The sequence below is a fragment of the Streptomyces sp. NPDC051219 genome, assembly GCF_040682335.1.
Classification (GTDB): Bacteria; Actinomycetota; Actinomycetes; order Streptomycetales; family Streptomycetaceae; genus Streptomyces.
In genome coordinates this window covers 57,672-109,063 of record NZ_JBFBAS010000024.1, presented here as the reverse complement: position 1 = coordinate 109,063, position 51,392 = coordinate 57,672, and the positions used below count along the sequence as shown (strand labels likewise).

Annotated in this window: 37 protein-coding genes, 2 tRNA genes and 2 pseudogenes (1 of these 41 only partly in view); 20 read left to right on the top strand and 21 right to left on the bottom strand. The window is 70.3% G+C overall.

Annotated elements, in window-relative coordinates; all coding sequences use genetic code 11:
- Both AB0M62_RS24705 and AB0M62_RS24700 read right to left on the bottom strand, forming a co-directional pair.
- The coding region (locus tag AB0M62_RS24705; protein ID WP_366076464.1) for a biotin carboxylase N-terminal domain-containing protein at positions 1–78 on the bottom strand (78 nt) is incomplete at its 3' end.
- Between the two features lie 265 nt (positions 79–343).
- Positions 344–1,114 (bottom strand): response regulator transcription factor, encoded by a 771-nt coding sequence (locus AB0M62_RS24700; RefSeq protein WP_366076458.1) that lies wholly within the window; start codon positions 1,112–1,114, stop codon positions 344–346.
- Positions 1,115–1,517: 403 nt separating this feature from the next.
- Between AB0M62_RS24700 and AB0M62_RS24695 the strand changes: the two genes are divergently transcribed.
- The 3 genes from AB0M62_RS24695 (at position 1,518) to AB0M62_RS24685 (ending at position 4,275) form a co-directional block, all read left to right on the top strand.
- Positions 1,518–2,222, top strand: coding sequence for a ScbR family autoregulator-binding transcription factor (locus AB0M62_RS24695; protein ID WP_366076457.1), 705 nt, complete (start codon positions 1,518–1,520; stop codon positions 2,220–2,222).
- Between the two features lie 241 nt (positions 2,223–2,463).
- Positions 2,464–3,825 (top strand): NADP-specific glutamate dehydrogenase, encoded by a 1,362-nt coding sequence (gene gdhA, locus AB0M62_RS24690; protein ID WP_366076456.1) that lies wholly within the window; start codon positions 2,464–2,466, stop codon positions 3,823–3,825.
- A gap of 376 nt (positions 3,826–4,201) precedes the next feature.
- Positions 4,202–4,275, top strand: a tRNA-Met gene (locus tag AB0M62_RS24685).
- A gap of 154 nt (positions 4,276–4,429) precedes the next feature.
- Here AB0M62_RS24685 and AB0M62_RS24680 read toward each other — a convergent pair.
- The gene (locus AB0M62_RS24680; RefSeq protein ID WP_366076455.1) at positions 4,430–5,563 is read right to left on the bottom strand and encodes a glutathione-independent formaldehyde dehydrogenase; all 1,134 of its coding nucleotides are present in this window, start codon (positions 5,561–5,563) and stop codon (positions 4,430–4,432) included.
- Between the two features lie 170 nt (positions 5,564–5,733).
- On the opposite strand from AB0M62_RS24680, the gene AB0M62_RS24675 reads away from it, so the two are divergent.
- Positions 5,734–5,925: a hypothetical protein gene (locus AB0M62_RS24675; protein WP_366076454.1), complete on the top strand. Its 192-nt coding sequence runs from the start codon at positions 5,734–5,736 to the stop codon at positions 5,923–5,925.
- A 327-nt stretch (positions 5,926–6,252) separates the two neighbouring features.
- Here the strand turns inward: AB0M62_RS24675 and AB0M62_RS24670 are convergent, their stop codons facing one another.
- On the bottom strand, positions 6,253–6,756 hold the full coding sequence (locus tag AB0M62_RS24670; RefSeq protein ID WP_366076453.1) for an SseB family protein: 504 nt from the start codon (positions 6,754–6,756) through the stop codon (positions 6,253–6,255).
- A 364-nt stretch (positions 6,757–7,120) separates the two neighbouring features.
- Here AB0M62_RS24670 and AB0M62_RS24665 point away from each other — a divergent pair, with 364 nt between their 5' ends.
- Positions 7,121–7,546 (top strand): OsmC family peroxiredoxin, encoded by a 426-nt coding sequence (locus AB0M62_RS24665; protein ID WP_366076452.1) that lies wholly within the window; start codon positions 7,121–7,123, stop codon positions 7,544–7,546.
- A 200-nt stretch (positions 7,547–7,746) separates the two neighbouring features.
- Here the strand turns inward: AB0M62_RS24665 and AB0M62_RS24660 are convergent, their stop codons facing one another.
- Both AB0M62_RS24660 and AB0M62_RS24655 read right to left on the bottom strand, forming a co-directional pair.
- Positions 7,747–10,722: a tetratricopeptide repeat-containing serine protease family protein gene (locus AB0M62_RS24660; protein ID WP_366076451.1), complete on the bottom strand. Its 2,976-nt coding sequence runs from the start codon at positions 10,720–10,722 to the stop codon at positions 7,747–7,749.
- On the bottom strand, positions 10,712–11,023 hold the full coding sequence (locus AB0M62_RS24655; RefSeq protein ID WP_366076450.1) for a trypco2 family protein: 312 nt from the start codon (positions 11,021–11,023) through the stop codon (positions 10,712–10,714). Before AB0M62_RS24655 ends, AB0M62_RS24660 begins: the two co-directional genes overlap by 11 nt.
- Before the next feature lie 494 nt (positions 11,024–11,517).
- On the opposite strand from AB0M62_RS24655, the gene AB0M62_RS24650 reads away from it, so the two are divergent.
- From AB0M62_RS24650 to AB0M62_RS24635, 4 genes and pseudogenes are all read left to right on the top strand, one after another.
- The gene (locus AB0M62_RS24650) at positions 11,518–11,721 is read left to right on the top strand and encodes a cold-shock protein (RefSeq protein ID WP_014061102.1); all 204 of its coding nucleotides are present in this window, start codon (positions 11,518–11,520) and stop codon (positions 11,719–11,721) included.
- 365 nt (positions 11,722–12,086) lie between these two features.
- A complete protein-coding gene (locus AB0M62_RS24645) occupies positions 12,087–13,577 on the top strand; it encodes a DEAD/DEAH box helicase (protein WP_366076449.1) in 1,491 nt (496 codons plus the stop codon).
- Between the two features lie 42 nt (positions 13,578–13,619).
- Positions 13,620–13,928 (top strand): SCO5918 family protein, encoded by a 309-nt coding sequence (locus tag AB0M62_RS24640; protein WP_366076448.1) that lies wholly within the window; start codon positions 13,620–13,622, stop codon positions 13,926–13,928.
- Between the two features lie 487 nt (positions 13,929–14,415).
- Positions 14,416–14,576 (top strand): annotated as a pseudogene (locus AB0M62_RS24635) (integrase core domain-containing protein); the annotation flags it as partial.
- 176 nt (positions 14,577–14,752) lie between these two features.
- Here the strand turns inward: AB0M62_RS24635 and AB0M62_RS24630 are convergent.
- Positions 14,753–15,259, bottom strand: a complete 507-nt coding sequence (locus tag AB0M62_RS24630; RefSeq protein ID WP_366076447.1) for a cupin domain-containing protein — start codon at positions 15,257–15,259, stop codon at positions 14,753–14,755.
- Between the two features lie 1,199 nt (positions 15,260–16,458).
- Positions 16,459–20,268 carry a S8 family serine peptidase gene (locus AB0M62_RS24625; RefSeq protein ID WP_366076446.1) on the bottom strand — a complete coding sequence of 1,270 codons (3,810 nt, stop codon included), beginning with the start codon at positions 20,266–20,268 and terminating at the stop codon, positions 16,459–16,461.
- A 444-nt stretch (positions 20,269–20,712) separates the two neighbouring features.
- Between AB0M62_RS24625 and AB0M62_RS24620 the strand changes: the two are divergent.
- From AB0M62_RS24620 to AB0M62_RS24610, 3 genes and pseudogenes are all read left to right on the top strand, one after another.
- Positions 20,713–21,278, top strand: a pseudogene (locus AB0M62_RS24620) (replication initiator); the annotation flags it as partial.
- Entirely contained in the window at positions 21,278–21,475 is a 198-nt protein-coding gene (locus AB0M62_RS24615; RefSeq protein WP_366076445.1) for a helix-turn-helix domain-containing protein, read from the top strand. The pseudogene AB0M62_RS24620 and the gene AB0M62_RS24615, both read left to right, overlap by 1 nt.
- Entirely contained in the window at positions 21,475–21,666 is a 192-nt protein-coding gene (locus tag AB0M62_RS24610) for a hypothetical protein (protein ID WP_366076444.1), read from the top strand. The genes AB0M62_RS24615 and AB0M62_RS24610 overlap by 1 nt, the downstream gene beginning before the upstream one ends.
- An 899-nt stretch (positions 21,667–22,565) precedes the next feature.
- Here AB0M62_RS24610 and AB0M62_RS24605 read toward each other — a convergent pair.
- Together AB0M62_RS24605 and AB0M62_RS24600 are read right to left on the bottom strand one after the other, a co-directional pair.
- Positions 22,566–22,841 (bottom strand): hypothetical protein, encoded by a 276-nt coding sequence (locus tag AB0M62_RS24605; protein WP_366076443.1) that lies wholly within the window; start codon positions 22,839–22,841, stop codon positions 22,566–22,568.
- Positions 22,842–23,400: 559 nt separating this feature from the next.
- Positions 23,401–23,473: transfer RNA gene (locus tag AB0M62_RS24600), tRNA-Arg, on the bottom strand.
- A 319-nt stretch (positions 23,474–23,792) separates the two neighbouring features.
- On the opposite strand from AB0M62_RS24600, the gene AB0M62_RS24595 reads away from it, so the two are divergent.
- The 7 genes from AB0M62_RS24595 to AB0M62_RS24565 all read left to right on the top strand — a co-directional run bounded on the left by AB0M62_RS24595 (position 23,793) and on the right by AB0M62_RS24565 (position 32,364).
- The gene (locus AB0M62_RS24595; protein ID WP_366076442.1) at positions 23,793–25,358 is read left to right on the top strand and encodes a dynamin family protein; all 1,566 of its coding nucleotides are present in this window, start codon (positions 23,793–23,795) and stop codon (positions 25,356–25,358) included.
- A complete protein-coding gene (locus AB0M62_RS24590) occupies positions 25,355–27,169 on the top strand; it encodes a GTPase (protein WP_366076441.1) in 1,815 nt (604 codons plus the stop codon). The genes AB0M62_RS24595 and AB0M62_RS24590 overlap by 4 nt, the downstream gene beginning before the upstream one ends.
- 87 nt (positions 27,170–27,256) lie before the next feature.
- The gene (locus tag AB0M62_RS24585) at positions 27,257–27,661 is read left to right on the top strand and encodes a single-stranded DNA-binding protein (protein WP_366076440.1); all 405 of its coding nucleotides are present in this window, start codon (positions 27,257–27,259) and stop codon (positions 27,659–27,661) included.
- 223 nt (positions 27,662–27,884) lie between these two features.
- The gene (locus tag AB0M62_RS24580) at positions 27,885–29,291 is read left to right on the top strand and encodes a Cys-Gln thioester bond-forming surface protein (RefSeq protein WP_366076439.1); all 1,407 of its coding nucleotides are present in this window, start codon (positions 27,885–27,887) and stop codon (positions 29,289–29,291) included.
- A 244-nt stretch (positions 29,292–29,535) separates the two neighbouring features.
- The gene (gene ettA, locus AB0M62_RS24575) at positions 29,536–31,200 is read left to right on the top strand and encodes an energy-dependent translational throttle protein EttA (RefSeq protein ID WP_366076438.1); all 1,665 of its coding nucleotides are present in this window, start codon (positions 29,536–29,538) and stop codon (positions 31,198–31,200) included.
- A 1-nt stretch (position 31,201) separates the two neighbouring features.
- A complete protein-coding gene (locus AB0M62_RS24570) occupies positions 31,202–31,636 on the top strand; it encodes a thioesterase family protein (RefSeq protein WP_366076437.1) in 435 nt (144 codons plus the stop codon).
- Complete coding sequence (locus AB0M62_RS24565) at positions 31,633–32,364, top strand: hypothetical protein (protein ID WP_366076436.1); 732 nt, start codon at positions 31,633–31,635, stop codon at positions 32,362–32,364. The genes AB0M62_RS24570 and AB0M62_RS24565 overlap by 4 nt, the downstream gene beginning before the upstream one ends.
- 152 nt (positions 32,365–32,516) lie before the next feature.
- Here the strand turns inward: AB0M62_RS24565 and AB0M62_RS24560 are convergent, their stop codons facing one another.
- The 4 genes from AB0M62_RS24560 to AB0M62_RS24545 all read right to left on the bottom strand — a co-directional run bounded on the left by AB0M62_RS24560 (position 32,517) and on the right by AB0M62_RS24545 (position 40,306).
- Positions 32,517–33,584, bottom strand: a complete 1,068-nt coding sequence (locus AB0M62_RS24560; RefSeq protein WP_366076435.1) for an ABC transporter ATP-binding protein — start codon at positions 33,582–33,584, stop codon at positions 32,517–32,519.
- On the bottom strand, positions 33,581–36,355 hold the full coding sequence (locus AB0M62_RS24555; protein WP_366076434.1) for an ABC transporter permease: 2,775 nt from the start codon (positions 36,353–36,355) through the stop codon (positions 33,581–33,583). The genes AB0M62_RS24560 and AB0M62_RS24555 overlap by 4 nt, the downstream gene beginning before the upstream one ends.
- A 1-nt stretch (position 36,356) precedes the next feature.
- Positions 36,357–39,737: an FtsX-like permease family protein gene (locus AB0M62_RS24550; protein WP_366076433.1), complete on the bottom strand. Its 3,381-nt coding sequence runs from the start codon at positions 39,735–39,737 to the stop codon at positions 36,357–36,359.
- A 164-nt stretch (positions 39,738–39,901) separates the two neighbouring features.
- Complete coding sequence (locus AB0M62_RS24545) at positions 39,902–40,306, bottom strand: globin (protein WP_366076432.1); 405 nt, start codon at positions 40,304–40,306, stop codon at positions 39,902–39,904.
- A gap of 104 nt (positions 40,307–40,410) precedes the next feature.
- Between AB0M62_RS24545 and AB0M62_RS24540 the strand changes: the two genes are divergently transcribed.
- The gene (locus AB0M62_RS24540) at positions 40,411–41,379 is read left to right on the top strand and encodes a methyltransferase domain-containing protein (protein WP_366076431.1); all 969 of its coding nucleotides are present in this window, start codon (positions 40,411–40,413) and stop codon (positions 41,377–41,379) included.
- Positions 41,380–41,430: 51 nt separating this feature from the next.
- Here AB0M62_RS24540 and AB0M62_RS24535 read toward each other — a convergent pair whose 3' ends face one another.
- From AB0M62_RS24535 to AB0M62_RS24505, 7 genes are all read right to left on the bottom strand, one after another.
- Entirely contained in the window at positions 41,431–42,435 is a 1,005-nt protein-coding gene (locus tag AB0M62_RS24535) for an FHA domain-containing protein (protein WP_366076430.1), read from the bottom strand.
- Between the two features lie 48 nt (positions 42,436–42,483).
- Positions 42,484–43,845, bottom strand: coding sequence for a VWA domain-containing protein (locus tag AB0M62_RS24530; RefSeq protein WP_366076429.1), 1,362 nt, complete (start codon positions 43,843–43,845; stop codon positions 42,484–42,486).
- A gap of 136 nt (positions 43,846–43,981) precedes the next feature.
- The gene (locus AB0M62_RS24525; RefSeq protein ID WP_366076428.1) at positions 43,982–45,388 is read right to left on the bottom strand and encodes a protein phosphatase 2C domain-containing protein; all 1,407 of its coding nucleotides are present in this window, start codon (positions 45,386–45,388) and stop codon (positions 43,982–43,984) included.
- A 3-nt stretch (positions 45,389–45,391) separates the two neighbouring features.
- Positions 45,392–48,298, bottom strand: coding sequence for a tetratricopeptide repeat protein (locus tag AB0M62_RS24520; protein ID WP_366076427.1), 2,907 nt, complete (start codon positions 48,296–48,298; stop codon positions 45,392–45,394).
- A complete protein-coding gene (locus AB0M62_RS24515; RefSeq protein ID WP_366076426.1) occupies positions 48,291–49,628 on the bottom strand; it encodes a hypothetical protein in 1,338 nt (445 codons plus the stop codon). The genes AB0M62_RS24520 and AB0M62_RS24515 overlap by 8 nt, the downstream gene beginning before the upstream one ends.
- Positions 49,629–49,735: 107 nt before the next feature.
- Positions 49,736–50,674, bottom strand: a complete 939-nt coding sequence (locus AB0M62_RS24510; RefSeq protein WP_366076463.1) for a glutamate ABC transporter substrate-binding protein — start codon at positions 50,672–50,674, stop codon at positions 49,736–49,738.
- A 56-nt stretch (positions 50,675–50,730) separates the two neighbouring features.
- Positions 50,731–51,392, bottom strand: partial view of a hypothetical protein gene (locus AB0M62_RS24505; protein WP_366076462.1) — the 3' portion only. It continues 598 nt past the right edge of the window; the window shows 662 of its 1,260 coding nt (coding positions 599–1,260); the start codon falls outside the window, past its right edge — the gene reads right to left on this strand; the stop codon is at positions 50,731–50,733.

The window sequence follows — 51,392 nt, the reverse complement described above, 5'->3', positions numbered from 1 at the left end:
GGCTACGCTCGCGATCCCGGCGTCCCGGCAGGCCCGGGCAACGCGGACAGCGATTTCGCCTCGGTTGGCGATGAGCACCTTGCGCACGATGGCTCACTTCTCCTGGCTCGTTGGCTCGTTCTGTCGTCTGGCGGAACAGCGGTGCTCTGCGCACTCATAGCCAGGCTCGTCGGCCTGGACCGTTGGTTCAAGGCGCAGCCTTCAAGGGTTCGGTGAACTTCCCCCGGCGCGGGCAAAGTCGGCCGGGGGAAGGTGACGCCGAGGTCAGAGGCCTGTCAGAGGCACCGAACTGTCGGGGGAGCTGACCCCCTGGCCCGGGGCCGCGCGCACCCTCGGGCGGGGGTCAGGCGTGACCGAACCGGAATCCGACGCCTCGGACCGTGATGATCCAGCTGCTTGATCCGAGCTTTCCGCGCAGGCTGCTGACATGGGTGTCGATGGTGCGGCCGGGCCGGGACCAGGAGTCGTCCCAGACCTGCGTCATGAGCTGCTTGCGCGAGATGACGTTCTCGGGCTGGGAAGCGAGCAGGTACAGGAGGTCGAACTCCTTGCGGGTCACCTCGACCGGACGGTCGTGCAGGCGGACCTCGCGGGTGCGCGCGTCGATCAGCAACGGACCGCTGCTGATGACCTGAGAGGTCTGCGGCTGCGGGCGCACCCGGCGCATCACGGCCTCGATGCGGGCCATCAACTCACGGAACCCGTAAGGCTTGACCATGTAGTCGTCCGCTCCGGCCTGCAGCCCGAGGACCCGGTCGAGCTCGGTGTCGCGGGCGGTGACCGCGATGACCGGGGTCTCGCAGTCTGCCCTGATCCCCCGGCAGACCTCGAGTCCGTCCAGATCGGGAAGGTCCAGGTCGAGCAGGAGCAGGTCGGCATCGCGATGTGTCTGGAGTGCCTTGGCGCCCGTGTCGACACTGTCGGCCTCGTATCCGTGCCGGCGCAGGCCCAGGACCAGAAACTCGGCAGCGCGTGGCTCGTTCTCCACGACGAGTACACGCAGCGCGGTGCGCGCGTCTCCCGGTCCCGGTCCTGGGCCGGGTGTCGTGGGCAGGCGGGCCGTTGCCTGTCGCGGTATGCGGGCTTCGAGAAGGTTTCCACTGGGCTGCTTCATCTACTGCTCCTGCACTTCACGCGGCCCAGAGGGCCGCGAGCCACCGTTTGGAAGCAGATTACAAACCGCTGCGCCGGTTTGTCAAAGAGGAAACAGCCATCTGCAGCCCCATGCACTTGGCCCGCATTGGGGCTGTGGCAGGTCAACTCCCGCGTAAACGTGGTGAATTGTACGCGTCCCTGTCGCCCCTGGTGGGCGCCGCCAGACTATGGCCAAGGCTTAACCGGAACGCAACGCCCCGGTCATTTGCCACATACGGGTTCACCCCCTGGAAATGAAACCAGGAAGTTGGTTTGATATCTACCATGACGCAGTCCCACCGCCCTGGTCAGGAGTCCCCGACTCCTGCGGCCCCTCGCACGGGCCGCCCCCCCACCCGCTCCCGCCCCGAGGGGAGGCTCCGTTGAGCAAGCAGGAACGTGCGACCCGCACCCGCTGCGCGCTGATCCGCTCCGCGGCGGCCGTGTTCGAGCGGCACGGATACGTGCAGGCGCGACTGGCGCTGATCAGCTCCGGAGCGGGGGTCAGCACCGGTGCGCTGCACTTCCATTTCGAGAACAAGGCCGCGGTCGCGGCGGCCGTGGCGGCGGAGGCGTCTCGCAGTCTGCGCGCCGTGTCCTGCCGTATCCGCCGGAGGAAAAGCACCGCCCTGCAGGCCCTCACCGACACCTCGCACGCCCTCGCGGATCTGCTGCGCCGGGACGCGGTGACCCGGGCCGGCTTCCGGCTCAGCTGCGACGGCGACCGGATCGCGGAGCCGGACCTTCGCGCCGAGTGGCAGAGCTTCGTGCGGGAACTGCTGGACGAGGCCGCCGACGAGGGTGCCCTTGTCGACGGCGTCTCCCGCAAGGACATGGCCGCGGCGATCGTGGCAGCGACCACCGGGTTCGAGGTGCTCGGGCGGCGTGACCCCGAGTGGCTGTCCCCGTATTCGCTGACCGGCTTCTGGCAGTTGATGCTGCCCCGGCTCGCCGTTCCGGAGGCGCTCGCCCTCCTGAACCCGGCCGGGGCCGACGCGGCGGGGGCCGGCCCCGGTATGGGCCTCTTGGCGGAGAGCGTCTGCGGGGCTTCTCAGTACAGCGAACCGGAACCGACTGCCCGGTTCTGAGCCCCCGGGTGAGGGACCTACGCCGGGCCGCCGCCGGGCCGGCGGTCCGGGCAAGGGGGCGCGTGATCGACGATCGACGGCCGGATCTACGTATACGTACGAGTGCAGCGACACCGGGACGGCCCTCATGACGGCCGGTTCGTCGTGTCTCCGCTGTGGATGGCGACGTTTCTCACGTGAGCCGCACACGGCAGCACACCGCAGGACCCTCACCGCTCCGCCGACGAATGGAGTCCACCTCATGCCATCCAGCGCCTTCAGCACCACCGCCTGGCTCGAAGACCTGGAGGAGGCAGTCCGGCGCCGCAACCCCGGTGAACCGGAGTTCCATCAGGCCGTACGCGAAGTGCTGGAGACGCTCGCACCCGTGATCGGCCTGCGCCCCGAATTCCGCGAGGCCAAGCTGGTGGAGCGGATGGCCGAGCCGGAGCGGCAGCTCATCTTCCGGGTGCCGTGGCAGGACGACCGGGGGGAGATCCACATCAGCCGTGGCTTCCGCGTGGAGTTCAACAGCGCACTCGGTCCCTACAAGGGCGGACTGCGCTTCCACCCCTCCGTCAATCTCGGCATCGTGAAGTTCCTCGGCTTCGAGCAGATCTTCAAGAACGCCCTGACCGGCCTCGGGATCGGCGGCGGCAAGGGAGGCAGCGATTTCGACCCGCGCGGCCGCTCCGACACCGAAGTCATGCGCTTCTGCCAGTCCTTCATGACGGAGCTCCACCGCCACATCGGCGAGCACACCGACGTCCCCGCCGGGGACATCGGCGTCGGCGGCCGGGAGATCGGCTACCTCTTCGGCCAGTACCGGCGCATCACCAACCGCTGGGAGGCGGGCGTACTGACCGGCAAGGGGACCGCCTGGGGCGGCTCCCACGTACGCACCGAGGCCACTGGGTACGGCAACGTGCTCTTCACCGCCGAGATGCTGAAGATGCGCGGCGAGCAGCTGGAGGGTCAGCAGGTCACCGTCTCGGGCTCGGGCAACGTCGCCCTGTACACCATCGAGAAGGCACAGGCGCTCGGCGCCCACGTACGCACCGTCTCCGACTCCGCCGGCTATGTCGTCGACGAGAAAGGCATCGACCTGTCCCTGCTCAAGCAGATCAAGGAGGTCGAGCGCGGGCGGGTGAGCGACTACGCGGCCCGGCGCGGGGCTTCCGCCCGCTACATCCTGGGCGGCAGCGTCTGGGACGTGCCCACCGATGTGGCACTGCCCTCCGCGACGCAGAACGAACTGACCGCCGAGGACGCCCGCACCCTTGTGCGTAACGGTGTCAAGGCCGTCTCCGAGGGGGCGAACATGCCGACCACGCCGGCGGCGATCCGTGTTCTGCGCGAGGCGGGTGTCGCCTTCGGTCCGGGGAAAGCCGCGAACGCGGGCGGCGTGGCGACCAGCGCCCTTGAGATGAGCCAGAACGCGGGCCGCGACAGCTGGTCGGCGGTCAGGGTCGAGGAGGAACTGTCCCAGGTGATGCGCGGCATTCACGACACCGTGTGCGCGACGGCGGAACGCTACGGCAGGCCAGGCGACTACGTCAGCGGAGCGAACATCGCCGGCTTCGAACGCGTCGCGGACGCCATGCTGGCCCAGGGACTGATCTGATCTCGCGCCCGCCCCTGGAACACCGCACGAACGGGACAGGGGCGGGCAGTGAGGCGGGCGCGAACGCGTGTTGTGCGCCAGGACGATCTCTACCGGCAGCTGGCCGCCACCCAGATGATCGGAGCGGCGGAGCGGTATCTCGGCGGAACCGGTGATGCGGACCCCACAGGCCGACTCTAGACTGTCGAAAGCCTGGAAAGTCCCAGATGAGGGAGATATGCACCATGGCCAAGCGAGGCAACAAGCGACGGGCCCGTAGGAAGAAGAAGGCGAACCACGGCAAGCGTCCCAACGCCTGAACCGATCCCCCCTGCGTCACCCCGCAGCGAGTGTGGTTCTGGCCCGCTCCGGAGTGACGTAGGGTTGTGTCCATCGACGCGGGGTGGAGCAGCTCGGTAGCTCGCTGGGCTCATAACCCAGAGGTCGCAGGTTCAAATCCTGTCCCCGCTACTGCGGGAAGAGGCCCGGATCCGCTGGATCCGGGCCTCTTCCGCGTCCCTGCCCCGACGGCCGCGGCTCCGGCCGGCCGCCGGGGGCTCCGCTTGGCACCACCGGGCGGGCCCGGCCCCGTCGTAGCGGCACGGGGCCGGGCCGGCGGGCCTGCCTACGGATGCAGGATGACCTTCGTGTAACCCTCGACGCGCTTGTCGAACTTGTCGTACGCCGACGGGGCCTGGTCCAGCGGTAGTTCGTGCGAGACGACGAAGCTCGGCTTCGCCCGGCCCTCGATGATCATGTCGCGCAGGTAGCGGTTGTAGCGCTTCACGTTGCACTGCCCCGTACCCACCCGCAGGCCCTTCTCGAAGAGCTTGCCGATCGACACCAGGAGCATGCCCTTCTTGGCCTGCTCGTCGGGGCCTCCCGGGTCGGCGGGGACGTACAGGCCGGGGATGCCGAGGGCACCGGTGGGCCGGACCGTGCCGACGAGCGAGTTCAGAACGGTCGCCGGTTCCTCGCGGTCCTCTCCGCGGGCCATCGCTTGGTAGCCGACGGCGTCCACGCCCTTGTCCGTGCCGACACCCTCCGTCTGGTCCTTGATCTGCTGCACCGGGTCGCCCTCGGCGAAGTTGATCGGCATTGCGCCGATCTCCCGGGCCTTCTCCAGCCGCTCGGGAACCCGGTCCACGACGAAGACCTTGCTCGCGCCGCGGAGCAGAGCCGAGTACGCGGCCATGAGCCCGACCGGCCCGCCGCCGTACACCGCGACGCTCTCGCCCGGGCGGACCTGGGCGAGTTCACAGCCGTGGTAGCCGGTGGGGAAGATGTCGGCGAGCAGCATGAAGTCGTTCTCGTTCTCGTTTCCCTGCGGCAGCTTCAGGCAGTTGAAGTCGGCGTAGGGAACCCGGAGGAATTCCGCCTGGCCGCCCGGCCAGGGTCCCATGGCGACATAGCCGTAAGCGCCGCCTGCGAATCCCGGATTGACGGTCTGACAGAAGCCGGTGAACCCCTCGACGCAATTGGTGCAGAACCCGCACGCGACATTGAAGGGCATGACCACACGGTCGCCCTCCTTGAGGGAGGTGACGCCCTGGCCGAGCTCCTCGATGATTCCCATGTTCTCGTGACCGAAGACGATGCCTGGCTCGGCCGCTGTACGTCCTTCGTACATGTGCAGGTCCGAACCACAGATCGCGGTGGAGGTGATCCGTACGATCACATCGTTCGGGTGTTGGATGCTGGGCTTGTCGACATCCTCGACCGCCACTGTGAACGGTCCCTTGTAGACAACGGCTTTCATTTTGTTGCCACCTCCTGCTCGGGGATGGGCACGCGTGATTCCCCCGCCTTTTCGCGTGACCCATATCTCATGATTCTCCGGCCTGCTGGAGGGGGCAAGCCGGTAAGGTCAGGAGGAATATCCGACCGGATATCGCACCACCGTCGAGAAACGGAAAGGAAGGCAGACACATGGCTGCACAGCGGCTCGGGACCCTGCTCGTCCCAGTGCCTGGCCTGTCCGGCACCTCGTATCCCGCAGGGACAACGGTTACTGTCCGCGGTCGCGGCGCGACTGTCGATGCGTTTGTGAACGGCGACTGGCTCCCCCTGTCGTGGTGGGAGTTCTCCGACGGCCTCCGCGAGGACATCGCCGACCGTTGATGTGCCCGTGGCTTCGCCGGCCACGCCTCTGATCTGCGAGGTGCCGGCGGTACCTGCCACGGTCTCGCCCGGGCGCACGTGGCGCGCCCGCGCGCCGAGTACATGATCGATCACGGCAACCCGCAGCCGTAGTTGTGGGCCCGACGAAGGCCGGTAGCCGGGCGTCATCGCGGCCCAACCAACGGCTCAGCAGTGCCCGTGACGACGGTCGGCGGGTAAAGGCCCTGCTCTGGCCGGCACTTGGCGACAACCGGGTCGAGTGAGCAGACGGTCACCCCCGGATCCGCTGCCGCGCCACGTACCGGTGGTACGGCCTCTCGGGTCGGGTCATTCGCCTGGCGTCGGGCCGGGTTCTCCGGCGCCCCCTCCCGACGGGCCGCCCTGGCCATTGCGTTGCGCGAAGACGGGCAGCGCCCGGACCATGTCGGGGGGAAGGGCCAGGCCCTGGTCGGTGGAGGGGTTGACCGCCAGCCACAGGTCGTCCGCCGGCCAGTTCGCGGCCAGCTCGGCGACGAGGACGCGGAGCGCGGTATCGGGGTCGCCCCCGGCCGCCACCAGCGCCTCCTCTGTGGTGAAGACAGGGATGTATCGATTGCCCTCCTGCTCGATCACCGGCAGAGCGATGGCGCCCTCGGGACGCTCCTCCCCGCCCTCGGCCGGCGGCGCCTGCGGCAGCAGGGCCACGCTGGTCGCGAGATCGATCAGGGCGGCCTGGGTTTCCGCCGCGTCCGCTGCCGCCTGGGTTTCCGCCGCCTCCGCCGCGGACCGGGCTGACCCGTTGGGAGGCGCCTCGGTCGGGGGCGTGTGTTCGTCGGGCGTCGGGGTGCTCATGTCTTGTCCTCACGTCGGCGTTGCTACCGGCCACCCGCTCGACACGGGTGGACAAGGGTTGCCGCAGTCGCCGCGGGATGCCGCCCAGCGGCACGGGGCCGGGGCAAGCGTGGCAATACCACCAAGGCTATGCCGCCCGACGTTGTGAGTGACATCCACGTTCTCGATCAGGAAATCGGTGGTGCGCACCTGGAGGCGGGTCCCGGACCGACCCTCGCGAACGGATCGAGCGACCTGGTCCGGCGACGGCTCCCTTCGGACCGAGGACCGGCGAGTCGTGCGGTACGGCGCGTCGCAAGCCCGGTCCGGCCGTGGCAGGGCGGACGATCGGGGAGATGTCATCCGTACACAGGAGGGATCTACCGTGGCCACCACGCGCAACGCTCACACCGAGTGGGAAGGCGATCTGCTCAAGGGCTTGGGGGAGGTCACGCTCGACTCCTCGGGAGTCGGCCACTTCCCCGTGACCTGGGTTTCTCGCGCCGAGGAGCCTCGCGGGAAGACCAGCCCCGAGGAGCTGATCGCCGCCGCCCACTCCAGCTGCTTCTCGATGGCTCTGGCGAACGCTCTCACCAAGGCAGGAAATCCACCGACGCTGCTCACGACGAAGGCCGCGGTCACATTCGAGCCGGGCACGGGAATCACCGGAATCCACCTCACGGTGGAGGGCCAGGTGCCGGGTGTCGATGAGGCCGCGTTCAAGGCTGCGGCCGAGGACGCGAAGGCCAATTGCCCGGTGAGCCAAGCACTCACGGGCACGACGATCACGCTCTCCTCCACCCTGGCCTGACACCCGCGGGCGCGTGGCGCCGTCGCCCGAGGGGTTGGGGCGGCGGCGACAACCCCGAGGAACGCGGGTGCGTGAACGCGAGTGCGTGAACGCGAGGCAGTGATCGCGAGGCAGTGAACGCGAGGCAGTGAACGTGCCCGGGCTCCGGGGACGCGGCGCTTCAGACCCGCCCGGCCTCGCCCGGGCTCCGGGCGCGCGCGTCAGGCCTCGCCGCGCAGCCCCCCCGCCTCCTGGGTGAGCCAGGCCGGCCTGACCATCTCGACATTGCGTCCCACGCCGTCGGCGGCCCGGATCAGCGCTTCGGCAGCCGCCTGCGGGTCCGGCACCGCCCGGGCGTGGGCCGCCTCGGCCAGCGCCTGCGCCGCCGCCTTCTCCGGCGACCCGGCGAGCTGCAGCGACACGGCCGCCCGCTCGGCTGCCTCGGCCGACTGCCCGTACTGGCCGTCGGTCCAGTACGCCCACGCCGTGTTGTAGAGGCAGACTCCTTCGGTGCGCGGATTCTCCATCTCCGAGGCCGCCTGGAGCGCCGCCTCCAGTGACGTCAGTGCCTCCGCCACCCGCCCCAGCGCGAGGAGGGCAACGCCCTTGGCGTTCAGCGCGTAGTCGGTCGCTTCCTGGACGCCCGCGTCCTGGTAGACGCGCACGGCCCTGTCGCCCGCCTCGATGGTCTCCTCCCAGTGGCCCAGGGTCAGCAAGGCCGTGAAGCGCGCGTTCCAGGAACGCGCCTCGGTGAGCAGGTCCCCCGACGTACGTGCGAGCCCGTGCAGCCGGTCGGCACCGGCGAGAGCCGCCGCCCCGTCGCCCAGGGTGCTGTGGGCCAGGCTGAGGCTCAGGATGGCGTGTACCTCGCCTTCGGCGTCGCCGTTCTCGTGCGCCAGGTCGCCGGCCCTGGCCAGCGGGCCCACCGCGGCGTCGAGGCGGCCCAGCTGCCGATAGGCATCGCCGAGGCCGAACACGGCGTTCTGCAGCGCCTGGCGGTCACCGACGCGCTCCGCCAGGTCGGCGGCCTCGCTGAACAGGTCGGCGGCGTCCGCCAGCGGGCCTCCGCTGAGCCGTGCGTGACCGAAGCCGATGAGGTGGGCAAGACGCGCCCGGTCGTCACTCAACTGTCCCTCCATGGTCAGATGCATCGAGATCGCCGCGAGCACGGAGCCCTTCCAGACCAACCACTCGCTGACCGCGCCAAGGACCAGAGCGGCATCGTCCAGGTCCCCTGCGCGCACCCGGTGCTCGAATTCGCGCCGGTACGGCTGGACGTCGTCCAGGGTCCGCCAGTCCGAGCGGGCCGGGGCGATGCTCGCGTACCAGTCGGCCGCCCGCCGCTCCACGGACTGCCGCCCCAGCACGCCGTCCCGTGGCATCGCGCTGTACGCGAGGTCGGCATCCATCGGGTGCAGCGCGAAGGTGCGGCTCGCTCTGTCGACCGACAGCATGCGCACCCGTAGCAGATGGGACAGGGCCGACGCGACGTCGATCCCGGGATCGAGCCCGGCCACGATCCATTCGATCGCCTCCCGTCGCACGGGCGTCCGCAGCACGGCGAGGACGTTCAGCACGGCGCGGCTTTCGGCGCCGAGCCGCTGGTACCGGTCATGCGCGAGGCCTGCGACCACGTCGCCGCGCAGGGTGAAATTCTCCAGCACCTCCTGCAGCGTCGGCAGGGTCAGCGTGTCGTCGGCCATCGCGCCCACCAACAGTTCCAGTGCGCGTGGAACCCCGTGGACGTGGACCGTCGCCTGCAGCAGTTGCTCCTCCGACAGCTGCGCCACCCCAAGGCTGCCGTCCTGGTCGAGTTCGCGCAGCAGCGCCACGGACTCGGTGGGTGGCAGCCCTTCGGACACCTCGACCTCCGCGGCGAAACGCCGCAGCTCGGGCGCGAGCCGTGGCGGAATCTGCGACGTGACCAGCAGCCGTGGCGTGGACCTGGCACGGAAGAGGCAGTCGAGGAACATCGCGAATTCCTCGTCGTCGAGCCGACCGTCGTCCTCAAGCAGGTCTTCGAGGTTGTCCAGCAGGATGATGAAGAGCTGGTCCCCCATCGCGGCGAACAGCTCGCCGATCTTGTCGTGTGCGGGGCGGTTCGTGGCCCAGACGTCCAGCAGACGGGCCTCGCGCTCGGTGCCGAGCAGGTGGGCGCAGTCGAAGTAGAGGCGCTCCAGGGAGATCCCCGACGTACGGGTGCTCAGATTGACCAGCCCCGACGGCACCGGTGCCTGCACTTGGCCGGGCCACTCGCCCTGCTCCAGCAACTCCATGACCTTGGCCGCGACCGCGCTCTTGCCGATGCCCCGACGTCCGGTGACGGTCACCATGCGGATGGCCGGATCGGAGAGGTGGCGGCCGATCAAGTCGCGTACGCCCGAACGGTTTTTGAACAACTCGAGCCCGTGCGTCACCGGCAGCCCGATCACCTTGGCAGTTTCCTGCGCGGGCCGGGAGCCCTCACTACCGGTCGGCCCGGACCCCACATCGGGCAGCGCTTGCGGGTCGGCGATCGCCAACAACGCGGCCAGCTCTCCCCGTAGCGGGTCGCCGACCCGGCGCAGAGTGTGGTCGATGCGGGCCGCCGTCAGCCGGCCCATCCCTTCCCAGCGGTGGTGCTCGGCGACCACCCCGACTATGTGGCAACCGACCCACACCGCGGCACCCGACATCCCCGACCACGGCGACACCTTCGGATCGGGGTCGGCAGCCGCCACCGGAACCGTGATCTCCAGCGTTCCTGTCCTCAGGTTGGACAGCGCCGCCACGGTCCCGTCCGCCTGGTGCAGCTCCCGGAACTGCCGCCCGTCGGGACGGCGTCGCTGCTTCCACAGCGGGAACCCCGCCGCGTGCACGCCTATGACGGCATGACGGTCGTCGCTGATCCAGCCGAACCGTGCGGGTTCGACCGAGGGGGCACCCGAGGGCGGCGCGAACGTCAGCACTGCCACATCGGTGTCCGCGTCCGACCATGTCACCGTCGCCGCCACCACCCACTGGCCCGGCCGGTCGGCGTCGAACCGCACCTGCACGCCGGTGGCGCCCGTCACCACATGGAACGCGGTCAGCACCGCCGTATCGCCGACCCGGTACCCCGACCCGCGCCGCCCGCCACCGGCGCTCGTGGTGACGATCACCTCGGCGATGCGATGCGGGTCCAGTCCGTCCCCCGCGGCCGCCCGCTCAGTCCTCACCGAGCAGCTCGTCTCCGGAGATCAACGCCATCTGGTCCGGCGCGTCCGTACGCACCGGCTGCAAGGTCAACGTGAGCTTCTGCGTGACCATGGTCGACCGCCTTGCCGTCGCACCGGCATCGAACACCCAGAACCGGACCTTCACCCCCGGCTCATGAGTCCGCTCCACCCCCACAGACAACTCCAGCTCCACCCGCTCCGCCTTGAACCGCAGATCGGCATCCTCACCGGCCGACATCGCCCGGCTCAGCTCCTTGCGCAGCTGCGCGATCATGTCCGCCAACTCGACCGCATCGTTCACAAGCAGGCCCCCAACGCACTCTTTCTCATCAACTACCCACTGTGCAGGGCAACATCATCACCCATCAGCCCCCTGGCGCGTCCACCCTGCCGGGCCCATGCCCGAATCACGTCACCGGGCCGGAACCGGCAGTTTGCGGTACAAGGTGCGGGCGTCCGGGGTCCACAGCGGCAACCAGTGCCTTAACGGGCGTTGTGTCATGGCGCGCGAACCATTATCTGTAGCCGTGAAGTAAGAAATTGAAGCAACGCGCGGTGAGGTTATCTCACACAACAGGCCGAGTGGACTATTTGAACACGCAAACCAATCTCACCGTGCTACTGTTGATCTCAGTTGCAGTTGTGGTTCCCAAAAACTCCAAGTGCCCCCAGCGGTCTTTCCCGCCGCTGGGAGTGCTTTTGTATTTCCGGTGCTTTCCGGGCGGGGCGATCATCGCGGCGACTCGAGGCTCGCACAGTGCGAGCCTCTGGGCACTGCCCCGAAGGAGATTTGACATGGCTAGTGGCACCGTGAAGTGGTTCAACGCGGAAAAGGGTTTCGGCTTCATCGAGCAGGACGGTGGCGGCGCTGACGTGTTCGCCCACTACTCGAACATCGCCGCCCAGGGCTTCCGTGAGCTTCAGGAAGGCCAGAAGGTGAACTTCGACGTCACGCAGGGCCAGAAGGGCCCGCAGGCGGAGAACATCGTTCCCGCCTGACGCTGACGCGTAGTACGAGTCGGGGCCCGCACCTTGGGGTGCGGGCCCCGACTCGTTGCGTTTGAGGGCACAGCTTTCCCCCTCATCCCGTGGTGATTGCAGCCGCGGCAGGCACCCCGGAATCCGCAGTCTCAACGCACGGCGGACGGCCCACCCGGCTCCGGATGCATATTCCGTATGAGCTTCCACTCCGGAACTCCGGCCCTGACGCCCGGATCACTCCGCACATTTCGGCGACTGACCCGCTGTTTCTCTTTCCGGTCGGATCCGCGTTCGCTTTCAGTTTGGCTCGTTCTCGCGATTCTCCGAGCTGCTCATCTGCTTCGGGAATTCCTTGATACGTGCCGCATCGAGGAAGGTTCCGCATGAACCGCACACGCACGAACGACCGCTTCTCCCGCACCCGTACGGGCGGCGGCGCCGGCCAGGGCAGCCGCATTGGCTCGTCGACCCCCAGTCGTTCCGGCGGGCCGAGCCGATCCGGCGGCTACGGCCGCCGGCCCGCCTCGGTGCAGGGTGAGTTCGCGCTCCCCAAGACGGTCACCCCCGCGCTGCCCGCCGTCGAGGCGTTCGCCGGTCTCGACATGCCCGAGCAGCTGCTCGCCGCCCTCGGTGCCGAGGGCGTGACCGTACCGTTCCCGATCCAGGGCGCGACCCTGCCCAACACCCTCGCGGGCCGTGACGTACTCGGCCGCGGGCGGACCGGCTCGGGCAAGACGCTGGCCTTCGGACTGGCGCTGCTGGCGCGTACCGCCGGTCAGCGCGCCGAGCCCCGGCAGCCGCTCGCCCTGATCCTCGTCCCCACCCGTGAGCTGGCGCAGCAAGTTACCGACGCGCTCACTCCGTACGCCCGCTCCGTCAAGCTGCGGATGGCCACGGTCGTCGGTGGTATGTCGATCGGCAAGCAGGTCGGCGCGCTGCGAGGCGGGGCCGAGGTCGTCGTCGCGACCCCGGGGCGGCTCAAGGACCTCATCGACCGTGGCGAGTGCCGGCTGCACCAGGTGGGCATCACCGTGCTGGACGAGGCCGACCAGATGGCCGACATGGGCTTCATGCCGCAGGTCACCGCGCTGCTCGACCAGGTCCGTCCGGAGGGGCAGCGGATGTTGTTCTCCGCCACCTTGGACCGTAACGTCGACCTGCTGGTCCGCCGCTACCTGACCGACCCCGTCGTCCACTCGGTGGACCCCTCTGCCGGTGCGGTCACGACGATGGAGCACCACGTGCTGCACGTCCACGGCGCCGACAAGCACGCCACCACGACCGAGATCGCGGCCCGCGACGGCCGCGTGATCATGTTCCTGGACACCAAGCACGCCGTCGACCGGCTGACCCAGGACCTGCTCAACAGCGGTGTACGGGCCGCCGCACTGCACGGCGGGAAGTCGCAGCCGCAGCGCACCCGCACGCTGGCGCAGTTCAAGACCGGGCACGTCACCGTGCTGGTCGCCACGAACGTTGCCGCCCGCGGGATTCACGTCGACAACCTCGGGCTCGTCGTCAACGTCGACCCGCCGGCCGACCATAAGGACTACCTCCACCGCGGCGGCCGTACGGCCCGCGCAGGCGAGTCCGGTACCGTCGTCACCCTGGTCACCCCGAATCAGCGCCGCGACATGGTCCGCCTCATGTCGGACGCCGGGATCCGCCCGCAGATCACCCAGGTCCGCTCCGGCGAGGCCGAACTGAACCGCATCACCGGCGCGCAGGCCCCCTCAGGCGTCCCGGTCGTCATCACGGCACCGGTGACTGAGCGCCCCAAGCGGAGTGCCGCCTCCCGCCCTCGGCGCGGCCGCCCCTCGCAGTCAACGCGCCGTACCGCCCAGCGGCAGTCCGCATTCGACGCGGCGGCCTAGAACCCCGGTCGCACCGCTCTCCCCTTCTCCCTGTGAGGCCTCATGCGCTGTGTCATCGCCCGGTTCCCGTTCGACCTGACCAAGAGCGGCGTGCTGCAATCGATGAAGGGCGTCAAGCCCGAGCCGGTCACCGGTGAGTCCGTGATCATCGGTCGCCGCCAGTACCCCGTCAAACAAGCGGGTGAGATCATCACCCGCCAAGACCGCAGGGATTTCACCGCCGGCGAAGTCCTCCGGGCCATGGCCCTCCTCGGCTTCACCTGCCGCACCCTCCCCGAGGCCGCACCCGCGCGCGCCCTCAGCCCGTTCAAGCGAGCTTCCGCGATGCTCGGCACTCCTGTGTCCGTCTGACCGACGGGCAGACGCGAGCCGACACCTGAACAGCAATGAGGGCCCGACCGGCGCGCGCCGGTCGGGCCCTCATTGCGTGTCGTCCGGTTCCCGTCGTAGTGGTGGCTCAGTGGTCGGAGTAGCTGAAGTCGCCCATGGTTCAAGCGCTGAGCCCTGGATCGAGACGACCCAACGTGCCGCCCGTCCCCGCGATCCAGAGGCAGCACCTCGCCTGCCCGCGCCGGAAAGATGTGGCGCGAGATGAACCGCCAAGGCCATCGGGTGGCACGGTGCACCGTCGAACGACACCTTCCCGCCGTTTCGTCGACTGGTCCGCGTCCATGTCGAAACAGACCCAACTCGTTCTGGGTGGCGTGGACATGGGCCTGTGGCAGCGGGACCGCGAAGGCCGTTCGCACCCCCCGGGTGAGCTGGTGCCGCACTCGGAGCCGGCAGCCAATACACGCCGTTCAGCTCACCGAGCGCTCGGCAAGGCCAGATCGCGGCGTCGATCGGCTCGGTCGGTGACGCGTACGACAACGCTCTGATCGAGTCGACGATCCGCCTGTTCAAGACCTAGGCCATCAAACCGCAGCGGCCCTGGAAACCCTCTCGCACGTCGAGCCCGCCACCGCCGAGTGGGTCGACTGGTACAACCACCGCCGACTCCACTACTACCGCACCACCACGAAATCCCAGGTCACAGTAACCATCTCGAGTCTCCAGCCAACTCGGGGCGGTTCAGCTTGACGCCGCCTGCCTCGGCTGTGCGCGTCTGCGGGTGTGCAAGGAGGGGCCCGGGCAGGTGACCGTTCCGTGTCACTGGCCGGGTGGGTGGGGGGCAGCTATTCGCCGAGGAGCTTGAGCCGGTACCTGTCGGTGAGTTCTGCGACCCATTCGTCCGAGAACCCGAGACCGTACTGCTCGCCCAGCTCGGCGCGCCGCTGGATGAACTCGGCAGGACCGGCCGCCGTTTCGGCGACCGTGCCCAACTCGTCGAAGAACCGCTCGAAGCCGGCGGGGGAGAGGATCTCCAGGATCCTCGCCGGTTCCGGTCCGGCGTTCCAGAAGGTGTGCAGGATCCCTCGCGGCTTGAGGATGTACGAGCCCGGGCCTGCCGTGGCCTCCTGGTCGCCTACCCGTGCACCGACCCGGCCCTGCAGGACATATGAGAACTCGTCCTCGCGGCTGTGTATGTGTGGCGGTATGAGACGGCCCGGCTCAATCGGGTGCTCGACGATCGAGAACTGGTTGCCGGTCTCCTCGCCCCAGACCTTGAAGTCGACCCCTATGCCCCCGAGCCAGATCGACTTGCCCTCGTCCGGTTCGATCACGAAGCGGAGAGCCCTCATAACGGCCTCCCGGGTGTCGTTTTCACCGTCTCATCCCACCCTATGCCGGGTTCCCGGGAGGTGCCCGGCAGGTCCACCCCGATCATCCCGGGCGTCCGCATCGCAGATCCGTCAGTAGCGTTGGCGGAGGCAGACTCAACGGGCACGGCTGAGGGTGTGCAGGTGGTCCAGGACTCGCCGCCCCGACACCGGACGCTGCCGCTGCGGACAGAGGCATGCAGAGGATCACGCATAAGTCTGGGGCGAGCGCCGTGAACTGGTACGACTTCGCAGCTCAGTTCACCGACGTCCAATGGCGGCGAACTTCTGGCAACAACCGGAAGAAGGTGGCCGAAGCGCTCATGACGGCAACCATCGCCCTTCTGGGCACACGCTGCCAGCCAGGTTCCGGCCCGTCGATGTCCGGACCGCGCTGCGCGAGGCCGCGTTCAACCAACCGCCGCAGTGAGGCTCCGTCCGCGCGTGCCGGTGCTGTTTGCCCCCCTACGCCCGCTGCATCTCGGGTCAGCTCAAGGCTCATCAGAAGCGCATCGAGGCCGGGGGAGACCTGCCCTGCCTGACGGGGGGCGGTTGAGCCGCCGCCCGGCAGAACTTCGACACGTATTCGACAGAGCCACCGCAGAAACCCGGTGACAGCCGGCCTTCGCCGGACCGTTTCCGTGATTAATCGGGTGAGGTCCGGTGGTCGTTTCTGCGCCGCACTACCGCTGTGACCAGCAAAAAGGCCCTCCGCGAGGGAGGGCTGAACGCCGACAGAAAGAGTGCCCCCGGCAGGACTCGAACCTGCGGCCAAGCGCTTAGAAGAGAGTGGTCCAGTTCGCTGTGATCACAGCTCGGGCCTGCTGCTTAGTGGCCTGGCTCGGAGTCCGTGCGGCTTCGTCCCCGTGCATTCACCGGAAGGGAACACTCCGCCGCCCGTCCTCGGGCAGTCAGGGTGGACCTGCGGCCGAGGCACTTGGTTGAAGTGAGGCGTCGTAGCCGGTGCCCTCGGCGACACGAAACTGGCGGATGAAAGGTCTCTGACATCGGCCGGACACGGTCCTGCGCTGGCACCGTGACCTGGTCGCTCGCCATCATCGTCGCCCAGTCCCGGGAGCGACGCCATGGCAGCCGGTCGTGCCGGCCCATCGAACGGGGGCGGGACCGTGACATGGTCCCGCCCCAGACTTCGCTCCGCTCTCAGCGGAGGTGCGCTGACGTCACTTCAGGCCGAAGGCACGGGTGATGATTTGCTCCACGGCATTGCCGTCGGCGTCACGAGCGCCTGCCTTCAGGGTGACGTACCGGGCTCCCTTGGGGGCGTCCAGCTCCGTCCGCCAGCCGCGGCCGTCGGAGGTCCGCTTCAAGGACGCCCGATGCCAGGTGGCGCCGTCGTCGTAGGACAACTGCAGGGTCACGTTCTGGAAGGCGACCGGGGGCAGCTCCGCGTACGCGGTCGGCCACTGGCCCGGCATGGCCGGCTTGACGGTGAACTTTGCACCGCGGTGCGCCTTGCCCGAGAAGTCCGTGTCGACGTCGTAGTCCAGCTGGACCAGCGGCAGGGGCTCCATGTCGTGCGGCGCACCCGCCGCCGAGGTGAAGTCCCAGACCGTCCGGGTGCTGGGGGAGTAGGGGCTGGCCCAGGTGCCCCGGGACTGTTCCGAGACGATCCGGTACGGAAGTCGCTCGGGCTTCAGTCCCACCGCGGTGGCCCAATAGGTGGGCGCCTGCTCGAGCAGGGTGTCGCCCTGGTAGATCGAGGTGCTCGCCTGGACGCCCGGGTGGTTTGTGTATCCCGCGCGGTCGGCGCCCGCGTCGCCCCATCCGGCGCTGACCCACGCAGTCATGAAGTTGCTGAAGCGGCCCAGCATCGAGCTGCCGTACGAGACGCGCGGCCGCTGGATCGGGGAGAACCAGTTCTGCGCCGTGCGGCTTCCCGCACTGTAGTGCTTGTCCGCGGCGATGACCCGGGTCTCGCCGATTACCATCGCGCTCTCCCGGTACTTCACATCGGGGGACACGTAGTCGGTGCGATTGCCTTGGCCCTGACCCGGAAGCTCCGGCCACCCGACGGCCCACCAACCGTTTTCCGGCCACACGTCGTAGCGGAAGTCCGTCGCCTGGGCTGGGCGGTAGTTGCGGAAGGACATGTCGACCCGGGCGAGGTCGCTGGTACGCGGGCGGTAAGCGAGATCTGCCGGGATCTTGTTGTGGTATTTCCCTACCACGTCGTACAGGTACTCGGTGGTCGGGTTGGAATGCACCTGCAGTGACTTCCCGGCCTTGGTGACCTGGGAGATCAGGCGGCGGCCTTCCTCGTAGTCCAGCGTCGCGATGGTCAGCGGCGCGATACTGTCGAAGGCCAGCGGCTCCACGCGGCCGGGGCCGTCGTTGACGACGAGCAGCAGCCCGGCACCGGCTGCAGCTGCGGCTTCGGCCTGGGAGGACAGCGGAACCGTGTCGTTGCGGTCGACCACGACGGCCTTGCCGCGGACGTCACGCCCCTCGTAGTCCGCCTCGGCGCCCTGCCCCACGTGCACGGCCGCCATCCGGTGTGACCCCTTGGACAGGGGCTTCGTCCCGCGCCGCACCAGCAGGTCGCGGTAGGTCTCGCCACCCGCGGAGATCTTCAGCGCGGGCTGCTCATTGCGCCAACGGGTGCGGACTTCGAGGGTTCCGTCGGTGACCTTCGCGGTCGGCACTGCCCAGATGCTGTTCTCCGTGCGCGCCGGGAGGAAGGACCAGTACTGTTCGCTCACGCCGGAGAAGGTCCGCTTGTAGTCGACCCGGAGCGCGGTCGTCTCAGACTCCCGGGGCGTCAGCAGCTTCATCTGGCGAGCCTTGGTGGCGTCGAACTCGACGGTGGTGTCACGGTCGAGCTCGATCTGCGGCGCTGTGAGCAGGGCGCGTCCGCGGGACTGCGGACCCTGAGCGCCCTGGACCTGCATCCAGTAGGCCAGCGACCAGGTGCCGGCGGGCAGTTCAAGGGTGAAGACGCCGGGGTTGTTCCAGTCCTCGAAGTCGATACTCCAATCGCTCAGGTAGGGGTGGGATTCCTGGTCGGAGACCCCCGTCAGGGTTCCGATGTTCTTGTAGATCTCGCCCGACCGGTCCTTGGGTACGACCGTGAGCTTGAAGGTCTGGTTGGCGGTGGCGAAGCCGACGGCAGTATGGGCGAGGCGGGTGCCCGCCGCCGAGGCGTCGATACGTGCGTCGTAACCCTTTCCGGCGGCTGACTTGTCGACGTTCGCGGTCACGGTCACCGTGCTGGTGCCGTGCGCCGGGACGGTGACCTTGTCCTGCGACAGGGTGAACAGGCCGGTCGGGGCCTTCGACGACGAGACCGCGAGGTCCAATGCCACCGGGGCGTCGCCGGTGTTGGTGTACGTCACCGTCTTGCTGACTTTCGTGCCGGGCTCGGCGGGCCAGGCGTGCTCGCCCAGAGCGACCGTGCCGGTGGCGAACAGCGTGGTCTTGGTTGCCGCCGCGGCGTCGACCCGGCCGGCCCCTGCCTGGAAGGCGGTGTATTGCGGGGTCGGCTTGGAGGTGCTGACCAGGGCGTCCTTCAGTTGCTGCCCGGTCCAGTCGGGGTGCTCGGCGGCCAGCAGCGCGGCGGCTCCGGCGACATGCGGAGTCGCCATCGAGGTGCCGCTCAACTTCATATAGTCACCGCCTCCGCCGGCGTGCCGCGAGAGGGCGGCGAGAATGCCGACACCGGGAGCGGTGATCTCGGGTTTGACCGCGCTGTCACCCCAGCGCGGGCCGCGGCTGGAGAAGTCGGCCAGCTTGTCGTTGCGGTCCACGGCACCGACGGTCAGCGCCGCGTCCGCGGCGCCCGGCGTGGCGACCGTCTTCGCCTTCGGGCCCGAGTTGCCCGCGGCGATGGTGAACAGCGCGCCGGTCTCGGCACTGAGCTGGTTGACGGCCTGGCTCAGCGGGTCGGACCCGTCGGATGCGCCCCCACCCAGGCTCATGCTGATGACCTTGGCGCCCGCGTCCCGGGCGGCCCACTCCATACCGGCCAGGATCCAGGATTGGTATCCCTGGCCTTCGTCGTTGAGAACCTTGCCCACGTGCAGCCGAACGCCAGGGGCGACACCCTTCTCCTTGCCGCCGGAGGCCGCGCCGGTACCGGCAATGGTGGAAGCCACGTGGGTGCCGTGTCCTTGGCGATCCACGGCATCCGTTTCGGCGGTCGCCTGTCCCTGGGGACCATCACCGCCGCCGGGGTCCGAGTCCTGTACGAAGCTGGTCGCCTCGGCGATCTGGCCGACCAGGTCGGGGTGACTGTCGTCGATGCCGGTGTCCAGCACGGCGACGTCCACGCCCTGGCCGGTGTTGCCGCCGGCCCATGCCTCGGGTGCACCGATCTGCGCGGTCGAGTCGGCGAGGGTCGCCTCGACCTTGCCGTCCAGCCAGATCTTGGAAATGCCGCCGGCCAGGGTGGGCTTGGGTGCGGGGGAGGTGAGGAGGGTGTCACTGGGGGGCAGCGCGGATGCGTTCACGCCGGAGGTGATCGCCGACCAGAACTCGGTCGCCGTGTCGCGGTCCTCGGCGATGGCAGCACCGTCGATGCTGGAAAGGGAGCGAATCCTGGTCGATCCCCGCGGCGTCGCGCCCTGCTTGCGGGCAGCGGCAGCGCTGGCGTAGGTGACGATGAGCGGCAGCCGGTTCACCTGGGCGTCGTCGTATCCGTCGGTCACCAACTGGGTAACGTTGAAAAGCTCCTTGTCGAGGAGCCCGGCGGAGACATACGGAGCGGCTGACTCGGGATACACATACACGTCTTTGCCGACTCTGGCGGTCTTCGCCGCGATCGGCTCACCATGCGGGCCGGACACCGACACGGTGCCGGCGCCTCCGGCGGCGGGGGTGACCACAGCCTTGTCACCGGTGATCAGGGTGACGGTACGGGGGCTGGACTGCGCCGCCGCCTCGGCAGCCGGACCGAACACACTGGTCGACGCCTTGCTTCCGACCGGCGGTGTGGGCTGCGCGCCTGCGGATGTCGTGGCCGAGATGGGCAGCATGAGCACTGTGACGCCGAGCGCCGCCAGCCTCGCTCTATGAGAGGATATGAAAGGCAATTTGAATCTTCTCCGTTTTACGAGAAGTCAGGTACCAGAGCATCCTCTTACCTTGACTCGCGGTCAGCCATCATGAATCTTGGCGCAAGTTAGACATGGCACAGACGCGCCATCCACGCCAACGCCGCCGAGCTCATCACCCCGTTCCTTCCCCGAGGCATGGTGGACCTCGCCAACGACTCCGGCAGACCCCTCGCCGTCCACGTGACACTCGATGTCCTCGGCCTGGACAAGCAGGACTGGCAGCGGGTCTGTCAAACGTTTGGCTCTGTCTGCGGGGCCGACCGGGCTCGATCGTGGTCCAAGCATGATCAGTCAGTTCATGACGGGGCACCAAGAACGGAGCAACGACCAGCCGACTTTGCGGCCACGACTTGTGCTCCGAGACCCCTGAAATCGTCCGTGGGTCTTCGTCATTCTCAGGTGCTGGCCTGGGGGAACGCCCCCGTGATCCATCCCGCGAATAGGCCGCAGACTCCGACCGAACAGAAGGTCGCCGGATACATCGCCAAGTACGCGACCAAGGCAGCCGAGACCACCGGCACTCTCGACCGCCGCGTCGGCGAACTCGCCGAACTCGACCAACACCGTGTACCCGACCACGCACGGCGTCTCACCGCGCCTGCTGGGACCTCGATGAGCTCTACCCGGAACGGAAGCTGTGGGCCTGGGCTCACATGCTCGGTTTCCGCGGCCACTTCCTGACCAAGTCGCGCCGCTATTCCTCGACGTTCACCGAGCGCCGACAGGTCCGCGCCGACTACCGCGCAGCCGAACAACGCCAAGCCCTGTGCTTGCCTGAGCCGGACACCACACTCCTGCTGGCTGACTGGCGTTACGCCGGCCACGGCCGCACCCCCGGTGAATCCGCCCTCGCCGCATCTATCGCCGAAGACATCCGCATCAACCGAGAAACCGCCCGCGAAGCACTCGCCGACATCGAGGGGGATTGATGGCGACCGCAATTCGCTCGCGGGGGATGCTCACCCTCGCGGAGGTGTGTGAGGAGCTGCAGATCTCGCGCTCGACCTTCTACGACTGGCGGCAGAAGCGGCGCGCTCCTCGCTGCATAAAGCTGCCGAACGGTGACTTGCGGATCCGGCGCAGCGACTTCGAGCACTGGCTCGATGATCGTGAGGACGGTGTCTGATGGAGACCTCCTACGACATCAGGATCTACAAGATCCTCACTTATAAGGGAAGCCGGAAGACGTCCCACACGGTGCGCTGGGTCGTCGCTGGGAAGGCGTACCGCGAGCCGTTCGCCACGTTCGCCCCCTGGCCGACTCCTTCCGGTCAGAACTGGTGGCGGCGACTCGCCGCGGGGAGGCTTTCAACCTGACCACAGGGCGGCCCGTCTCGCATAGGTCCGGGGCGAGCGACGTGAACTGGTACGACTTCGCCGTCCAGTTCGCTGATGCCCAATGGCGACGGACCTCCGGCAATAACCGGAAGAACGTGGCCAAGGCGCTCATGACCGCAACCGTCGCCCTGCTTCACAGTCCACTGCCGGCCAGGTTCCAACCCGTCGACGTCCGGACCGCGCTTCGCGAGTTCGCGTTCAACACCAACCTCTCGGCAAACGGGTGTACGACCTGCGTCACACCTGCCTGACGACGTGGCTGAACAATGGGGTCCCGCCGGCCCAGGTGGCGGACTGGGCTGGCAATAGCGTTCCGGTGCTGCTAGCCACGTATGCCCGCTGCATCTCCGGTCAGCTCAAGGACCACCAGAAGCGCATTGAGACCGGAGGAGACCTCCCCGGAAGAACCGACGGAATGCTCTGACCCTTGGGTACGCGGCCGCCCCGATCCACAGGCGGCGGGGGGAACTGGTGATGGGCAGCCGGATCGGTTGGCCTTGAGCGCGGTACCCCTGCCCGCTGCCGACGCTGGTACGCCAAACGGGCCACGTACACATCTGGCCCGTCCGTCCCTTCTACTCCGCAGAGCACATTCAGCCGTTCTCCGGCGGCCAAAGTTATGAGGAAACGAAAAATCCTCGGATTCTTTCCGAGGCAGAATTCATATGCCCAATGGCCAGGTGCGGCCGATTTCTCGGCACCGTGCCGGGCCGCCGCGCGTGAGACGGCCCGTACCCTTTCTTCCCTGCGGGCATTCGGCAGTCCGGCTGGGTAGCCGTAGCCGTCGGCTTACCACCCAGCCGGACTGCGAACCGTAGGCACCGTCCTCGGCAATCGGCTCTGATCGCGTGAGCACCTTGCCGTACCTGTCGCGCTTGTCAGTAGTGCTTGTTGTAGTGCTTGTAGTGCTTGTAGTGCTTGTAGTGCTTGTCGTGGTGCTTGTGCTTGCCGTGGTGCTTGTGCTTGTCGTGATGCTTGTCGTGGCCCTCGACGACGCTCACGACCGACGCGGCGGGCATGGGAGACGCCATCGCGGCGGAGGCCGGCAGGATGACGGCACCGGAGAGCAGGGCACCCGAGGCGAAAACCGTCGCGAGGCGGAAGCCCCGCCGCTTGGGGCCGGCGTCGTTGTGGGTGTGAACATTGCGGGTCATGAATTTTCTCCTACCGATAGAGAGGTTGCTGACACTCCCCGGAAACCGGGGTGACAATCGGCGGACCGGTTTCCGACCGGCAGCGCCGTGCCGGCATAACCGGCGATTCGGTGAGAAGGAGCATCCTCGGCGAGGAATTCCGCCTTACCGTGCTGCCTCGTTGCCTTTCCGGCGAGGCCCGCACTTCAAGTAAGCCCGACCGGCCCGGCAGGGTCACGTTCCGAGGACTCGGGACTTGACGCATCCGGAAGCGTCAGGTAGCGGCAGCGTGGAAGGGCCACAGGGCGGGGGCGGACTCTGATCCTGCGCCGAGCCGAGCGACCACTTCCGTCACCTCACGAGCCGCATCTCCTCAGTTCCCCGCCTTGGCGGGGGAGGGCTGAACCGTCCGGCAGGACTTCGACACGTATTCGACACGGCAACCCGCGGAAACCCGGTGACAGCCGGAGAGCGTCGGACCGCTCCCATGATCAGCCGGGCGCGGTCCGACGGTTGTTTCTGCCCGACGGGACCGCTTTGACCAGCAAAAAAGCCCTCCGCGAGGGAGGGCTGTGATGTGTGCCCCCGGCAGGACTCGAACCTGCGGCCAAGCGCTTAGAAGGCGCCTGCTCTATCCACTGAGCTACGGGGGCCGGAAGGTGGCCGTGGTGGCCTGGAGCCCCGCGAGGGGGTGGGACCGTGACCTTGCCGGATCAAGGATAGGGCTCCGGTTGCCTTGCCCCGGCCGCTTCACCCGCGTGGCACGATGTGGAGGTTCGGTGAAGCGATCCCGATAATCGCAGGCAGGTGCGAATCCTGCAGCGCTTTTGGCTCCTCACGCCCCGGGTGTTGTGTACTCGTTATGCCTGCGCCCCAGTCGTCCCTTCTGTCCCTGGTGCGGGATCGGCGCGCAGGGGCCTCCATACGCTTCAAAAAGACGCCAAAATTGGGCATTCTTCGCATGTGGTGACCATGGATGTACGGCCTCAGCTGCTTGAAGCACTCTCCGCCCTGCGCGACCGAGTCGCTGCCGTGCGTCTTCCGCTCCCGCTTCCGGGGGCGCCACTGGCGCGGCAGGCCCGGGCCGAGCTGCTCGCACAACTCGACGACTACTTGGTGCCCCGTCTCACGGCCCCCGAAGCCCCCCTGCTCGCCGTCGTCGGCGGATCCACCGGGGCCGGGAAGTCCACGCTTGTCAACTCCCTGGTCGGACGGCAGGTCAGCGAGGCCGGGGTGCTTCGCCCCACCACCCGTACCCCCGTGCTGGTGTGCCATCCCGAGGATCGCCACTGGTTCGCCGATATGCGCGTACTGCCTCAGCTCACCCGCGTATGGCGGCCTCACCAGGAAGAACGCGGCACTGGGCGGGAACTGCGGGTCGAGACCGTCGTCAGTCTGCCGCGCGGGCTCGCGCTGCTCGACGCGCCCGACATCGATTCGCTCGTCGTCGAGAACCGCACGCTGGCGGCCGAGTTGATCTGCGCCGCCGATGTGTGGGTGATGGTGACGACCGCCTCCCGGTACGCGGACGCCGTGCCCTGGTACCTGCTGCGTACGGCCAAGGAGTACAACGCCACGCTGGTCACCGTGCTGGACCGAGTGCCGCACCAGGTGATCAACGAGGTGTCGCGGCAGTACGGCGCCCTGCTGACCAGAGCCGGGCTCGGCGACGTCCCCCGCTTCACCATTCCCGAGTTGCCCGAGTCGACCGGCGGCGGCGGGCTGCTGCCGGGCAACGCTGTCGCACCCCTCGCGGCCTGGCTCGCGCACCGGGCGCAGGATCCAGCGGCCCGGCAGCAGGCGGTGGGGCGTACCGCGGCCGGGGTCATCGCCTCCCTGAACACGCGGATGCCCGGGCTCGCCTCGGCGGTGGCCGCTCAGCACGCCGCGGCGGTACGGCTGACGGGGGCCGTCGACGACGCGTACCAGCACGAGGGTCGGCGGGTGCTCGGCCGGCTGAGGGCGGGCGCGGTACTCGCGGGGGACGCGTTGACGCGTTGGCGCGGATTCCCGCTGGACACCACCGCCGGTGAGCTCCTCGACTCCCTGGTGGACAGCCTCAGCGCGCTCCTGCAGTGCGCTGTGGCTGCCGCCGACGAGCGCATCGCCGAGGCGTGGCGCGGGGAGCCGGCGTCGGCCGCGGTCAGGAGGGACGGCCCGGACAGGGAGGCGGGGGAGCGCATCGGCATGACCGTACGACGTTGGCGACGGGTGCTGGAGGAGCTGGCCGAGGAGGAGGTACGGCTGATGGAGCGCTCCGCCGCTCCGGATCCCGAGGCCGTCGCGGCCCTGCTCGCGGCGGCCCTGCTCGGCGGCCAGCGGGCCCGCACGGCCGGGGAGCGGCTGGCCGAGCGGATCGGCGCACAGGGGGCCCTGCGGCTGCGCGACCGTGGCGGCGAGCTGCTCACCACGCATCTGGACCAGGTACTGCACGCCGAGCGGGATCTCCGGCTGGCGCCGCTCGACGCACTGGAAGTGACACCGGAGCCGCAGGCGGAGCTGATCGCCGCCCTGTCCGTACTGCAGAAAGAGTGGTGACCGCGGTGACTACCCCGGACGACCAGCCCGAACACGACGAGACCCGCTGGGACGACGGCCTGATCGCCCGGCGGGTGCCGGACGCCAAAGCGGACGTGGACGCGGAGTTGGACGAGGAAAGCCGCCTCCTGGTCGATCTCGGCCTGGACGGGAACAGGCGGAGCGGCGGCCCCGAGGAAGAAGCGCGCCGCGCGGAGGAGGAGCGTTCCGCGGAGGCCTGGGGCGGGCCTCTCCGGGTACGGCTGGACGCCCTGCGGGAACTGATCGGACTCTCCCACACCCGCCTCGACGGCAAGACCCTCACCGAGGCCGGGAGGGTGCTCGACGAGGCAGCCGCCCGGCGCGGACTCTCCTCGCAGCACACCGTCGTCGCCATCGCGGGGGCGACCGGGAGCGGTAAGTCGACCCTCTTCAACGCCCTGGCCGGAGTGCAGATCTCGGAGACCGGGCTGCGCAGGCCCACCACCGCCGCGCCCATCGCGTGCAGTTGGACGGACGGCGCCGCCGGACTGCTCGACCGACTCGACATCCCGGGACGGCTGCGCCGCCGGCCGCAGCACGGAGGGGAGTCGGACGAGGCGATGCGCGGGCTCGTCCTGGTCGATCTGCCCGACCACGACTCGGCCATGGTCACGCACCGCCAGCACGTCGACCGGGTACTGGCCCTGGTGGACGCGGTGATCTGGGTCGTCGACCCCGAGAAGTACGCCGACGCCGTACTGCACGAGCGCTATCTCCGGCCGCTGGCCGGGCACGCCGAGGTCACCTTCGTCGTACTGAACCAGGTGGACCGGCTGCCGGGCGAGGCCGCGGACCAGGTGCTGGACGACTTGCGCAGGCTGCTCGACGAGGACGGTATGGCGCTCGGCGAACACGGCGAGCCGGGGGCCACCGTGCTGGCGCTCTCCGCCCTCACCGGGGAAGGCGTTGATGAACTCCGGGAGGTGCTGGGTCAGTTCATCCAGGAGCGGGGCGCCGCGACCCGGCGGCTCTCCGCCGATGTGGACAGGGCGGCGTGGCGGCTGCGTCCCGTGTACATGGCCGACGGCCGACCGGAAATCGGTGCGGCGGCACGTGAGGAATTCGAGACCCACCTCGCGGAGGCGGTGGGTGCGCACGCCGCCGGGCAGGCGGCGGAGCGCGCCTGGCGGCGGAACGCCGGGCGGGCGTGCGGTACGCCGTGGCTACGACTGTGGCGCTGGTACGAGGCGCAGCGCTCCCCGCGGGCCGTGGCCCGCTCGCTGATCCCGTCAGCCCCCGCCGAAGAGGGGATCACGGCGCGCCAGCGGGTGGAACAGGCGGTGCGTACGGTCGCGGACGACGCGGCTGCCGGGCTGCCGGTCCCGTGGGCGCAGGCGGTGCGCGAGGCGGCGGTACGGGGGGCGGAGGGGCTGCCCGAGACGCTGGACGAGTTGTCGGTGACGGCCGGGGTGCCGCGCGGGCGGCCGCCGCGGCCCGCCTGGTGGCCGGCGGCGGTACTTGCCCAGGCGTCGATGACGCTGTTGCAGATCTACGGCGGGCTGTGGCTGCTGGGTCAGATCATCGGCGTGTTCGAGCCGGCTCTGCTGCCGCCCGTACTGCTGATGCTGGCCGGAATTGTGGGAGGGCCCCTGGTGGAGTGGACGTGCTCGATGGCGGCCCGTGGCCCGGCGCGGCGGTACGGCCAGGACGCCGAACGGCGACTGCGGCAGGCGGCGGCCGGGTGCGGACGGGCGCGCGTACTGGAGCCGGTGGCGGCGGAGTTGCTGCGGTACCAGGAGGTGCGGCAGCAGTACGTGACGGTGGCCGGGTTGTCCACAACCGGGCGGTAGTCCACAGGCCCGAGCGGGTTTCCGCCGGTCGGCGCACTATGGAAGCGGATCGGTGGACAGCGGAAACGGGACGGGGAGGGGATGGCCGTGAACGACACGATGGTCACCTTGGTGGGCAACGTCGCCACGCGAGTTGACTACAAGGAGTCGGCGACGGGAGCGGTCGCCCGCTTCCGGTTCGCGGTGACCGCGCGGCGCTGGGACCGGGAGAAGCAGACGTGGGCGGACGGGGCCACCAGTTTCTACACGGTGTGGGCCCGGCGCATGCTCGCGGCGAACCTGGCAGGGTCGGTATCGGTGGGTGAACCACTCGTCGTGCACGGTCGGTTGCGCGTGCGTGAAGAGGAACAGCAGGACGCAAAGCGGTGGTTCTCGGCCGACGTCGAGGCGGTGGCGGTGGGGCACGACCTGACACGCGGGACGTCGGCGTTCCGACGGGTGGTGAAGGGGGAGCCGTCTTTGACGGAGCGTCATAAGACTGGCGCGATATAGGTGTTGGAGCTCCCGGACGCGGCGATTTGTCGACAGTGTCGGGTCGGAGGCGGCGGGGCCATAACGATTTTGATTCGGAATGGTTATGGGATGGCATGACTGGGGAACCTGTTCCACTCCCTCTCTAGGATTCCGTGGTACTCACGGGGCACTTGGGTCTCAGGCGAGGCAGCTCCCCCCACGCGCACCAGCGCCGAACGCTTCCCGCCCGGAGGGGAATTCTGTGATTTCTGCGTTCTCTGCTTTCTCTGCAAGGGGGCGGGGTCCCGCCCGCCTTGCCGCGGTACTCCTGGCGTCCGGCCTTCTCGCGTCAGGTGCGGCAGCGACCGCCGGTGCGGCGGCAGCCGATGAGGTGCCCCAGCACCAGGGCGGCGCCAGCGCCACGCTGGACGGTCTGAAGACGTTCGACCGAGCCGTCGTGACGCTGGACGACACGCAGCGGCAGATCCCCGCCGGGCTCTTCGAAATGAGAGTCGACGACGGAGGCACTCTCCAGACCTACTGCATCGACATCCACAACCCGACGCAGAAGGAAGCGAAGTACGTCGAGACACCCTGGAAAGGCACCTCGCTCAACAACAATGCCGACGCCGGCCGGATCCGCTGGATCCTGCAGAATTCCTACCCCCAGGTGAACGATCTCGACGGGCTGGCCAGAGCGGCCGGCGCTACCGTCCTCAGCAAGGAGACGGCGGCGGCCGGCACGCAGGTCGCGATCTGGCGCTTCTCGAACGGGGCACACGTGGAGGCGCTCGACCCGCAGGCCGAGAAGCTTGCCGACCACCTGCAGAAGAAGGCGAAGAACCTCGCGGAGCCCAAGGCCTCCCTCACCCTGGAAACCAACGCGGTGTCCGGGAAGGCGGGCGAAAGACTGGGGCCGGTCACCGTCCGTACCGACGCGCAGTACGTGACCGTGGCGGCGGCCACCGACCTCGCCCACCCTGGGGTCAGGATCGTGGGACGGGACGGCAAGCCGGTCACCGCCGCGACCAACGGAGCGCAGCTGTTCTTCGACGTCCCTGCGGGCACCCCGGACGGCTCGACCTCACTGACCGTCCAGGCCACCACCAAGGTCCCGGTCGGACGGGCCTTCGCCAGCGAGTCCAGGAGCCAGACCCAGATCCTGGCCGGCTCCAGTGAGTCGACTGTCTCGGCCTCGGCCACGGCGACGTGGGCGAAGAAGGGGCCGATTCCGGCGCTCTCGGCCACGAAGAACTGCGCCAAGGGCGGTGTGGACATCACGGCCGCCAATGAGGGCGACGAGGCGTTCACCTTCGAGCTGAAGGGCTTCAAGCACACGATCGCGGCAGGGCGGTCGCAGACTGTCACCATTCCCGTCCTCGAGGACCAGGCGTACGACTTCACCATCACCGGCCCCGACGGCTTCACGAAGCAGTTCAAAGGGGTCATGGACTGCAAGACCGCGGGCAGCGCCAGCGGCGCGCCCGGACAGCCGTCCTCAGCGCCGAGCCCGGCCGGCGGCGCCGACGACAGCGGCCTGGACCTTGCCGAAACCGGCAGCTCCGCCGCCACCCCGGTGATCGCGGGTGTCGCACTGATCCTGGTGTTCGTGGGTGCCGCCGCGGTGTTCCTGCTCCGCAAGAAGAAGCCGACCGGTACCGAGGAGTAGTCGACGGGGACGCGGGTGCGGGCGGTCGTCGAGTCCGGCCGGGGCCGGGGCGGGGGGAGCCGGTTCCTGGGCGCTCCCCGGGCCGTCATGGGCCCCGGTCGGTGAGCCTCAGGTCAGACGGTCGCGTCCGGGCCGTGGACAGGCGGTTTCCACCCAGGGGTGGACGTCAGGCAAGATGGGGTGTATCTGCCCTCACGCGGCGGAGCCGCACATTGGCCCTTCTCGACCTGCCGGACGGTTTCTCTTGGCTGAGTTCATCTACACCATGCGCAAGACGCGCAAGGCGCACGGCGACAAGGTGATCCTTGACGACGTCACCTTGAACTTCCTGCCCGGCGCGAAGATCGGTGTGGTCGGCCCCAACGGCGCCGGCAAGTCCACCGTTCTCAAGATCATGGCCGGCCTGGAGCAGCCCTCCAACGGCGATGCGTTCATTTCGCCCGGGTACACCGTCGGCATCCTCATGCAGGAGCCGAAGCTCGACGAGTCCAAGACCGTGCTGGAGAACGTCGAGGACGGCGTCGCCGCGATCAAGGGCAAGCTGAACCGCTTCAACGAGATCGCCGAACTGATGGCGACCGACTACTCCGACGCGCTGCTCGACGAGATGGGCAAGCTGCAGGAGGACCTCGACCACGCCAACGCCTGGGACCTCGACGCCCAGCTCGAGCAGGCCATGGACGCGCTCGGCTGCCCGCCCGGCGACTGGCCCGTGGTGAATCTCTCCGGTGGCGAGAAGCGCCGCGTCGCGCTCTGCAAGCTGCTGCTCGAGGCCCCCGACCTGCTGCTTCTCGACGAGCCCACCAACCACCTCGACGCCGAGTCGGTGAACTGGCTGGAGCAGCACCTCTCGAAGTACGCGGGCGCCGTCGTCGCCGTCACGCACGACCGGTACTTCCTCAACAACGTCGCCGAGTGGATCCTCGAACTCGACCGCGGTCGCGCGCACCCGTACGAGGGCAACTACTCCACCTACCTGGAGAAGAAGTCGGCGCGTCTGAAGGTCGAGGGACAGAAGGACGCGAAGCGCCAGAAGCGCCTCAAGGAAGAGCTGGAGTGGGTCCGCTCCAACGCCAAGGGCCGCCAGACCAAGTCGAAGGCGCGTCTCGCCCGGTACGAGGAGATGGCCGCCGAGGCGGACAAGATGCGGAAGCTGGACTTCGAGGAGATCCAGATCCCGCCGGGCCCGCGTCTCGGTTCCATCGTCGTCGAGGTCAACAAGCTCTCCAAGGCGTTCGGCGACAAGGTCCTCATCGATGACCTGTCGTTCACGCTGCCGCGCAACGGCATCGTCGGCGTCATCGGCCCGAACGGCGCCGGCAAGACCACGCTGTTCAAGATGATCCAGGGCCTTGAGACCCCGGACTCCGGCGCGATCAAGGTCGGCGAGACCGTCAAGATCAGCTACGTCGACCAGAGCCGCGCCAACATCGACCCCAAGAAGACCCTCTGGGCTGTCGTGTCGGACGAGCTGGACTACATCAACGTCGGCCATGTCGAGATGCCCTCGCGGGCATACGTCTCCGCCTTCGGCTTCAAGGGCCCGGACCAGCAGAAGCCGGCCGGCGTTCTCTCCGGCGGTGAGCGCAACCGCCTGAACCTGGCCCTGACGCTCAAGGAGGGCGGCAATCTGCTGCTCCTCGACGAGCCGACCAACGACCTCGACGTCGAGACCCTGTCCTCGCTCGAGAACGCGCTGCTGGAGTTCCCGGGTGCGGCCGTGGTCATCTCCCACGACCGCTGGTTCCTGGACCGCGTGGCGACGCACATCCTGGCGTACGAGGGTGACTCCAAGTGGTACTGGTTCGAGGGCAACTTCGAGTCGTACGAGAAGAACAAGATCGAGCGGCTCGGTCCGGACGCGGCCCGTCCGCACCGCGCCACGTACAAGAAGCTGACCCGGGGCTGATGTGACCCGTCATATCTACTCCTGCCCCCTGCGCTGGTCGGACATGGACGCCTTCGGGCACGTCAACAACGTCGTCTTCCTGCGGTACCTGGAAGAGGCGCGGATCGACTTCATGTTCCGGCTGGCGCCGGGGGAGGGCAGCACGTCGTTCACCGGCGGGTCCGTCGTGGCCAGGCACGAGATCGACTACGTTCGGCCGCTGGTCCACCGGCACGAGCCGGTGACCGTCGAGTCGTGGGTGACGAAGATCGGGGCGGCGTCGCTGACGATCGCGTACGAGATCAAGGACGAGGACACCGTGTATGTGCGGGCGTCAACCGTCGTCGTCCCGTTCAACCTCGCCGAGTCGCGACCGCGTCGCATCACTCCCGAGGAGAAGGCCTTCCTCCAGGAGTACCTGGACGACGGCCGGCAGAAAGAGGCTGTCGCCGCATGACGGCCCACCAGCCTGAGCTGCTCCACTTCGCGGACTCCGGGGAGGTGGCGGATCTCGCCGCCTTCCTGGGCCGTCTGGTGCACTACGACCGTGCCGCGGCGGTGCGGTTGCAGGCCGGCGGGGACGCTCTGGCCGTCTTCGGCCGGCCGCCGTCGTTCGACGTACTCGCCATCCGTACGGCGCGGCTCGCCGCGTCCGAGGGCCTCGGCATCCTCGATGTCACCGTGTCCGCCGGTGAACTGCTCGAATCGATCGACGAGCCGGCGGGCACGGCAGTCGTGGCGGCCGCCGTCACCGGTCCGCCGTGGGCGGGTGTGCTGCCGCCGCGCGGCGGCTGGCGCCAGGTGCCCGGGCTGCCCGGCCTGGAGGCGATGCGGGCCGCGGTGGGCGCGGCTGTGGCCGAGTTCCGCGCGCGGGACGAGGCACTGCCGCCGGAGCACCGGACCCGGGCCGAGCGCGACCGTATCGGCCGTGAGATCTGGTCCCGGACGCTCGGCGACACAGAGCTGCCGCTGCGTGCGGTGCACGCCGCGCAGTCGCTGGGCTTCCTGCGGCCGATACGGACCACCGTGCCGCGACAGCCCGTCACGGACCCGGTCGCGGACGTGGCCGCGGAGCCGGTGGCCCTGCTGGCGGCGGGCAGCTGGCTGCGCCTGCGCACACCGTACGGTTCGATCGCCACCCGCCGGGCGACCGGCCTGGGTCCGTTGACGATCACCCCGGCCTGAATCGGGGAGACCCACGCCGGCACCCCCGGGCACCCTGGCTCCGCCGGTCCGTCTCCTTGTTCTCGGCGGTCCCAACGGCCCCGCCCGGCGCCGTTCGCCTCGGCGGTCCCGGTGGCCTCGCCAGCGCCCGTGCATAGCAGGTGGCCAGCGGCCTATCCGCGCCCGTCCGCCTCGTCCGGCCAGATGCCTATGTGGTCCTGTTCAAGCTCGAGCATCACCCGGTGCTCCATGCGCAGGGCCTCCGTGTACTCCGCGGGGAGCTGGAGGCGGCCCGCGCGGTCGAGCATCGCGTACTCCCTCGCCACCACCGACTCCTGGCCCGTCGCCGCGTCGACCTCCGTGCGGCGCAGCACCTCCGACGAGGTGCGGCCGTCGCGGATGGCGACCGTGCGGCGCACCTCGCCCGCGACGGCCTGGTCGTGGGTGACGATTACGATCGTGGTGCCCAGCTCCTCGTTCGCGGTACGGAAGGCAGCGAAGATCTGCTCAGCAGTGGCGGAGTCCAGTTCGCCGGTCGGCTCGTCGGCGAGCAGCACGGCCGGGGAGTTCGCCAGCGCGACGGCGATCGCCACGCGCTGCTGCTGGCCACCGGACATCTGGTGCGGGCGGCGGTCACGGCAGTCGGCGATGTCGAGCATCCCCAGCAGTTCTTCCGCCCGCGCCGCCCGCTCACGGGCGCGGCCCCGGCCGCTCAGCTGCACGGGCAGGGCGACGTTCTGCGCGGCGGTCAGGTACGGCAGGAGATTACGGGCCGTCTGCTGCCAGACGAAGCCCACGACATCGCGCCGGTAGCGCAGCCGCTCCTTCGCGCGCATGGCCAGCAGATCGCAGCCGGCCACTCTCGCCGCGCCGGCGGTCGGCTCGTCCAGGCCCGCCAGAATGTTCATCAGCGTCGACTTGCCGCTGCCGGACGCACCGACGAGGGCCATCAGCTCCCCCTCCCGGACGAGCAGGTCCAGCCCCTGGAGCGCCTGTACTTCTGCCCCGTCCGTCATGAAGACCCGGACCAGGCGGTCGCACGCGATCAACGCGTCGTGCCCGTACGCGGGGCGGTCACGCCGGGAGGCGGCCAGCCGTTCCAGCTCGGCGAGCGGCGTAACGGCCCCGACGCTCCCGCCGGAAGGGCCACGAGGGGCGGCAGCGGTGCCCCCGGCGGCAGCGGAGCCGCCCACAGGTGCGGGGCCGCCGGGCGTATCGGTGCCGGTGGACGCGTCGGTCATCGTTGGTCTCCTGCCCTGAGTTCAATGGTCGTCGCGCGCCGCGTCGCCCACCAGGCCTGCACCACTCCCACCGCGGCCGCGATCAGGACGATGACCATCGCCGGTACGAGCAACGACCACGGGTCGGTACGCAGTTGTATGTCCCCGACGCCCGCCACCCGTGCCTGTGCCGACAGCGCCAGTACGCCCAGGTCGACTCCCGGGGCCAGCAGCCGGATCGCCGCCCAGCCGACCAGTGCCCCGCCCAGCGCCGCAGGCAGCGCCTGCGGCAGTGATTCGAGTACGAGCAGCCGTCGGCCCTCGCGCCGGGTGAGGCCCATCGTCCGCAACCGGGCCAGCACAGCGGTTCGTTCGGGTGCGGCCTGGAGCAGCGAGAGGAGTACGGCGAGTACGGCGTATCCGGCACCGGCCGCCACCGCCACCCCGTACATCCGCTCTGCGCCCGTCTGCACCGCAGAATCCGCGAACCGGGTCCGCTCCTCGGCGAGGAGCTGGACCCCGAAGTTCGCCCCGGCCTCGCGGGCGGCCGTTTTCAGGCCGCCGGTGTCGATGTGTGACCCGGTGACCAGCAGCGACATCGGCCGGTCTGCCGACAGGCCGGCGGCGTTCACCAGCAGGTAGTCGGCGCCTGGCGCGGCCGGGGTGCCGGTCCGCACCGCGGCGACCGCGACCGTGAACTCCTCGGAGAGGACGGTGCTGTAGAGCTTCTGCGGCTGGGCGCCAAGACGCTGCGCGACGGCCGGCGACGCGATTGCAGGCAGCGGTGCTGAGCCGCCCGTTCCTGAGCCGCCCGTTCTCCGCAACTCACTTGCGGGAAAAGCCCCGAGGCCCGTCTTCGCGGCCAACCGGGCATAGGCGGCGGGCTCGACGGCGACGAGCACGACGCTCTGCTTCCCGTCCGGCAGGGCGAGTGAGTAGTCGAGCGTCACAGCGGTCGCCTCCTCCACTCCGCGTACGCCGCGTACGGCCGACGCGAGGGAGCGTGGCAGCTCGCCCGCACTCTCGATCCTCGCGTCCGCCCCCACGGCCAGCAGCGCGGCCCGGTCGCGCGCGTCCGCGACCCCGGCGAGGACGGAACAGCCGAACGCGGCCGTCGTCAGGGCGACCAGCAGGGCGAGCAAGGGCAGCGCGGCGGTGGCGGGCGAGCGCCCTGCCCGGGCCAGCGAGAGGAAGCCGACGGCGCCCCGCCGCCGGACCGAGGCGCGGGCCGCCAGCCGCAGGGGCAGCGGGTGGAGGCGTACGAGAAGGAGGGCGCCGATCACCCCCACCAGTACGGGTGCGGCGCTGACGAGCTGGTCCACCTCGCCGCCCGTACCCCGTCGGCGCAGCGCGGCGACGGCGCCGACGGCCAGGACGAGGAGGGTGAGTTCGGCGACCGTACGCCGACGGGAAGGCCGGGCCCGGACCAGATCCTCGCGCCCGCCGTGCAGCCGCGGCCTGCGGTGGACGAAGGCTGCGCGCAGCGGCAGGGCCGCGCAGGCGACCACGGCGACCCCCGCGGCCGCCGACAGCGAGGCGAGGCCGGCGCCGTGCGGCAACAGGAGCACGGCCGCGAGCCCGCCGAGGGCCGCGGCGGGAACCGCCACCACCGCCGTCTCGGCCAGCAGCCGGCCGACGATGCCGCGGACGGATCCGCCGCGCGAGCGGATCAGGGACAGCTCCGCATGCCGGCGGGCGGCGGAGAGGCCACCGGCCATCAGCAGGACGACACCGGCCACGGTGCCGATGCCGAAGACGGCGACGGCGACGACCGGTGAGATGGCGCCGCGCATGCCCTCGAACGCGGCGACCAGTTGCTCCAGGTCGCTAGTGACGGCCGTGGTCCGGCCCACGGCGCCGCGCAACTCGGTCAGATGCGGTCCGCTTTCGAGGGACGCCACGGCGTCGGCCAGGCCGGTGGCGTCGGAGGCCGTCAGGTGCGCGGTCCTGGGCGCTATCTGGACATACCCCTCGGGAGAACGTGAGACACGGAGGAGGGCGGGGCCCGCCTCGGGAGCCAGCAGCAGAGCCGCGGCCCAGTAATGCTGCGGCGGCCGGCCGCTCTCCGGGGTGAGCGACGGGTTACGCAGGAGGGGCTGGACGGACCAGTAAGGCCCCTCCGGTGCGACGGGTTCGACCAGGCCGGTGATCCGAACGGTCAGCGCCCTGCCGGTCTCACCCCGCAGATGGATCGAGGCGCCGACCCGGATGCCGAGGGTTCCGGCGGTGGCGGTGCTGACCGCCGCCTCGACCTGAGCGGTGTCGGCGTTCACCCGGTCGGCGTCGGCCCGCGGCAGGCGGCCCGTAGCCACGCGCGCATGGCCGGCCACATCGGACTGGGTGGTCAGCAGGAAACGTGCGAAGAGGCCTTCCGGGCGGGGCAGCCAGCGGTCCGAGGCGTGCAGCGGTACGGGTGAGCGCGCGCCGTACGCCGACTGCGTCGTGTCGGCCCGTACCGGCTCGGGCAGCAGTTTCAGCGCTCTGTCGTACTGCTGCTCGAGCACCGGGGGAGTCAAAGCGGCGGCACGGTGCCTCTGCGGTACTTCGAGGCCGGCCGGCGTGCTGGTGATGTCGACCGCGCTGCGGGCGGGCGACGCCGACTCGATCGTGTGGAGCAGGCCCCTGCTCTCGTACGCGTGGACGCCGCGCGGGAATGCGGCGGCGAGGAACGAGGTGACCAGCACCAGCACCGCGAGGGCTACGGACGTTCCGGGGGCGAAACGCAGCCGGGTGCGGACCCAGGGGGCGACGGCGGGGACGTGTGCGGCGGACGCACCGAAAGGAGTACGCATATCAGTGACCGCCTCCCTGGACGCGCAGAGTCGCCGCGGTGTCCCCACGGCGCAGGGCGATCGCCGCGACAACCAGCAGCGGCAGGGCGACGACCCCGGCGAGCAGTGCGGCGACCCTGCCCGCCGGCAGTTCCACCAGCACGGAGGGGACGGGCTGGGTGGCCTGCCCGGTCAGCACGGTCAACGGCACGACGGCCCGGGTCAGCACCGCACCCAGCACCACTCCCACCACCAGCGCGAGCCCGATCAGCAGGGAGTGCTCGGCGGCCATCAGCCGGGCCAGTTGCCGTGGCGGGGTCCCCAGAGCCCTCAGCACGGCCAGTTCCGCCGAGCGCTCGCGCAGCGATCCGGCGGCGCCGACGGCGAACCCGACCGCGGCCAGCGCGGCGGCGACCACCGCCACGGCGAGCAGCGCGGACTGGGGGCCCGCGCCCAGCGGGTCGTCGTAGAGTTCCGCGGCGATCTCGTCCCGTACGAGTACCTGGGCGGGGTCGATGTCCGGCCGTTCGCGCAGCTGGGCCGCGACGCTGCCGGCCGCCCCGGGACCGGTGCTCAGCCACCACTCGGTGGCCGGCAGCGAGGCGCCCGCCTGTTCGCCGAGCAGCCGGTTCACCGCCGACAGATCGAGGAGCAGCCCGCCGCCGTCGGTCTCCGGGCCGGCGGACCGGACTGTCGGGTCTGTGCCGGGCCCGGTGGTGGGCAGCCGGCGCAGTGTCCCGGCGATCTCCACCTGTACGGCCTCTCCTGCCAGTTGGATCTCCACCCGGGAGCCCACCTCGGCTCCGCTGGACCGCAGGAAACGGTCGGTGGCGAGGGCCGCGGGCAGTGGGGCCTTCGGACGGGCCACCCGGACCGAGACCGTGGTGAGCGCGACGGCGTACTCGTCGTCCGGACTGAGAACGGACCGCCCGGTGGCGTACGTGACATCCAGCGGGGCCGAGGACCGGGCGACGGGCCGCAGGACGATCGGCGGTCCGGAAGTGCCGAACAGTGCCTCGTGGTTGGTCGTGGTCCGGCCTGTCCACGCGAGTCCCGCGGGTACGGGGAGCCGCCGAGGCGCGTCGCCGGGGCCGCCGATTGCGGGGTCCGTGCCCCTGCCGCCGTTCCGGTCGGCGGCGGAAGCGGTGAGGGCGTCCAGTGCGTCGACCGTCAGCCGGTGCGTCTCGCTGCGCTCGAAGGGCTGCGGGACGTCCACGTCCAGGCCGGTCACCTCGAGCGGGCCCGCGGGTTTTCCTGCCGGAGCTCCGGCGGCCCGCGCGAGGTCCAGGGTGAGAGTGTGCCCGAGTCCGTCGGCACGCAGCGTGCCCGCGGGCATGCGGTGGGGGAGACCGTAGCGGTCCTCCAGCATGACGCTCACGGTGCCGGTGGCCGTGGAGGTCCCGGTCGTGGGCGCGAGGGTGAGGGAGATACGCAGCCCCTGGGCGTCGGCCGGCAGCAGGATGCCGGCGCGGGTCTCCTTCTCCGGCCGCAGCGCGGCGGTCAGCCGGGCCGGACCACTGTCGGCGAGGTCCTCGCGCAGCAGGAGGCCGGCCTCGGCGCGCCGGGTGTCCAGGGAGAGCACCGTCGCCGAACGGTCGCCCGACAGGGGGAGGCTGGTCCGGGCCGCGGGGGCCACGGAGCGTACACCCGGCATGCCGTCGAAGGAGCCGCCCTGTCCGAACTCGGCCGTACGACTGCTCTGTACGCGTATCGCAGTGCCCGCGCGGAAGTCGGCCTGGTCGTCCTGCGATCGGTCCCAGGACGCGCCCTGCCCGATCGCCAGCATGCCCATCGCCGTGGCCAGTACGAGCAGCAGCACCGGCCCCGCGCCGCGTAGCGGCCGGCGGCTGAACTGCCAGCCGGCGAGCGCAGCCGGCAGCCCCCGGCCTCCGGCCGCGCGGCGCTCGGCGAGCCGGGCGAGAGGCGGCAGCAGTCGCAGCGTGAGCACCGTGCCGGCCAGCAGCGTCAGCGCCGGGGCGGTGACCAGGAGCGGATCGACCCCGAGCCGGCCCGCCCGGTCGCCGCTCAGCGCCCCGGTACTCGCCGTCTGCCGGTCCAGCTGCCAGTACGCGACCGCGGCGATCACCAGAAGCCCGACATCGGCCCCGGCGCGCAGGGGTGCGGGGAGCGCACTCGCCCGGCCACGCGCCGCGCGACCCGCGCCGAGGGCGGGGGCCACGACCGCCGCCGCGCACCCCACCGCGACCGACGCGCCGACCAGCCAGATGTCCACGGTGGCAGCCGTGTCCAGGTGCAGACCGATTCTGGACAACGAGCCCTGGCCGGCCAGGAACCGGGTCAGTGGTCCCGCCAGCAGCGGTGCGCAGACTCCGGCCGGCGCCGCCAGCAGAACCGCCTCGACGGCGGTGAGGACCAGAACGCGGCGCCGTGAACCGCCGCGGGCCAGCAGCAGTGCCGTCTCGCCCGCCCGCTCGGCGGAGAGCAGCCGGGCCACCAGCAGCAGCGCGTACGCGGCGAGCAGCACCAGTTGGAGGGAAAGGATCAGCAGGGTGGAACGGGACACCAGCATCGCCCGTGCGGCCTGGTCGAGCACCGAGGGCAGCGAGGTCTTCGCGACGACCCCGGAGGCGAAGGCTTCATGGGCGCCCAGGGTCTTCTGGGCCGTCGAGGCCGCCTCGCGCAGCGGCCCGATCCGGTCCGCGGTCACCGTCGAGAAGTCGGCCGTGGCCAGCCAGGACACCTCGCCCTCGGTGATCCCGTCGGAGGCGAGGAGAGCGGGATCGGCGAGCAGCGGCCCGTACGTGGTGAAGACGGCCGTGCGGATGCCGCGGCCACCGAGATCGTCCAACTGCCAGTACGGATCGGCCCGGTCGGTGGGCCGGTAGACGCCCGTGACCCTGACTCTTACCGGCGGGCCGCCCAGTCGGTCGGCGAGCGTCAGTGCCGGCCCGCCGGGCTTCAGCTTCAACTGCCGCGCCGCGGCCTCGGGCAGCGCGACCTCCACCGCTCCGCCCCCGACGTCAGGGGCGGGCCAGGTGCCCTGGGTCAGCCGTACCCGCGAACGGTCCAGCGCCGCCAGCAGCGTCAGGTCGGGCTCGCCCTTGCGGGCGGCGGGTGGCTGGAGGCCGCGCGGCAGGGCATACGGGCCGGAACGTTCCAGCTTGCGCAGGGTCACCGGCAGCCCGTCGAAGACCTGCCGGGCCCGGTCCTGCACCGCCCGGTCCGCCGCCTCCCGCTTCTCGGTGGGAACCGCTGCCTGGATCAGCAGCGCGGCGGAGGCCGCATCCCGGTGACGCAGCGAGTGCCGAAGCCCGGCGTCGCCGATGGAGCCGGAGAAGGAGGCCAGGGTGGCGAGTACGGCGGTGGTCAGCAGCACCGCGAGCAGTGCCGCGGTGAGCAGGAGCCGGTGCGCGCGTACCCGCAGGAATACGAACCCGGTCACCCGTCCCCCAGCCGTTCCTGACCCGTGCCTGCGTCCTCCGAAAGCCTTTTCGGATGTTGTCAGAGACACGTGCCTGAGGAAACCGCTTGCAGGGCGGACTTGATCCGATCGTGACCGGACTCCGGCGAGCGGTCACCGGAATCCGTCGATGCTCGTCGCTGAGGTCAGCTGTCGGTGTTGATCATCGAGCCGGCGGCGTAGGTCAGGTAGTTCCACAGCTCACGCGTGTGCTCGGCCGAGAGCCCCAGCTCGTCGACCGCCGCCCGCATGTGCTTCAGCCACGCGTCGTGGGCGGCCTTGTCCACGGTGAACGGCGCGTGCCGCATGCGCAGGCGGGGATGGCCGCGGTTGTCGCTGTATGTGCGCGGGCCGCCCCAGTACTGGATGAGGAAGAGGACGAGGCGTTCCTCGGCCGGGCCCAGATCCTCCTCCGGGTACATGGGCCGCAGCAGCGGGTCCGATGCGACTCCCCGGTAGAAGTGGTGAACCAGGCGCCGGAAGGTCTCCTCGCCGCCGACCTGCTCGTAGAAGGTCTGCTCCTGAAGCGTCCCGCGCGGAATCTCTTTCACGCCTCCATCGTCTCAGACGCGCCGCGAGGGACGGCGGCCCCCGGATGAATCAGGACTCGTCCCGACTACTCGCCCACCCGACTCCCACGCAGCAGAGTGGAGGTATGGGTGCACACCTGGACGCGCAGGAAGCGGCGCATGCCGCGCTGGTACGGGAGATCGCGGCCACCGGGGCCCTGTCGGACGAGGCCTGGCGGGCGGCGTTCGAGGCGGTGCCGCGGCATCTGTTCGTCCCGTACTACTACATCGGCCGGCAGGGCGGTTACGAGCGGCTCTGGGCCGAGGACCCCGACCCCGAGCAGCGGGCCCGCTGGCTCACGGGCGCGTACGCGGACACCCCCGTCGCCACCCGGCTGCGGGACGGTGAGCTGGTCTCGTCCAGCAGCCAGCCGTCGCTGATGGCCCGGATGCTGGCGGAGCTGGAGGTACGGGACGGGGACGCGGTACTGGAGATCGGCGCCGGCAGCGGATACAACGCGGCGCTGCTCTGCCACCGGCTCGGGGACGACCTCGTCACCACGGTCGACCTGGACCCCGAGATAACGGAGTCGGCCCGCCGTCACCTCGCCGCCGCGGGGTACCACCCGGCGGTGGTCACCGGCGACGGCTCCCGCGGCTGTCCGTCGCGTGCCCCCTTCGACCGCATCATCGCGACCTGCACGATCCCTGCCGTTCCGCACGCCTGGCTCGGCCAGTGCCGGCCCGGAGCACGCATCCTCGCGCCGCTGTCCACCGGCCTGATCGCACTCCGGGTCCGCGACGCGGCCTCCGCGGAGGGCCGCTTCCTGCACACCTCGGCCTACTTTGTTCCGCTGCGCGGAGGTGCGGCCGGAACGGTTCCGCCCTACGTGGGCGGGCTGCCGCGGCAGGCGCTGGAGAACGAGCTGTTCCGCTTCCTGCTCACGCTGACCGCGGGCACGCTGGACCCGCACGAGGCGCTCTCGCTGTGGCGCCGCGAGAACCGCCCCGGGCGGGAACGCTTCGGGGTGACGGTGACGGCGACCAGCCAGTGGGCCTGGCTGGACGACCCGCAGGGCCCGTACGCCTGGCCACTGGGCCCGCCGGCGGGCTGAGAGAGCCCAGCCCCGGCTCCAGCCCCGGCCCCCCGGGCCTCGGCGCGGGCGTCAGCCCCGGCGGACCGTGATCGTCGTCCAGGCGCCCACATGTACGCGGTCGCCGTCCTTCAGCGCGACCGGGACGTAGGGCTGGATCGGGTCCTCCGCGCCGTTGACGGTGGTGCCGTTGGTGGAGTTCTGATCGACCACGGCCCAGGTGCCGTCCGGCTGCTGTACCAGGACGGCGTGCTGGTGGGAGACACCCGGGTCCTCCGGCGGTACGGACAGGTCGATGTCGGGGGACTCGCCCGTGGAGTGCCGGCGGCGGCCGATCGTGATCTGGTTGCCGGTTAGCGGAAGGTGCTGTTCCGGTGAGTACGCGGGCAGGTTGAGGCCCGCCGCGTCCGGTCCGCTGCGCTGCATCATGGCCATGAAGTACTCACGGTCCGGCGCTATCGTCGCCGCCCAGCCCGCGGGCGTCTGGTACTGCTGCTGCTGCGGAGGCTGAGGCGTCTGCTGCACCGGCGGCGGCAGCATCCAGTCGTCGTCGCCGTCCTGCTGCCGGCGCTGCTGCGGTGGCTGCTGCTGGTAGCCGGGCGCCGGCGGGGGGCCCGGCACGGGCTCGTACGGCGCCGGGTGCTCCGGGATCAGCGGTTCGGCCGGTCGGTTCATCTGGGAGGGGCGCGAACTCTGGTACTCGTACGGGTCCGGCGGCCGCGGCGGCTGCTGCGGCTGGGACTGGAAGCCGGGCGGTAGATTCAGACCGGGCTGCTGCGGCGGGGCGACCGGGGTGTAAGAGGTCGCCGTGTGCGTCAGGAAGTTGTACCGGCACTCCTCGCAGAACGGGGCCATGGCCTCGCGCGGGGTGCGGCACTGCGGGCACAGCTCGGCCTGCGCGGTGGGCTCGCCACCGGCGGGCGGGAAGCCGTAGCCGTCATATCCGGGAGCGGGCGGCGGCGGCGGGGGAGGCGGCGGCATGGCGCCGGAGGGCGCACCCGCACCGGCCATGCGATGGCCGCAGACCTCGCACCAGTCGTCGGAACCCGACTGGTGTCCGTTCGGGCAGGTCGGCATGTCGGCACTTCCCCCTCTCCATGTCCGGTCCCTCACCGGGACCGCAAATCAGGACTTCTTTACGCGAACTGTCTTGGTGGAGCGCGTTTCGAGGGTCATCTCGTCCGCGTCCGCGACCTTCGCCTTCAGCCGCACAGTACCCGTCGCCACATCGACGACGTCCACCACCTTCGCCAGCAACTTCGCGGTGTCCTCGTTCCCGGAGGCTCCGGCGAGCTGTACGGCGCGGCCGAGTTTGGCCGTCGCTCCGTCGAAGTCGCCCGACTTGCGGGCGTCCAAGCCTTGTTGGATGACTTGCGCCAGTTCGGCCTGACCTGTGTAGTGGGCGACCTGGGGGTTGATGGAGGTGGACGCCACCATGTCGTCGGTCCACACGGCCCGTACAAGACCCTGCGACAGTGTCTGCGGGGCGCCACCGGACGGATCGGGCAGCACGAGCGAGACCCGGGCGGCGAGCATCTCCCGGCCGATGCCGGCCTCCGGCACCTGTACGCAGACGTGGTAGTCGCGTGACTCGTCCCCCCACGAGCCGGTGGGGTAGTCGCCGGCCCGCGGGCCCGCCTCGGTGCGGCGGTCGGTCAGCTCCTCGACCGTGGGCGCCACCTGCTTGACGAACTTGATCTTTGTGTCCACCGGCGTCCACAGGCGCAGTGCGACATCGGCGATCTCCTTGCCCATCGCGTTCTCCATCATCTGCGTGAAGTCCGCTGCCAGGCCCGACGGGTCGGCGACGATGTCGGCGGTGCCCAGCAGTGCCGAGGCGATGCCGGTGACCTCCTTGACCTCCCAGTCCGTACCGACACCACGTGCGTCGCAGGTGAAGCGGCCCGCGCAGGCGTCGAGGGCTGCCCGCAGGTCCTCGGGGGACTCGTGTTCGTTACGGCCGTCGGTGAGCAGGATGCCGTGCCGGATCGGGACATCGGCGGTGCCGAGCAGCCGATCGGCGAGCCGCAACCACGTCCCGATGGCGGTTCCGCCGCCCGCGCTGAGCTTGCGCAGAGCGTCCTTGGCCTCGGCGCGGGTCCGGTCGTCGGCCGTGGCCAGCCGGCCGTTGCCGGGATAGACCTCCTTGGCCACGTGCGTGCCGCCGACGACGGCGAAGGTCACGCCGTTGCGCAGGGTGTCGATCGCCGCTGCGGTCGCGTCGCGGGCATTGCGCATCTTGGTCGGCGGGTAGTCCATCGAACCGGAACAGTCGACCATGACCACCACGGCTGCGCCGGGTGCCTGGCCGGGTATGGACGACGGCGAGGCGCCGGCGCCGGTCAGTGGCACGCCACCGCTGGTGCCGCCACCGGTGGAGGTGACGGTGACGATCGCGTTGACCTCGCGGCCGCCCTCGGGCAGGTACTCGTTCTGGTACACCTCGACGGAAAACTGCGGCACGTGGGACTTGGAGAAGTTGGCCATCGAATCGGCTCCTTGAGGCTCCGCATGCTTGCAGCGACTGATGCCGGCTGGTGATGCGCTAGTGACAAGTAGACAAATGGTTCCCGGGAACTGTGACGATCCATGACGGGCCACCGCCCGGCGGGGGACGGTTCGTTCAGGCCGATCCTGCCCCTTGCGGCGGTACGGGGAACGGCAGCACCGCCACTGTTACGTTGTCGTGGCCCCCGCCGTCCAGGGCGTGACCGACCAGCACCTGCGCACTGTGCAGGGGCCGTTGGTGGGAATCGGCCGGCAGCACCCGCGCCATCTCCTCCGCCCCCTCCGCGTAGTTCCACAGGCCGTCCGTGCACACCACCACGACGCCCGGCCGGTCCGGCTTGAAGGAGGCGGTGTGTGGCTCCAGTTCGTACGCGTCGGCGCCGAGCCAGCCCGTGATCGCGTGGGCGCGCTCGTCGGCGTACGCCTCGGCCTCGTTCATCAGACCCGCCGCGACCATCTGCGCGGCCCAGGAGTCGTCCTCCGTCAGCCGGGCAGGCGGGACCGTACGGTCGACGGGCACCCAGTACGCGCGGCTGTCACCCACCCAGCCCACGATCAGCAGCCCGCCGGCCACGATCGCGCCGACGAGCGTGCAGGCCGGCGCGTTCTGGTGCCGGTGCGGGTCGTGCTCCAGCGCGGCGGTCTGCGCCTGGGCAAGGGAGTTGACCGACTCCGCGGCGGCTACGATCGCCTCGTGCATGGCCTGTTGCGGGTGTGTGCCACGTGCCAGGGCGGCAAGAAGGGACTCGTTCGCCGCGCTCGCCGCGGCGGCCGAGGCCTCGTCGGGACGGCTCGCCGAAGACACCCCGTCGCAGACGATCGCAACGACGGCGGGGGAGCCGTCCGGCAGGGCGGTGGCGGACACCGCGAAGGCGTCCTCGTTGCGGTGGTGGCGCAGTCCGCGGTCGCTGACCGCCGCGACGGCGCCGAGCTCCTGCTCCATGTGGTCCCGCTCGCGCGGCTGGGCGTGACCGCAGTTCTCACAGTACCCGTCGTCGTCGACACGGCCCGCGCGGCAGGCCACACAGACCGGGCCCGAGGCCGTACCGGCCGCCGGCGACCCGGGCACGGCGGTCCGCGGGTCGGCGGCGGACGCGGGGGCCGGGACGGTCGGTGGCGCGGGTGCTGGAGCCGGCGCCGCCGGCGCGTACTCGTCCGGGGCGGGCGCGGCCAGCGGGTATTCGTCCGGGGTAGACGGCGATCCGGGTGCGGACGGCGAGGCCGGGGCGGGCGGCCCGTCGAACCTCACCGCCGACGGGAGTTCGTTCCCGCCCGAATCGGTGCCAGGGAGGTCGGCGGGCCGGTGCACCGGCGCGGCGGTGCCGGAACTGCCTGCCGCCGGTGCGTCCGGCCACTCCACCGGGGCGCGCGCTCCCGTCCCGTTGAGGGCGACGGTGGGCTGATCGCCGGGCGGCTGCGGGACGGCCGACAGGTCGTACCCGCAGACACCGCAGAACTTGTCACCCTCCTCCAGCGGTTCCTCACAGCTGGGGCAGGCAGACAGCTGGTGCATCCGCGACATCAATCACACCCACGTCCGGGGGCGGTAGCGGTTGGCCCGCTCCACCAGTTCGATCCTTTCCTCGCCACGCTGTGCAAGCCGGGCGAGGACGCGGTACGAGCGCTCCAGACCGAAGCGCAGGCCCCGCTCGTCCAGTTGGCTGCCGAGCAGCGCCGTCTGTACGGGACGCGCCCCCCGGCTCCCGGAGAGTACCCAGTCGAGCGCCGTCCCCAGAACCTCGGTCGACAACCGCTCGCGGCGTACGGCATCCAGGCCGAACTGCTGCAGGGCCTCCACCTGGCCCGCGGCCGCGGTCAGATCGTCCAGCAGCGGGTCGTGTGCGGCACGTTGACGCAGCCGCGCCCGTACGGCGGCGATACGCGCCGCCGTGTAGTGGATCGATGCCTCCGGTACGGACTCCAGGGACCGTACGGCGCTCGCCCGGTCCCCTGCGGCCAGCTGCACCCGCGCGAGGCCGAAGGCGGCGCTCACATAGCTGGGGTCGGTCGCCCAGACCAGGCGGTAGTACTCGGCCGCGTTGTCCAGCTGGCCGAGGACCTCGGCGCACACGCCGAGCGCCAGCTTCGGCGCGGGCTCGCCCGGGAAGGCGTCGTAGATCGCGTCGAATGACAGCGCCGCGATCTCGTTGTCCTCCGTGACCAGGGAGGCAATGCCGCGGTACCAGACCACCCGCCAGTCGTCCGGGTGGTCGGCCTCCAGGGATTCCAGCGCCCTGGTGGCGGACACCAGTTCGCCCATCTCCAGCCTGGCGCGAAGTTCACGCAGCCGGCGTTCCACCGAGTGGGCGGGCGCGGACTGCAGGGCGGCTATCAGTTCGGCCGGCGCGGAAGCCATGAGTCCGGCGAGGAACCCCGCGTTCGGATCGTTCGGGTCGACGCGGGGCACGGGCAGCGCGAGCGAGGTTGCCCGCGCGTCGAGCGGGGCGAGGTAGGTGTGCGCGTACGGGGGTGCGCCGATGGCGCCGGGCACCGGCAGAGACGTCTGCGTGGGTGCGTGGGTGAGGCTCGCCGGGGCGCCGGGAGCGGCTGCCGTGCCGACAGCCCCCGCGACGCCGGTGGTCTGGCCGCCGTGTGCGCCGGGAACGTAGGCCGCGACGGGCGCCCCGCCGCCGTACGCCGCGTTGGTGCCCGCTCCCGGCTCCGCGCCCGAGGGCGCGCTGCCCGGGGCGTACGCCCCGCCGGTCGTACCGACCGCCCTGCCTGCGGCGTGCGTCGCGGCCGCGCCGACGGCGCCCGCCCCGTACGGAGTGCCGGGCCCGGCCGCGGGCCAGGACGGGGATCCGGCGTACGCTCCGCCGCCCACCGCGCCCTGGGCCGGGATCGCGCCCGGCGGCAGTGCGGTGGCCGCAGTCCCGCTCACACGCGCGCCCCTGCGGCCGAGGAGCCCGCGTGCGGGGGCGGTACGCGCACCGAGCCGCGAGACGTCGCCCGTCAGCTCGGCGAACAACTCCGTGTCCGTGACCTTCAGTTCCGGGCCGAACAGCGTGGAAAGCTGAGGTCTCGGCCGGCCCGTCTGGAGCGCCACCACCTCACGCAGCACACCCGTCAGCTGCTCTGCCATCTCCTGCGCCGAGGCGAACCGCCGCGCAGGATCCGGGTCGGTCGCCCGGACCAGCAGCCGGTAGAAGGACTCGTACGTCCGGAACACCTCGATGTTGTCGGGGTCCGGCAGGCTGTCCACGAAGACGTTCGTGTACCCCTGGAAGTCGAAGGTCAGAACGGCCAGCGTGCGCGCCACCGTGTACAGGTCGGAGGCGACGGACGGGCCGACCTCCGCCACTTCCGGGGCCTGGTACCCGACCGTGCCGTAGATCGCGCTCTCGTCGTCGTCCATCCTGCGGACGGCGCCCATGTCGATCAGCTTGAGCTGGTCCTGCTGCTGAATGGCGTTGTCGACCTTGAAGTCGCAGTACAGCAGGTTCCGGCTGTGTAGATGGCCGAGCGCCTCCAGCGCCTCGATACCGTACGCACAGGCCTGCTCGACCGGCAGCGGATCGCGCCTGCCGCCGGGTCCGCGCCGGTCGTTGGCGATCTCCTTGAGCGACTTGCCGCCGACGTACTCCATGACGATGTAGCCGTCCATCGAGCCGGTCCGCTGGTCCAGGTGCTCGACGAAGTTGTAGATGCGCACGATGTTGGAGTGTTCGATCTCGGCAAGGAAGCGCCGCTCCGAGATCGCCGCGGCCATCGCGTCCTGGTCCCCCGTGTCGAGCAGCCCCTTCAGCACCACCCAGCGGTCCGAGACCGCCCGGTCGTACGCGAGATAGACCCAGCCCAGACCGCCGTGCGCGAGGCAGCCCGCCACCTCGTACTGGCCGTGCACGATGTCGCCGGTGCGCAGCTTCGGCACGAAGGAGTAGGGGTGTCCGCACTTGGTGCAGAAGCCCTCGGTGCGGCCCGGCCGCTCACCGCGGGAGCGCCCCACCGGTGCCCCGCAGTCCGACCGCGAGCAGAATCGCTTCCGCTCGGGAACCTCGGGGTTCTCCAGGACCGCCGCCGCCGGATCGGGCCTCGGCACCTCGGGCACGGCGACCAGGCCGGCGCCGAGCCGGTTGCGGCCGGACGACGCGGTGGTGGAGCCGGAGCTGCGCACCGAGACCGAGCGCGCACTGGCGGCACCGGAGAGCGAGCGGGACAGCCGCCCGGACACCGAACGCCGGGAGGTGGAGGAACGGGAGGAGCGGGAGGAGGAGCGGGACGAGCGGGCGGACGCCTGTGAACCGCTCCGCGCCGAACTGCTGTTGCTGCCGCGCCCCCGGCCGCCGGTGATTCCGGTCGGCGGGGAGGACACCGCGCCGTTCGGCGAGACGACGGGGGCGAGTCCGCAGGTGCCGCAGTACAGCTCGCCGCCGCCCATGTCCTCGTACGAACCCTCGCACCCGGGGCGCTGGCAGTTCGCCGCCTCACTCATGATTCCCCCTGCGGTCGGTGGGCCCGGACTGTCGCGGGACCAGCACTTCTGCCGTGGCCTGCTGGTAGCGCAGCACCGCCTGCTCGGCGGCGCGCAGATCGCAGGGCGCGCTCCACAGCATCCGCCGGGCCGCGTCGTACCGCTCGATCAGCAGCGGGTCCTCGGCCATGCCGTGTCTGGCGACCTTCGCCTTGTACGCGTCGAGGCGGCCGCGCAGCTCCGCACGGACCGCGAGCGGTGCGGTCACCGCGGTCAACGACTCACGGGCACGCATCAGTTCGTCCTCCGCGCGGCGCTCCAGGGACTCCAGGAGCGGGGAGAGCCGGTGCCACTGCGCGTGCCTGCGGTAGTCGGCCGCCGTAGCCAGCTCCTCCTGCAGGGCGGTAGGCGGGCCGCTGACCGCGGGCACCTCGGAGGCGGCGATCTTGGCCAGCACCTCGCCACGTGCGGCCCGTGCCTCGGAGAGTGTCCGGTCGGCACGGGAAAGGACGTCGCGCAGGCTCAGCAGCCGCTGTTCGGCGTCCTGGCGGACGTCGAGGACCGCCTCGATCTCGCGCCGGACGTCCTCCAGGGCCCGCGCGGCCCGGTCGTACCGCCCGGTGTCGGGGCGGCCGCCGCCGGGCGCCGAGCTGCGGGGCGCCGGCACCCAGAACGCCAGCGGGTCGGACACCACCTGCTCACGCAGTGCGCTCAGTTCATGCGTGATCGACTCCAGGTCGTCACCGGAGGGGTGCTCGCCCGGCCGTACGCCGACGGAGTGCGCCAGCGAACGGGTGCGGTGCAGCTCGGCCGCGAGCAGGTCGATCCGGGCGGGCAGGGCGGACCACACCGCGTCCGCCGCCACCACCATGTCCAGCGACTGCGCGTACAGCTCGTTCATCCGGCCGACCAGCTCCTCGAGCGTGAACTGCTCGGTCAGCTTTGCGGGGCCGGTGATCGAGGGGGCGGCATGCCCGGAGGTGCCGCCGGCGATTGTGACGCAGCGGCCGCGCAGCAGCTCGGTCAGCTCGGTCAGGTCCTCGCGGGCGGGCCAGCGCCGCCTGGCGCGCTTCTCACGGGCATCGGAGAGAGCGGCGGTGTACGCGTCGAAGTAGGACCAGAGCAGCGAGACGGCCTGCTCGGTCCCGGCCCAGCGGTCCTTGGTGGTGCCGGTCAGCTCGGCGCCTTCGAGGAGCCTGCGGCCCGCGTGGTCCTGGAGGGCGAGTAGCGAGGTCTCGATCGCCTCGTGCTCCGCGCCGAGCCGAGCCAGCGCACGGTCCACCTCGTCCCGGTCCATCACCGAGCCCGGTGGTCCCCCCGCGAAGCCGGGGGAGGGTCCCGCGCCGCCCATCGATCACCCCTCCGAGTCTCTGACCACGTTGTTGCCGCCGTAGGTACTGCCGCTGGCACTGCCGTCTTCACCGCCGGACCGTGTCCGGCCGGACACGCTCAATACGCTCAGCCCGTCCGGTACTTCGGGGCGGGTGGTCCGGCGACTCCCGGCATGTCGGCCGCCAGCCACTTACGGTAGGCCGTCATCCAGGGGCTGTTCACGCCGCCACTGCGGTAGCCGTCGAGCACCTTGTTCACCCGGCGTACCAGGTCGGTGGCTTCCTTGTTCATCGCCACGCCGTAGAACTCCTTGGTGAACGGTGTGCCCACCAGTTTCACCGACGGGTCCTGTGCCGCCTGTCCCGCCGCCAGGGCGTTGTCCGTGACCACCCCGTCGACCTCGCCCAGCTGCAGCCTGACGAGACAGTCCAGTTGGTTGGGCACGGTGACGGATATGTCGGCGCCGAACGACTTCGCCTTGAGCGCCGTCTCCGCGGTCGAGCCGCTGGCGGAGCAGATCTTCTTGCCCTTGAGGGAGGCGTCGTACCCCCTGATCGGCGACCCGGCCGGGACGAGCACCTGCTGGCCGGCTTCGAAGTAGGCGGTGGAGAACGCGACGTCCTCCAGGCGCTTGCAGTTGATCGTCATCGTCCTGACCACGACATCGACCCGGCCGTCCTTCAGCGCCGGTATGCGCTGACTGGTGGGAACGGCTCGGTAGATGACCGCTTCAGGATCGCCGAGGATGTCCTGAGCTATGGCCCGGACAAGATCGATGTCAAAGCCCTCAAGCTGACCGGTGGCCGGGTTGCGGTAACCCCAGCGGAAGCTGTTCTGGTCGACGCCGGCGACGAGTTTGCCGGCCTTTTTGATCCGGGCGATGGTGGGGCCGTCAGCCGTTGACGGCGGCAGGCTCGCCTCCGGGTTCTGGCAGGTGTCGGCCCTCACCGGCCGCGCGCCCGCCGAGTCGTGCGCGGCCGAGGCCGCGCCGGCGACGACGTCGGCTCCGGCGCGGGGCAGCGGCAGCAGAACGGCGGTGGCCGTCAGCGCACAGGCGGCGGCCATTCCCGTCACGCCGCCCCAGCCGCGAAATCTGCTGGTCCTGGTCACCGCTCCCCCTCTCACCTGTACTCCGAAAGCCTGCGGCCGATACCGAGGACGCCGGCCATCGCGCCCAGTACGGCCAGCACCGCCGCACCCAGCGAGAGCCCGGTCATCGCTCCCCGGCCGTTCTCAGCCGCCTGTTTGAACTCACGCTGCTCGTGGGCGAGCGCCTTCTCCAGCGAGGCGTCCACCTTGTCGAAGCACTCACCTGTGCTGTTCTTGGCGCCGATGATCTGCTCCAGGGCGCCGTCGTAGTCGCCCTTGTTGTCGGTGTCCCGGGCGGCCGTGTGCCGCTTCTTCCATTCAGTCATGCCCGCAAGGGCTTCCGCCACCGGCTCGCGCCCCTCGCCGTCGTCGGCGATGTCCTTTGCCTGCGCGAGCCCGCTGGTCAGGGTCTTCATGGCGCTGTTGTGTTCTTCGTCGTACTTGTCGGACTTACCGTCCTCGGCGAGCACGGCTCCGCGCGCGACCAGGGTGAGGTTCTCATTGGCACGGGCCTGCAGAGAGCTGATCCGGGCGTCATTGAGGACTTTCAGGGACTCCTGGCCCTGTGCCTGTGACTCGTGCAGCCCGGACCGGGCCACGGTATGCCCGACCGCCAGCCAGAGCAGGACGACGGTGGAGGCGGCCGTCGCGGCCACCAGTCCGTGGTTGAAGACCCTGTTCGTACGCCGGTAGT

What these genes read in the sequence shown, in the direction of transcription:
- AB0M62_RS24670 (WP_366076453.1), bottom strand. Translation starts at nt 6,756, where the DNA reads ATGAGCACCCCGACGCCCGACGAACACACGCCCCCGACCGAGGCGCCT.
- AB0M62_RS24520 (WP_366076427.1), bottom strand. Translation starts at nt 48,298, where the DNA reads ATGAGTGAGGCGGCGAACTGCCAGCGCCCCGGGTGCGAGGGTTCGTAC.
- AB0M62_RS24625 (WP_366076446.1), bottom strand. Translation starts at nt 20,268, where the DNA reads ATGCTGCCCATCTCGGCCACGACATCCGCAGGCGCGCAGCCCACACCG.
- AB0M62_RS24555 (WP_366076434.1), bottom strand. Translation starts at nt 36,355, where the DNA reads ATGCGTACTCCTTTCGGTGCGTCCGCCGCACACGTCCCCGCCGTCGCC.
- AB0M62_RS24680 (WP_366076455.1), bottom strand. Translation starts at nt 5,563, where the DNA reads ATGAAAGCCGTTGTCTACAAGGGACCGTTCACAGTGGCGGTCGAGGAT.
- AB0M62_RS24640 (WP_366076448.1), top strand. Translation starts at nt 13,620, where the DNA reads ATGCGCTGTGTCATCGCCCGGTTCCCGTTCGACCTGACCAAGAGCGGC.
- AB0M62_RS24540 (WP_366076431.1), top strand. Translation starts at nt 40,411, where the DNA reads ATGGGTGCACACCTGGACGCGCAGGAAGCGGCGCATGCCGCGCTGGTA.
- AB0M62_RS24535 (WP_366076430.1), bottom strand. Translation starts at nt 42,435, where the DNA reads ATGCCGACCTGCCCGAACGGACACCAGTCGGGTTCCGACGACTGGTGC.
- AB0M62_RS24515 (WP_366076426.1), bottom strand. Translation starts at nt 49,628, where the DNA reads ATGGGCGGCGCGGGACCCTCCCCCGGCTTCGCGGGGGGACCACCGGGC.
- AB0M62_RS24560 (WP_366076435.1), bottom strand. Translation starts at nt 33,584, where the DNA reads ATGACCGACGCGTCCACCGGCACCGATACGCCCGGCGGCCCCGCACCT.
- AB0M62_RS24510 (WP_366076463.1), bottom strand. Translation starts at nt 50,674, where the DNA reads ATGGCCGCCGCCTGTGCGCTGACGGCCACCGCCGTTCTGCTGCCGCTG.
- gdhA (WP_366076456.1), top strand. Translation starts at nt 2,464, where the DNA reads ATGCCATCCAGCGCCTTCAGCACCACCGCCTGGCTCGAAGACCTGGAG.
- AB0M62_RS24675 (WP_366076454.1), top strand. Translation starts at nt 5,734, where the DNA reads ATGGCTGCACAGCGGCTCGGGACCCTGCTCGTCCCAGTGCCTGGCCTG.
- AB0M62_RS24700 (WP_366076458.1), bottom strand. Translation starts at nt 1,114, where the DNA reads ATGAAGCAGCCCAGTGGAAACCTTCTCGAAGCCCGCATACCGCGACAG.
- AB0M62_RS24630 (WP_366076447.1), bottom strand. Translation starts at nt 15,259, where the DNA reads ATGAGGGCTCTCCGCTTCGTGATCGAACCGGACGAGGGCAAGTCGATC.
- AB0M62_RS24615 (WP_366076445.1), top strand. Translation starts at nt 21,278, where the DNA reads ATGGCGACCGCAATTCGCTCGCGGGGGATGCTCACCCTCGCGGAGGTG.
- AB0M62_RS24530 (WP_366076429.1), bottom strand. Translation starts at nt 43,845, where the DNA reads ATGGCCAACTTCTCCAAGTCCCACGTGCCGCAGTTTTCCGTCGAGGTG.
- AB0M62_RS24610 (WP_366076444.1), top strand. Translation starts at nt 21,475, where the DNA reads ATGGAGACCTCCTACGACATCAGGATCTACAAGATCCTCACTTATAAG.
- AB0M62_RS24650 (WP_014061102.1), top strand. Translation starts at nt 11,518, where the DNA reads ATGGCTAGTGGCACCGTGAAGTGGTTCAACGCGGAAAAGGGTTTCGGC.
- AB0M62_RS24525 (WP_366076428.1), bottom strand. Translation starts at nt 45,388, where the DNA reads ATGTCGCGGATGCACCAGCTGTCTGCCTGCCCCAGCTGTGAGGAACCG.
- AB0M62_RS24645 (WP_366076449.1), top strand. Translation starts at nt 12,087, where the DNA reads ATGAACCGCACACGCACGAACGACCGCTTCTCCCGCACCCGTACGGGC.
- AB0M62_RS24605 (WP_366076443.1), bottom strand. Translation starts at nt 22,841, where the DNA reads ATGACCCGCAATGTTCACACCCACAACGACGCCGGCCCCAAGCGGCGG.
- AB0M62_RS24565 (WP_366076436.1), top strand. Translation starts at nt 31,633, where the DNA reads ATGACGGCCCACCAGCCTGAGCTGCTCCACTTCGCGGACTCCGGGGAG.
- AB0M62_RS24595 (WP_366076442.1), top strand. Translation starts at nt 23,793, where the DNA reads ATGGATGTACGGCCTCAGCTGCTTGAAGCACTCTCCGCCCTGCGCGAC.